This window comes from Burkholderia sp. MSMB1072, assembly GCF_001524725.1.
GTDB lineage: Bacteria > Pseudomonadota > Gammaproteobacteria > Burkholderiales > Burkholderiaceae > Burkholderia.
This window is the reverse complement of record NZ_LOYC01000066.1, coordinates 56,754-113,574: the sequence shown is the minus strand read 5'-3', so window position 1 is coordinate 113,574 and position 56,821 is coordinate 56,754. Positions and strand designations below refer to the sequence as shown.

55 protein-coding genes and 2 pseudogenes (1 of these 57 running past the window's edge) are annotated in these 56,821 nt (G+C 63.0%); 13 read left to right on the top strand and 44 right to left on the bottom strand.

The genetic code is table 11. From position 1 onward, the window contains the following. Positions 1-133: 133 nt before the first annotated feature. Positions 134-1,771: a methyl-accepting chemotaxis protein gene (locus tag WS89_RS28830; protein ID WP_059795492.1), complete on the bottom strand. Its 1,638-nt coding sequence runs from the start codon at positions 1,769-1,771 to the stop codon at positions 134-136. Positions 1,772-2,011: 240 nt separating this feature from the next. Between WS89_RS28830 and WS89_RS28825 the strand changes: the two genes are divergently transcribed. Next, positions 2,012-2,302: a YciI family protein gene (locus WS89_RS28825; RefSeq protein ID WP_059506591.1), complete on the top strand. Its 291-nt coding sequence runs from the start codon at positions 2,012-2,014 to the stop codon at positions 2,300-2,302. Positions 2,303-2,441: 139 nt separating this feature from the next. Here the strand turns inward: WS89_RS28825 and WS89_RS28820 are convergent, their stop codons facing one another. Genes WS89_RS28820 through WS89_RS28800 form a run of 5 tightly spaced genes read right to left on the bottom strand, consistent with a single transcriptional unit; the run spans position 2,442 to position 6,524 of the window. Then, positions 2,442-3,059, bottom strand: coding sequence for an SCO family protein (locus WS89_RS28820; protein ID WP_059506588.1), 618 nt, complete (start codon positions 3,057-3,059; stop codon positions 2,442-2,444). Positions 3,060-3,077: 18 nt separating this feature from the next. Further along, complete coding sequence (gene cyoE / locus WS89_RS28815; RefSeq protein WP_059506586.1) at positions 3,078-3,980, bottom strand: heme o synthase; 903 nt, start codon at positions 3,978-3,980, stop codon at positions 3,078-3,080. Positions 3,981-3,988: 8 nt separating this feature from the next. Then, a complete protein-coding gene (locus WS89_RS28810; protein ID WP_059795491.1) occupies positions 3,989-5,101 on the bottom strand; it encodes a COX15/CtaA family protein in 1,113 nt (370 codons plus the stop codon). Between the two features lie 25 nt (positions 5,102-5,126). Then, complete coding sequence (locus WS89_RS28805) at positions 5,127-5,753, bottom strand: SCO family protein (RefSeq protein ID WP_059795489.1); 627 nt, start codon at positions 5,751-5,753, stop codon at positions 5,127-5,129. A 60-nt stretch (positions 5,754-5,813) separates the two neighbouring features. Continuing rightward, positions 5,814-6,524, bottom strand: coding sequence for an SURF1 family protein (locus WS89_RS28800; RefSeq protein WP_034208450.1), 711 nt, complete (start codon positions 6,522-6,524; stop codon positions 5,814-5,816). Positions 6,525-6,608: 84 nt separating this feature from the next. On the opposite strand from WS89_RS28800, the gene WS89_RS28795 reads away from it, so the two are divergent. Then, positions 6,609-6,818 carry a twin transmembrane helix small protein gene (locus WS89_RS28795; RefSeq protein WP_006752055.1) on the top strand — a complete coding sequence of 70 codons (210 nt, stop codon included), beginning with the start codon at positions 6,609-6,611 and terminating at the stop codon, positions 6,816-6,818. 182 nt (positions 6,819-7,000) lie between these two features. Here WS89_RS28795 and WS89_RS28790 read toward each other — a convergent pair whose 3' ends face one another. From WS89_RS28790 to WS89_RS28760, 8 genes are all read right to left on the bottom strand, one after another. Then, positions 7,001-7,858, bottom strand: coding sequence for a cytochrome c oxidase subunit 3 (locus tag WS89_RS28790; protein ID WP_034208451.1), 858 nt, complete (start codon positions 7,856-7,858; stop codon positions 7,001-7,003). 159 nt (positions 7,859-8,017) lie between these two features. Next, positions 8,018-8,218: a DUF2970 domain-containing protein gene (locus tag WS89_RS28785; protein ID WP_027785505.1), complete on the bottom strand. Its 201-nt coding sequence runs from the start codon at positions 8,216-8,218 to the stop codon at positions 8,018-8,020. A gap of 16 nt (positions 8,219-8,234) precedes the next feature. Next, the gene (locus tag WS89_RS28780) at positions 8,235-8,843 is read right to left on the bottom strand and encodes a cytochrome c oxidase assembly protein (RefSeq protein ID WP_012329268.1); all 609 of its coding nucleotides are present in this window, start codon (positions 8,841-8,843) and stop codon (positions 8,235-8,237) included. A 35-nt stretch (positions 8,844-8,878) separates the two neighbouring features. Beyond that, positions 8,879-9,019: a cytochrome oxidase small assembly protein gene (locus WS89_RS34365; RefSeq protein ID WP_006486385.1), complete on the bottom strand. Its 141-nt coding sequence runs from the start codon at positions 9,017-9,019 to the stop codon at positions 8,879-8,881. A gap of 92 nt (positions 9,020-9,111) precedes the next feature. Then, positions 9,112-10,719, bottom strand: coding sequence for a cytochrome c oxidase subunit I (gene ctaD, locus WS89_RS28775; protein WP_006477731.1), 1,608 nt, complete (start codon positions 10,717-10,719; stop codon positions 9,112-9,114). Between the two features lie 43 nt (positions 10,720-10,762). Beyond that, positions 10,763-12,349 (bottom strand): cytochrome c oxidase subunit II, encoded by a 1,587-nt coding sequence (coxB, locus tag WS89_RS28770; protein ID WP_059506579.1) that lies wholly within the window; start codon positions 12,347-12,349, stop codon positions 10,763-10,765. A gap of 56 nt (positions 12,350-12,405) precedes the next feature. Further along, positions 12,406-12,930, bottom strand: coding sequence for a DUF2244 domain-containing protein (locus WS89_RS28765; RefSeq protein WP_052100358.1), 525 nt, complete (start codon positions 12,928-12,930; stop codon positions 12,406-12,408). A 195-nt stretch (positions 12,931-13,125) separates the two neighbouring features. Next, positions 13,126-14,091 carry a methyltransferase domain-containing protein gene (locus tag WS89_RS28760; protein WP_059506577.1) on the bottom strand — a complete coding sequence of 322 codons (966 nt, stop codon included), beginning with the start codon at positions 14,089-14,091 and terminating at the stop codon, positions 13,126-13,128. Between the two features lie 81 nt (positions 14,092-14,172). On the opposite strand from WS89_RS28760, the gene WS89_RS28755 reads away from it, so the two are divergent. Then, positions 14,173-14,970, top strand: a complete 798-nt coding sequence (locus tag WS89_RS28755; protein WP_059795488.1) for a ComF family protein — start codon at positions 14,173-14,175, stop codon at positions 14,968-14,970. 101 nt (positions 14,971-15,071) lie between these two features. After that, entirely contained in the window at positions 15,072-15,542 is a 471-nt protein-coding gene (gene trmL / locus WS89_RS28750) for a tRNA (uridine(34)/cytosine(34)/5-carboxymethylaminomethyluridine(34)-2'-O)-methyltransferase TrmL (protein ID WP_059506573.1), read from the top strand. Positions 15,543-15,552: 10 nt separating this feature from the next. On the opposite strand, the gene WS89_RS28745 is transcribed toward trmL, so the two are convergent. The 5 genes from WS89_RS28745 to WS89_RS28725 all read right to left on the bottom strand — a co-directional run bounded on the left by WS89_RS28745 (position 15,553) and on the right by WS89_RS28725 (position 18,483). Further along, complete coding sequence (locus tag WS89_RS28745; protein ID WP_059795486.1) at positions 15,553-16,086, bottom strand: O-acetyl-ADP-ribose deacetylase; 534 nt, start codon at positions 16,084-16,086, stop codon at positions 15,553-15,555. A gap of 91 nt (positions 16,087-16,177) precedes the next feature. Continuing rightward, positions 16,178-17,176 (bottom strand): NAD(P)H-dependent glycerol-3-phosphate dehydrogenase, encoded by a 999-nt coding sequence (locus WS89_RS28740; protein ID WP_059795484.1) that lies wholly within the window; start codon positions 17,174-17,176, stop codon positions 16,178-16,180. Between the two features lie 25 nt (positions 17,177-17,201). Next, entirely contained in the window at positions 17,202-17,696 is a 495-nt protein-coding gene (gene secB / locus WS89_RS28735) for a protein-export chaperone SecB (RefSeq protein ID WP_059506567.1), read from the bottom strand. Between the two features lie 107 nt (positions 17,697-17,803). After that, positions 17,804-18,064 carry a glutaredoxin 3 gene (gene grxC / locus WS89_RS28730; protein WP_006477722.1) on the bottom strand — a complete coding sequence of 87 codons (261 nt, stop codon included), beginning with the start codon at positions 18,062-18,064 and terminating at the stop codon, positions 17,804-17,806. After that, a complete protein-coding gene (locus WS89_RS28725) occupies positions 18,061-18,483 on the bottom strand; it encodes a rhodanese-like domain-containing protein (RefSeq protein ID WP_059506565.1) in 423 nt (140 codons plus the stop codon). Before WS89_RS28725 ends, grxC begins: the two co-directional genes overlap by 4 nt. A gap of 135 nt (positions 18,484-18,618) precedes the next feature. Between WS89_RS28725 and gpmA the strand changes: the two genes are divergently transcribed. The 3 genes from gpmA (at position 18,619) to WS89_RS28710 (ending at position 22,000) form a co-directional block, all read left to right on the top strand. After that, positions 18,619-19,365 (top strand): 2,3-diphosphoglycerate-dependent phosphoglycerate mutase, encoded by a 747-nt coding sequence (gpmA, locus tag WS89_RS28720; RefSeq protein WP_059506563.1) that lies wholly within the window; start codon positions 18,619-18,621, stop codon positions 19,363-19,365. Positions 19,366-19,589: 224 nt separating this feature from the next. Next, positions 19,590-21,143: a S41 family peptidase gene (locus tag WS89_RS28715; protein ID WP_059506561.1), complete on the top strand. Its 1,554-nt coding sequence runs from the start codon at positions 19,590-19,592 to the stop codon at positions 21,141-21,143. 104 nt (positions 21,144-21,247) lie between these two features. Continuing rightward, complete coding sequence (locus WS89_RS28710) at positions 21,248-22,000, top strand: HesA/MoeB/ThiF family protein (protein WP_059795482.1); 753 nt, start codon at positions 21,248-21,250, stop codon at positions 21,998-22,000. Between the two features lie 68 nt (positions 22,001-22,068). Here WS89_RS28710 and ptsP read toward each other — a convergent pair whose 3' ends face one another. From ptsP to WS89_RS28675, 7 genes are all read right to left on the bottom strand, one after another. Beyond that, entirely contained in the window at positions 22,069-23,841 is a 1,773-nt protein-coding gene (gene ptsP, locus WS89_RS28705; RefSeq protein ID WP_059506695.1) for a phosphoenolpyruvate--protein phosphotransferase, read from the bottom strand. A gap of 202 nt (positions 23,842-24,043) precedes the next feature. Next, positions 24,044-24,313, bottom strand: a complete 270-nt coding sequence (locus WS89_RS28700) for an HPr family phosphocarrier protein (RefSeq protein ID WP_059506557.1) — start codon at positions 24,311-24,313, stop codon at positions 24,044-24,046. 73 nt (positions 24,314-24,386) lie between these two features. Next, positions 24,387-24,857 (bottom strand): PTS sugar transporter subunit IIA, encoded by a 471-nt coding sequence (locus tag WS89_RS28695; RefSeq protein ID WP_034208464.1) that lies wholly within the window; start codon positions 24,855-24,857, stop codon positions 24,387-24,389. Positions 24,858-25,088: 231 nt separating this feature from the next. Beyond that, positions 25,089-26,045 (bottom strand): glutathione synthase, encoded by a 957-nt coding sequence (gene gshB / locus WS89_RS28690; protein WP_059795481.1) that lies wholly within the window; start codon positions 26,043-26,045, stop codon positions 25,089-25,091. A 27-nt stretch (positions 26,046-26,072) separates the two neighbouring features. Then, complete coding sequence (gene gshA / locus WS89_RS28685; protein WP_034208466.1) at positions 26,073-27,362, bottom strand: glutamate--cysteine ligase; 1,290 nt, start codon at positions 27,360-27,362, stop codon at positions 26,073-26,075. A gap of 243 nt (positions 27,363-27,605) precedes the next feature. Beyond that, entirely contained in the window at positions 27,606-29,123 is a 1,518-nt protein-coding gene (locus WS89_RS28680) for an ammonium transporter (protein ID WP_059795479.1), read from the bottom strand. A 37-nt stretch (positions 29,124-29,160) separates the two neighbouring features. Continuing rightward, positions 29,161-29,499, bottom strand: coding sequence for a P-II family nitrogen regulator (locus WS89_RS28675; protein ID WP_006398175.1), 339 nt, complete (start codon positions 29,497-29,499; stop codon positions 29,161-29,163). 355 nt (positions 29,500-29,854) lie between these two features. Between WS89_RS28675 and WS89_RS28670 the strand changes: the two genes are divergently transcribed. Together WS89_RS28670 and WS89_RS28665 are read left to right on the top strand one after the other, a co-directional pair. Continuing rightward, complete coding sequence (locus WS89_RS28670) at positions 29,855-30,106, top strand: accessory factor UbiK family protein (RefSeq protein ID WP_006489451.1); 252 nt, start codon at positions 29,855-29,857, stop codon at positions 30,104-30,106. Between the two features lie 310 nt (positions 30,107-30,416). Next, positions 30,417-31,415 (top strand): annotated as a pseudogene (locus WS89_RS28665) (YifB family Mg chelatase-like AAA ATPase); the annotation flags it as partial. A gap of 148 nt (positions 31,416-31,563) precedes the next feature. On the opposite strand, the gene WS89_RS33335 reads toward WS89_RS28665, so the two are convergent. After that, positions 31,564-31,809, bottom strand: a complete 246-nt coding sequence (locus WS89_RS33335; RefSeq protein ID WP_082742003.1) for a helix-turn-helix domain-containing protein — start codon at positions 31,807-31,809, stop codon at positions 31,564-31,566. 125 nt (positions 31,810-31,934) lie between these two features. On the opposite strand from WS89_RS33335, the gene WS89_RS33330 reads away from it, so the two are divergent. Together WS89_RS33330 and WS89_RS28650 are read left to right on the top strand one after the other, a co-directional pair. Further along, positions 31,935-32,402, top strand: a complete 468-nt coding sequence (locus WS89_RS33330; RefSeq protein ID WP_082742002.1) for a transposase — start codon at positions 31,935-31,937, stop codon at positions 32,400-32,402. A gap of 491 nt (positions 32,403-32,893) precedes the next feature. Continuing rightward, a protein-coding gene (locus WS89_RS28650) for an IS3-like element ISBcen22 family transposase (RefSeq protein WP_155747331.1) occupies positions 32,894-34,002 on the top strand; the annotation gives its coding sequence in 2 pieces (ribosomal slippage) (positions 32,894-33,155 and positions 33,155-34,002; 1,110 coding nt in all). Between the two features lie 485 nt (positions 34,003-34,487). Here the strand turns inward: WS89_RS28650 and WS89_RS28645 are convergent. The 5 genes from WS89_RS28645 to WS89_RS28625 form a co-directional block, all read right to left on the bottom strand. Further along, on the bottom strand, positions 34,488-35,906 hold the full coding sequence (locus tag WS89_RS28645) for a UvrD-helicase domain-containing protein (protein WP_059795473.1): 1,419 nt from the start codon (positions 35,904-35,906) through the stop codon (positions 34,488-34,490). Further along, on the bottom strand, positions 35,896-37,629 hold the full coding sequence (locus WS89_RS28640; protein ID WP_059795539.1) for an ATP-dependent nuclease: 1,734 nt from the start codon (positions 37,627-37,629) through the stop codon (positions 35,896-35,898). The genes WS89_RS28645 and WS89_RS28640 overlap by 11 nt, the downstream gene beginning before the upstream one ends. A gap of 130 nt (positions 37,630-37,759) precedes the next feature. Beyond that, positions 37,760-39,523, bottom strand: a complete 1,764-nt coding sequence (locus WS89_RS28635; protein WP_059795471.1) for an ATP-binding protein — start codon at positions 39,521-39,523, stop codon at positions 37,760-37,762. Beyond that, positions 39,524-40,003 carry a hypothetical protein gene (locus tag WS89_RS28630; protein WP_257128257.1) on the bottom strand — a complete coding sequence of 160 codons (480 nt, stop codon included), beginning with the start codon at positions 40,001-40,003 and terminating at the stop codon, positions 39,524-39,526. Between the two features lie 2 nt (positions 40,004-40,005). Next, positions 40,006-41,166: a dsDNA nuclease domain-containing protein gene (locus WS89_RS28625; protein ID WP_059795468.1), complete on the bottom strand. Its 1,161-nt coding sequence runs from the start codon at positions 41,164-41,166 to the stop codon at positions 40,006-40,008. A 143-nt stretch (positions 41,167-41,309) separates the two neighbouring features. On the opposite strand from WS89_RS28625, the gene WS89_RS28620 reads away from it, so the two are divergent. Continuing rightward, positions 41,310-41,543 (top strand): hypothetical protein, encoded by a 234-nt coding sequence (locus WS89_RS28620; RefSeq protein WP_059795465.1) that lies wholly within the window; start codon positions 41,310-41,312, stop codon positions 41,541-41,543. 84 nt (positions 41,544-41,627) lie between these two features. Here the strand turns inward: WS89_RS28620 and WS89_RS28615 are convergent, their stop codons facing one another. Both WS89_RS28615 and WS89_RS28610 read right to left on the bottom strand, forming a co-directional pair. Beyond that, complete coding sequence (locus tag WS89_RS28615; RefSeq protein WP_059795462.1) at positions 41,628-42,203, bottom strand: hypothetical protein; 576 nt, start codon at positions 42,201-42,203, stop codon at positions 41,628-41,630. Between the two features lie 1,178 nt (positions 42,204-43,381). Further along, a pseudogene (locus tag WS89_RS28610) lies at positions 43,382-44,381 on the bottom strand (cache domain-containing protein); the annotation flags it as partial. On the opposite strand from WS89_RS28610, the gene WS89_RS34360 reads away from it, so the two are divergent. Continuing rightward, on the top strand, positions 44,349-44,669 hold the full coding sequence (locus tag WS89_RS34360) for a hypothetical protein (protein WP_179949894.1): 321 nt from the start codon (positions 44,349-44,351) through the stop codon (positions 44,667-44,669). The pseudogene WS89_RS28610 and the gene WS89_RS34360 overlap by 33 nt on opposite strands. Positions 44,670-45,805: 1,136 nt before the next feature. On the opposite strand, the gene WS89_RS28605 is transcribed toward WS89_RS34360, so the two are convergent. From WS89_RS28605 to dmpG, 10 genes are all read right to left on the bottom strand, one after another. Then, on the bottom strand, positions 45,806-46,909 hold the full coding sequence (locus WS89_RS28605) for a porin (protein ID WP_059795459.1): 1,104 nt from the start codon (positions 46,907-46,909) through the stop codon (positions 45,806-45,808). Positions 46,910-47,404: 495 nt separating this feature from the next. After that, positions 47,405-48,184 carry a cyclase family protein gene (locus WS89_RS28600; RefSeq protein WP_059795458.1) on the bottom strand — a complete coding sequence of 260 codons (780 nt, stop codon included), beginning with the start codon at positions 48,182-48,184 and terminating at the stop codon, positions 47,405-47,407. 154 nt (positions 48,185-48,338) lie between these two features. Next, positions 48,339-49,775, bottom strand: coding sequence for a purine-cytosine permease family protein (locus WS89_RS28595; RefSeq protein WP_059795456.1), 1,437 nt, complete (start codon positions 49,773-49,775; stop codon positions 48,339-48,341). Between the two features lie 371 nt (positions 49,776-50,146). Then, a complete protein-coding gene (locus WS89_RS28590) occupies positions 50,147-50,761 on the bottom strand; it encodes an FMN-dependent NADH-azoreductase (protein WP_059795453.1) in 615 nt (204 codons plus the stop codon). Between the two features lie 117 nt (positions 50,762-50,878). Beyond that, positions 50,879-51,283 carry a heme-binding protein gene (locus WS89_RS28585; RefSeq protein ID WP_059795451.1) on the bottom strand — a complete coding sequence of 135 codons (405 nt, stop codon included), beginning with the start codon at positions 51,281-51,283 and terminating at the stop codon, positions 50,879-50,881. 297 nt (positions 51,284-51,580) lie between these two features. After that, entirely contained in the window at positions 51,581-52,447 is an 867-nt protein-coding gene (locus WS89_RS28580; RefSeq protein ID WP_059795449.1) for an arylamine N-acetyltransferase family protein, read from the bottom strand. Between the two features lie 58 nt (positions 52,448-52,505). Further along, positions 52,506-53,582: an AraC family transcriptional regulator gene (locus WS89_RS28575; protein ID WP_082742001.1), complete on the bottom strand. Its 1,077-nt coding sequence runs from the start codon at positions 53,580-53,582 to the stop codon at positions 52,506-52,508. A 237-nt stretch (positions 53,583-53,819) separates the two neighbouring features. Further along, on the bottom strand, positions 53,820-54,035 hold the full coding sequence (locus WS89_RS33325; RefSeq protein WP_082742000.1) for a 4-oxalocrotonate tautomerase: 216 nt from the start codon (positions 54,033-54,035) through the stop codon (positions 53,820-53,822). 65 nt (positions 54,036-54,100) lie between these two features. Continuing rightward, on the bottom strand, positions 54,101-56,416 hold the full coding sequence (locus tag WS89_RS28570) for a molybdopterin-dependent oxidoreductase (RefSeq protein ID WP_059795445.1): 2,316 nt from the start codon (positions 56,414-56,416) through the stop codon (positions 54,101-54,103). Between the two features lie 27 nt (positions 56,417-56,443). Further along, positions 56,444-56,821, bottom strand: the end of a protein-coding gene (gene dmpG, locus WS89_RS28565; protein ID WP_059795443.1) for a 4-hydroxy-2-oxovalerate aldolase. The gene runs 660 nt beyond the window's last position; 378 of the gene's 1,038 nt are visible here — the last part of the coding sequence; the start codon falls outside the window, past its right edge; it ends in the stop codon at positions 56,444-56,446.

The following is a 56,821-nucleotide window of genomic DNA, read 5'->3' as shown; positions in this document are numbered from 1 at the left end:
GTCACAGGATCGGCGGGAAGTGAAATACATCCCGCTCATATGGGTATGCACCCGCGCCGTGCCGGCGGCCGACGCACGACTCGGCCGTTAGTTGCAGTTTTTCTCGACGCATCGGTCCATCGGCCGACACGCGTCACGCCGCCACCGTCTCGTCGGCAACCTTCGCGCCGAAGGCCGGTTCGGCCGCCCGCGCACCGGCCCCGCGCGGCGACGGGCCGCCGGCATCGCCGACCCGGAACGCGCCGACCGCATCGCGCAGCCGCGCGGCCTGTTCCTGCAGCGACGCGGCCGCCGCGGCGGCTTCCTCGACCAGCGCCGCGTTCTGCTGGGTCACCTGGTCCATCTGCGTGACCGCGCGCCCGACCTGCGTGATGCCGCTCGCCTGCTCCTCGGATGCCGCCGCGATCTCGCCCATGATGTCGGTCACGCGCGCGACCGCCTGCAGGATCTCGCCCATCGTCGTACCGGCCTGGCCGACCAGCGTCGAGCCGTTGCGCACGCGCTCGACCGAATCGACGATCAGCGCGCGGATCTCCTTCGCGGCCGTCGCGCTGCGCTGCGCGAGCGAGCGCACCTCGCCTGCGACCACCGCGAAGCCGCGGCCCTGCTCGCCCGCGCGCGCAGCCTCGACCGCCGCGTTCAGCGCGAGGATGTTGGTCTGGAATGCGATGCCCTCGATCACGCCGATGATGTCGGCGATCTTGCGCGAGCTGTCGTCGATCTCGCCCATCGTGCCGATCACGCGGTTCACGACGTCGCTGCCCGTGCGCGCGATGTCCGACGCGTTGTTCGCGAGCCCGCTCGCCTGCCGCGCGTTGTCGGCATTCTGCTTCACCGTCGCGGTCAGTTGCTCCATGCTTGCGGCCGTTTCCTCGAGCGACGCGGCCTGCTCCTCGGTACGCTGCGACAGGTCGTCGTTGCCGGCCGAGATCTGGCGGCTCGCCGACGCGATCGCTTCGGCCGACTGGCGAATCCCGCCAATCGTCGCCTGCAGCCGCGCCTGCATGTCGTGCATCGCGGCCATCATGCTCGTGCGGTCGCCCGCGCGCACCGGCACCGGCTGCGTCAGGTCGCCCTGCGCGATGCGCGTCGCGAGCGCGGCCGCTTCGTCAGGCTCGCCGCCGAGGCTGCCGCGCACGTTGCGGATGATCACCAGCATCGCCGCGCTGATCACGAGGCCGATCACGAACACCACGGCCAGATGGCCGAGCAGCGTCCGGTAGTAGACGGTGTCGATGTCCTTGAGGAACACGCCGCTCGAGATGTTCCAGTCCCACGGCGCGAACCGCGTGACGTAGCTGATCTTCGGTACGGCCGTCTCGCTGTGCGGCAGCCGCCCGCGATATTCGGCGAAACCGCTGCCGGTCGCCTTCGCCGCGTTCAGGATCGTCACGAACAGCGGCTTGCCGTCCGGATCGAGATAGTCGCCGACCTGCGTGTCGACGAGCTTCGGCAGCGTCGGATGCATCAGCACGACCGGCTTCGAATCCATCACGAACACGTAGCCCGAATCGCCGTAGCGCATCGCGGCGAGGCGCGCGAGCGCGTCGCGCTTCGCGTCGGCCTCGGGCAGCGCGCCGTTCTGCGCGAGCGTGTAATAGGCCTTCACGATGCCCGCCGCCGAGTCGACGAGATTCGCGATGCCGGCCTTGCGTTCGGCGAGCATCGTCGCGCGGGTCTCGTAGGCGCTCCATGCGCCGACGCCCAGGAGACCGATCCATACCAGCGCAAGCGCGAGCCACAGCTTGCGATTCAAACTCATTCTGCTCATCTGCGTGCCTCTGTCGATGTCGATGCATCCGGCGCGCGAACGGCCTGCCGCGCGCAAACGGTTGCCCTTTCATTTACGGCAACGAGGCTTGCATCTTGAATACGCGCGGCCGCGGCGAACCGGCGATCGACGGGCACGGCGCCCGTCGCGAGGCCGCGCCGGCGCGACAGACCGCGTCCGCTGTGCTAAAAAGACCGGCCGGCCGGCGCGCGAAGCGCCGGCATCATTCCAGGGCCATCCATGTACGTCATCGACATCCACTACACCGCGTCGCTCGAGCGCATCGACGACGCGCTCGAACGCCACCGCGCGTACCTGCAGCCGCAGTTCGACAAGGGCATCTTCATCGCGGCGGGGCCGAAGGTGCCGCGCGAAGGCGGCATGATCCTCGCGGCCCGCATCGATCGCGACGCGCTCGACGCGATCCTCGAGACCGACCCGTTCGTCACCGAGGGACTCGCCACGTATCGCGTGACGGAATTCCGGGTCACGCGCGCCGCCTCCGGCTTCAACGTGCCGGCGCTGCCGTAACGCGACTTCCGCGCAACGCGCGCATGCCGACGCGCCGCCCGGCGGACAGCGCATGCGCGCCACGATGAGAAAGGGAAAGCGCGACGACGCAGGACGGCCGTCACGCGAAACGCCGGGCCGGGCGCCCGGCGGCCGCCGGTCAGTCGACCAGCAGCTTCAGGTCGTGGACCCACGGAGCCGGGCCCTGGCCGTCGCGCACGAACAGGCGCAGCTTGCCGTCGCGGTCGAACACGTAGCTCGCGGCCGTGTGATCCATCGTGTAGCTGCCGGGCGTCTTGCCGGGCACCTTCGCGTAGTACACGCGGAAATCCTTCGTGACCTTCTTGAGCTGCGCTTCGTCGGCCGGCCGCAGGCCGATGAACGACGGATCGAACGCGGGCACGTACTGGCCGAGCAGCGCCGGCGTGTCGCGCTCCGGATCGACGGTGACGAACAGCACCTGCACGCGTTTCGCGGCATCCGGCCCGAGCTGCTTCAGCGCTTCGGACAATTCGGCCATCGTGGTCGGGCACACGTCCGGGCAATGCGTATAGCCGAAGAACATCACGACCGCACGGCCCTTGAAGTCGGCGAGCGTGCGGATCTTGCCGGTCGTATCGGGCAGCGAGAAGTCGCTGCCGAACTGCGTGTTGCCGGTGATGTCGAGATTCTGGAATTTCGGCGCGTTGTCGCATCCGGCGAGCAGCAGCGCTGCCGTGAATGCGCACGCGAGCATCCAGCCTTGGCGCGCGCGGCGCCCGAACCGTGATTGGAGCATTGCGTTCAAACCGTGCGGTTACACGCCGAGCAGCGGGCGTGCATAGTGATCGACGAGCAGCGCCGCGAACAGCAGCGACAGATAGACGATCGAGTAGCGGAAGGCCTTGCGGGCGAGCTCGTCCGAATAGTCGCGATGGATCTTCCACGCATACGCGAGAAACACCGCGCCGAGCAGCACCGCGCTCGTCAGGTAGACGGCCCCGCTCATCCCGGAAATGAACGGCATCAGCGCGACCGCGAACAGGATCACCGTATACAGCAGGATGTGCAGGCGCGTGAACTTCTCGCCGTGCGTGACGGGCAGCATCGGCAGCCCGGCGTTCTCGTAATCCTTGCGGCGATAGAGCGCGAGCACCCAGAAATGCGGCGGCGTCCAGACGAAGATGATCAGCACGAGGATCCACGCGTCGCCCGGCACCGCGCCGGTGACCGCCGCCCAGCCAAGCGCCGGCGGCATCGCGCCCGACGCGCCGCCGATCACGATGTTCTGCGGCGTCATCGGCTTGAGCAGCAGCGTGTAGATCACCGCGTAGCCGACGAACGTCGCGATCGTCAGCCACATCGTCAGCGGGTTCGTGAACGTATAGAGCGTCCATGCGCCGACGCTGCCGAGCACGGCCGAGAACAGCAGGATCTGCGGCGTCGTGATCTCGCCGCGCGCGGACGGGCGCCACGCGGTGCGGCGCATCATCGCGTCGATCTTCTGCTCGACGAGGCAGTTGATCGCGAACGCGGCGCCGGCCAGCAGCCAGATGCCGACGGTGCCGCCGATCAGCACATGCCACGGCACCATGCCCGGTGTCGCGAGGAACATGCCGATCACCGCGCAGAACACCGCGAGCTGCGTGACACGCGGCTTCGTCAGCGCCATGTACTGGGAAAAGCGGCTACCGGGCGATTGGGAGAGGGTGCTTTGCATGGGGGCGGTCACGCCGGGGCGGCGTCGCGCGCAGGCTGCGCGACACGGCCGGGGCGGCTTGAAAGGATGCGAAAGTTTAACATGACGACGAGCAGCAACAGGATCGCGGCCCCGCCGTTGTGCGCGACCGCGACCGGCAGCGGCCACTGCAGCACGATGTTGGTCAGGCCCGTCACGAACTGCAGCAGGACGACCAGCAGCACGCCGTTCGCGGGCCGCCGCAGCGATTCGAAGCGGCGCATCTTCAGCGCGAACGCGACCAGATAAGCGACCACGACGAACGCGAACGTGCGGTGCGTCCAGTGGATCGAGACCAGCGCGTCCTGCGTGATCGCGTCGCCGTCCTTCGTCATCCCGAGCGCGCGCCACAGGTGAAAGCCGTGCTGGAAATCCATCGGCGGAATCCACTGGCCGTTGCAGGTCGGGAAGTCGGTGCACGCGAGCACCGCGTAGTTGGTGCTGACCCAGCCGCCGAGCGCGATCTGCACGACCAGCAGCACGAGCGCCGCGAGCGCGGCCGCCCGGTAACGCCCGGCCTCCGGGTCATGCGACGGCAGCGGCGTCTGCCGCGCCGCGAGCCAGCCCAGCGTGCCGAGCAGCGTGAGGCCGAGCAGCAGGTGGATCGTGACGATCACCGGCTGCAGCTTCATCGTGACCGTCCATGCGCCGAACGCGCCCTGCACGAGGATCAGCAGCAGCAGGCTCGTCGGCCACCACGGCGACACGTGCAGCGGGCGGCGGCGCAGCCGCGCGGCCCACGCGATCGCCACCTGCGCGATGATCAGCACGCCGATCGCCATCGCGAAATAGCGGTGGATCATCTCGATCCACGCCTTCGTCATGCTGACCGGCCCGGTCGGCATCGCCTGGTGCGCGACCGTGATCGCCGCATGCGCGATGAACGGCGACGACGTGCCGTAGCAGCCGGGCCAGTCGGGGCAGCCGAGCCCCGAATCGGTCAGCCGCGTGAAGCCGCCGAACATCACGAGGTCGAGGGTCAGGAACGTGGTGATCCACACGAGCTTGCGGAACTTGTCGTCGTCGGCCTTCACCCACACGTACGACAGCGGCAGCAGTGCGATGCACAGGCCGATCAGGCCGAGTTGCAGTAGATACGACATCGGAATGGTGCCTCGTCCTCTTGCCTCAACCGATACTCGACCACTTCAGCAGCTTCGTCACGTCCGACTTGATCTTGCTGGGATTCGGGTCTTTCGGGAAACGCATCATCAGGTTGCCGTTCGGGTCGACCATGTAGATGTGGTCGCTGGCCTTCGTGCCGGCATCGGCCGGCAGCCACGCGGCCACCGCGGCCGGATCCGCGACGAGCCGGCGCGTGTCCGGATACGCGTCCAGCACCTTTTGCGGCGTCGCGCCCGCATCGCTGCGCAGCCATACCATCGTGATCCGGTGCCGTTCGCCCGCCTGCGTGACGCGGATCTGGCGCATGAAATAGAGCTTGCGCGCGCAGGCGTCGTCGCACGCGCTGCGGTCGGTCATCACGAACAGCCAGACACCGCGCAGCGACGACAGCGGCACCGTCTTGCCGGTTTCGTCGGTGACCTGCAGATCCGCCGGGATCGGGCGCTGCGGCTCGATCAGCGTGCCGTAATTCGTCGATCCACCCTTCGGCTTGATCACGTAATAGGTGAAGTACGACGCGATCATCGGTGCGGCGCACACGAGACCCAGCAGCACGAGCATCCAGCGGCCGCGCTTGCGGGCCGCGGGCGACATCGGCGCTGCGGCCGGACCTTGACGGGAAGATTGCATGGACAAATCAGACCTCTCGAAACGAACCCGCGGCGCCGGCGCCGCGTCCTGGCATGACGCTCACGCGCCGGTCGACTTCTTCGCCGCACGCCGCGCGGCGTACAGGCCGAAGCCGAGCGCGGCCGCCGCCATCGCCCACCACTGAAACATATAACCGTAATTGCGCTCGACGCCGGTCGTCGCCGCCGGCCAGTCGCGCACGAGCTTGTCGCCGTCGTCGCTCGTCTGCTGGATCACGAACGGCTGCAACGGCAGCCCGGTTTCCTTCGCATACGCGGCGACGTCGAGGTTCTGGCGGATCTTCTGGTGCGCGGCCGACCCGCCTTCGCCGAGCTCGAACGCGCGCGACGCATCGGCGCGCGCGATGCCGACGATCTCGACCTCGCCCGCCGGCGTCGCGAACGGCTCGATCGCCGTGCGATCGGCGATGTTGCGCGGCAACCAGCCGCGATTCACGAGCACGACGCCGCCGCCCGTGAGTTTAAACGGCATCACGACGTAAAAACCCGGCTGGTCGTTATACGGCCGATTGTCGAGGAACACCGCTTGCTCGGGCATGAAACGGCCTTTCGCCCGCACGCGATGAAACTCGATCGACGCGAGCGGAACCGGCTGCGCGCCGAGATCGACCGGCGCCGCCTGCTCGTAGCGCGCGATGCTCGCCTGCAGCGCCTCCTTCTGGTGCGCACGGTCGCGTTGCCAGAAACCGAGACGGATCGTGACGGCGACGACGACGAGGATCAGCAGCGCAGGCAGCCAGCGAATCTTCATCGTGCGGCCCGCCCGGCACGTGCGCGAAAGCGAAGTGCGATAATTATCCTCTTCCTTTCGAATTGCCGTCGTCCGGTTCGTGTCATGCACATACTCGTTCCCATCGCCTTCGTCCTCATCATTGCCAGCATGGGCTCGGCGCTCTACTTCATGATGCACGACCGCGGCCATACGAAGCGCATGGTCTGGTCGCTCGCCACCCGCGTCGGGTTGTCGGTGTCGCTGTTCCTGTTCATCCTGTTCGCGAACTGGATGGGCTGGATCCATTCGACCGGCCTGCCGATCGGACGTTGATGCCGTTGCCGCGCCGGCTGCCGCGACCGCTGTGACATTTCGCCGCACGGCCGCGCCACCAAGCAAAAGCGCCGCCTGACTGAGTCGCGGCGGCGCCGGGGCGGTGTCGGCCGCGGCTTCGCCGCCGCGCCCGCACACCAATGAAAACGGCCCGCGCATCACTGCGCGGGCCGTTTTTCCATTTACAGCCAGTAGACGACGACGTACAGGCCGAGCCAGACGACGTCGACGAAGTGCCAGTACCACGCGGCGCCTTCGAACGCGAAGTGATGATCGGGCTTGAAGTGGCCGCGGATCATCCGCACCAGCACCACCGCGAGCATCGTGCCGCCGAGGAACACGTGGAAGCCGTGGAAGCCGGTCAGCAGGAAGAACGTCGAACCGTACACGCCCGAGTTCAGCGTCAGGTTCAGTTCGTTGTACGCGTGGTAGTACTCGAAGCCCTGCAGGAACAGGAAGCAGATCCCGAACACGAGCGTCGCGGCCAGCCACGCAATCGCCTTCTTGCGATGATCGTCGCGCAGCGCGTGGTGCGAGATCGTCAGCGTCACGCCTGACGACAGCAGGAGCGCGGTGTTCAGCGTCGGGATCGGCCACGGGCCCATCGTCTTGAAGTGACCGGCGAGCGCGGCGGGGCCTTCGTTCGGCCACACGGCGGAGAAGTCCGGCCAGATCAGCTTGTAGTCGAGGCTGCCGAGCTGGTGCAGCGCGATTTCACGCGCATAGAACAGCGCACCGAAGAACGCGCCGAAGAACATGACTTCCGAGAAGATGAACCAGCTCATGCTCCAGCGGTACGACTTGTCGACGTTCTTGCCGTAATGACCGCCTTCCGATTCGGCGATCGCGTCGCCGAACCAGTGATACAGCGTGAAGAGCAACCACAGCAGGCCGAGCAGCGCCGTAAACGGCGCCCAGTCGTGACCGTTGATCCACAGCGCTACCGACCCGAGCATGACCAGCAGGCCGATGGCCGCGCTGATCGGATGCTGCGACGGATGCGGCACGAAATAGTACGGGGTCTGGTTTTGACCGCTCATGCTTGATTCTCCACTTCAGTCCAATTTGTGTACCGGAAACGCTCCGGCTTTATTTCTTGCGCGGCGAGACTGCCGCCGCTCTTTCCTGCACGCCGCGCCGTGGCGCCGCGCACTGCATTCTTTCGTGGCCGCGGGCCGCCCAGCCGCGCGCCGCTCGCCTCAGCCCACGACGGCACGCACGATCAGGATCAGCACGCCGATGAACACGCCGGCCGCGATCAACGCGACGATCAGCACGTGCAGCGGATTGAGCTGCGTCGCATCGGCCTCCAGGTCGCGCCGCTTGCGCACCCCGAAGAACGACCACAGCACCGCTCTCAGCGCCTGACCGAACGTTCCGCTCCGCTTGACCTCCGTCATCGCCCCGCCTCCGTCTTCATGCGTCCGGCTTCGCCGCACCCTGCGCCGCCGTACTGCGCTGCGCCGGGGCCGGCGTGGCCGGTGTATTCAGTTCGAAGAACGTGTACGACAGCGTGATCGTCTTTACGTCCTTCGGCAATTTCGGGTCGATCACGAACACCACCGGCATCTTGCGCGACTCGTTCGCGGTCAGCGTCTGCTGCGTGAAGCAAAAGCACTCGATCTTCTTGAAGAACTCCGTCGCCTGCTTCGGCGCGTAGCTCGGAATCGCCTGCGCGACGACCGGCCGGCCCTGCCCGTTCGTCACGTCGTACACGATCGTCGTCAGTTCGCCCGGATGCACGTCGAGACTGTTGTGCTCCGGCTTGAACCCGAGCGGCCCGCGTGCGTTCGCGTCGAACTCGACCGACACCGTGCGGCTATAGTCGACCTGCGAGTTCTTCACCTCGCGCTCGCTGACATCGCGCTGCACCAGGTTGTTGATGCCGGTGATCTGGCAGATCGCCCGATACATCGGGATCAGCGCGAAGCCGAAACCGAACATCAGCCCGGCCACGACGAAGAGCTTCACCAGCATCGAACGATTGAACGCACGATCCACGGCGCCCTCTTCCGGCTTCGACATACGACGACTTCCTCGCTACTGCGTCAATTACTGCATCAGTGGGTGGACAGCCACCACTGCTTGATCACGACACCCACGAAAAAAACGGCGGCGATGACGAGCAGGGTGAGGCCGAGCCGCTTGTTGCCCGCGCGGATCTGCTCGGGCGTTCGTCTTTCTTGTGGATTCCGGGTCATCTGCAACTTCGCTGAAACTTCGCTGATCCATCGATTCGGCGCCCGCCGCTGCCTGCCTGTGCGGCAGGCAGCGGCGGAACGCCGGGTGACACTTACTCGACGTGCGGCGGTTGCTCGAACGTGTGGAAGGGAGCCGGGCTCGGCACCGTCCACTCGAGGCCGGTCGCGCCGTCCCACGGCTTGTCCGACGCCTTTTCCAGCTCGCCGCCGCCGCGGTAGGCCGGCAGAGCGACCGCGAACAGGAAGTACACCTGCGCGAGGCCGAAGCCGAATGCGCCGATCGTCGCCACCTGGTTGAAGTCCGTGAACTGCGCCGGGTAGTCCGCATAGCGGCGCGGCATGCCCGCGAGACCGACGAAGTGCATCGGGAAGAACGTCAGGTTGAAGAAGATCATCGACGCCCAGAAGTGGATCTTGCCGCGCGTCTCGTTGTACATCCAGCCCGTCCACTTCGGCGCCCAGTAGTACCAGCCCGAGAACAGCGCGAACAGCGAGCCGGCCACCAGCACGTAGTGGAAGTGCGCGACCACGAAGTAGGTGCCGTGATACTGGATGTCGAGCGGCGCCATCGCGAGCATCAGGCCCGTCAGGCCGCCGAACGTGAACACGAACAGGAAGCCGATCGCGAACAGCATCGGCGTTTCGAACGTCATCGAGCCGCGCCACATCGTCGCGAGCCAGTTGAACACCTTCACGCCCGTCGGCACCGCGATCAGCATCGTCGCGTACATGAAGAACAGCTGGCCGGTGACCGGCATGCCCGTGGCGAACATGTGGTGCGCCCAGACCATGAACGACAGGATCGCGATCGACGCCGTCGCGTACACCATCGAGCTGTAGCCGAACAGCGTCTTGCGCGCGAACGCCGGGATCACCTGCGACACGATCCCGAACGCCGGCAGAATCATGATGTACACCTCGGGGTGGCCGAAGAACCAGAAGATGTGCTGGTACATCACCGGGTCGCCGCCGCCTGCCGCGTTGAAGAACGACGTGCCGAAGTGGCGGTCGAACAGCACCATCGTGATCGCGCCTGCCAGAACCGGCATCACGGCGATCAGCAGGTACGCGGTGATCAGCCACGTCCACGCGAACATCGGCATCTTCATCAGCGTCATGCCCGGTGCGCGCATGTTCAGGATCGTCACGACGATGTTGATCCCGCCCATGATCGACGACGCGCCCATGATGTGGACCGCGAAGATCGCGAAGTCCATGCCCGGGCCCATCTGCGTCGACAGCGGTGCGTACAGCGTCCAGCCGGCGGCCGTCGCGCCGCCCGGCGCGAAGAACGAACCGACCAGCAGCACGGCCGCGACCGGCAGCAGCCAGAAGCTGAAGTTGTTCATCCGCGCGAACGCCATGTCGGATGCGCCGATCTGCAGCGGAATCATCCAGTTCGCGAAGCCGACGAAGGCCGGCATGATCGCGCCGAACACCATGATCAGGCCGTGCATCGTCGTGAGTTCGTTGAAGAACTCCGGACGCATGATCTGCAGGCCCGGCTCGAACAGCTCGGCACGGATGCCGAGCGCCATCACGCCGCCCGACAGGAACATGATGAACGAGAACAACAGGTACAGCGTACCGATGTCCTTGTGGTTGGTGGCGAACAGCCAGCGACGCCAGCCGTGCGGGGCTTCGTGCGCGTGGTCGTCGTGCGCGTGGTCCGCGGCTACGTCGTGCCCGATGCTAGACATGAGAATCTCCTAATGCGAATACGTCGACTAACTCAGCGACACGTCAAGCCGCCGGGCCGATCTCGACACGCCGGGCTTCCTTCGCGTCAGCCCCGCCCGTGATCGTTTCCGGCTTTTTGAGAATGATGTGGTCTTCCGCCACGCCTGCTGCCTTCAGCGCATCGCGCACGGCCTGGGCCCGATGCTTCGCCAGTTCGGCGTTCGCGTCGGCCGAGCCGGTCTTGTCGGTGAAGCCCGACAGCGCGAGCTTCGCGTCCGGATGCGCCTTCGCATAGTCGACCGCGGCGGCGATTGCCGCCTTTGCGTCGGCCGGCAGCACGCTCTTGCCCGTCTCGAAGTAGATCGTCGACAGTGCGGCCGATGCCGCTGCCGCCGGCTGCTCGGCGGCCGACGCGGCTTGCGCCGGTGCCGAAGCCGCTTCTGCCGGTGCCGCGCCCGCCGTGTCTTCCGGCATCTTGCCGTTGCGTGCGTCGGCCACTTGCTTCGGCTGCAGCAGGTCGTTCTTGTGGTTGCCCCACGAGTTGCGTTCGTACGTGACGACCGAAGCGATGTCGAGGTCCGACAGCGATGCCCACGACGGCATCGCGCCCTTGCCGTGCAGCACGCGCTCGACGTGGGCCGCGATCGGGCCGTTCACGATCGGGCTGCCGTCCATCGCCGGGAACGCGCCGAGGCCCTTGCCGTTCACCTGGTGGCAGGCCGCGCAGTTCGCCTTGTAGACTTCCTCGCCGTGCGCGACGAGTTCGGCCATCGTGTAGACCTTGTTCGGATCGACCGCCGCGCTGGCGAGCTTCGCCTTCTGCGCGGTGACCCACTTCGCGTAGTCGTCGTCCGACAGGACTTCGACCACGACCGGCATGTACGCGTGTTCCTTGCCGCACAACTCGGTACAGAAACCGCGGAACGTCCCGACCTTGTCGGCCTTGAACCACGTATCGCGCACGAAGCCGGGGATCGCATCCTGCTTCACGCCGAATGCGGGCACGTACCACGAGTGGACGACGTCGTTCGCGGTCGTGATGATGCGGATCTTCTTGTTGACCGGCACGACGAGCGGATTGTCGACTTCCTGCAGATAGGTGTCGGTGATCGGCTTCTTGCCCATCACTTCGTCGCGCGGGGTGGTCAGCGTCGACAGGAAACCGATGCCCTCGCCCGGGCCCTTCACGTAGTCGTAGCCCCACTTCCACTGGTAGCCGGTGACCTTGATCGTGAGATCGGCGTTCGTCGTGTCCTTCATCGCGACGACGGCCTTCGTCGCCGGCAACGCCATCAGCACGACGATGACGAACGGCACGATCGTCCAGATGATCTCGACGGTCGTGCTTTCATGGAAATTGGCGGCCTTGTGGCCCTTGGATTTGCGGTGCGCGAAGATCGAATAGAACATCACGCCGAACACGCCGACGAAGATCACCGTACACAGGATCAGCATCATCGTGTGGAGATCGTAGAGCTCCTCGGCGATTTTCGTGACCGGCGGCTGAAAGTTGATCTCGTTGACACGGGGGCCGCCCGGGCTATCACCGACCGCCAGGGCCGCACCGGCAAAGAGCAATCCGCTGCATGCCAGCACGCCCGCGAGGGCTCGCTTGATTGTTTTCATAGCATCCTTACCCAAAATTTCCATTCAAACCCTCCCCCGTCGCAAGCCGCCGGCCCGTTCCGGCCGATGGCTGCGCCTCGTCAGCCGCAGCGCCTGAGCGACACGCGCAGTTCGTCGGCGAACTGCGCACGCTTGTACTGCGCGAGATGCTGCCCGATTACGACGGTCTGCCCGCGCGACACCAGCCGAATCGGATCGCGTGGCGTCGCACCCGGCTCGACCCGCACCCAGCGCGGGTTGAATTCGATCTGCGTGAGCCGCTCCGCATCCATCCGCTCGATCACGAGCCGGTGCGGAAACAGCCTGATGCGCTCGTAATCGACCGCATGGCGAGCATAGATCGCAAATGCGACACCCACCGCCAGCAACTCGATGCCGGTGAAGGGCATGACGAGCCAGGCCCCTCTCCACATCAGCAACGCCGCGATCGCCAGCGAGAAGCCCGCGAGCGACGCGTAAAACAGCACGAACTGGCGTGGCGACACCGAACAGTTGCGTTTCATGAGCCAATCTTCGAGGATCGGTTCGCTGTCCGCCGTCTCCGCCAAAACCCTCGCTGCTTCCATCGCCGCCTCACGGGAATGGCATGCGATGCATGCCTGCATCGGACTCGTCGCCCCGTATTGCGGGGACCCCGGGACGACAAGCTGACGCATTATAGGCGGGTTCAATGGCATCCACAAGCAAGCGCCTATCGCCCGCCAAGCCAAGCGCGACAAGCTTTTCGGCCGTTTTAGCCGCCAATTCGACCCCGCTTTGCGCCGCTAATTTCAGACATAACAAAACCCCTCTTTACCGCTTTACCGATTCTTCGGACGCCCCTTGCCGATGTCCTCGATGCGCACGATCCCGTGCCCTTCCGCGGTCGTGCGCGGCACGGCCTTCCACGCGTGGCCGTAGATCACCTCGAAGGTCAGCGGAATGGTGCCGTCCTCGCGCCGGCGCGCGTCCAGCGCGTCGCCGAGCGCCGCGCGAAAGCGCCGCGTCGCGTGCCGCGGCACCGTGCGCTCGAACGGATAGGCGCCCCAGCGGCGCACGTCGGCCAGCAGGGAATCGGCGGATTTGTAGGTGACGGTCAGCACTTCCTGGTCCATCACGGGAATCTCGAAGCCGCTCTCGACGAGCATGTCGCCGAGGTCGTGCATGTCGACGAAATCGATCACACGCGCGGCGGGCGGCGCGATGCCGAGCGCCGCTTCGGCGTCCGCGCAGGCCGCGCGCAGCTCGCGCAGCGTGTCGGGGCCGAGCGTGCTGAACATCAAGAGCCCGTTCACGCGCAGCACGCGCTGCCATTCGGGGAAGACGGTATCGGGACGCGAATGCCAGTGGAGCGCGAGATTCGACCAGATCAGATCGAACGCGCCGCCCGGGAACGGCAGCGCGGCGAAGTCGGCCTGCGCGACGCGCGGGCCGCGCTGGCCCAGCGCCCGGCCGAGCGACGCCGGCAGCCAGCGGCGCCAGGAGGTCTGCTCGACTTCGCGCTGACCGGCCCGCGCGAGCATTGCGCCGGACAGGTCCACGCCGAACACCGGCGCTTCCGGAAAGCGCGCGCGCAGCGCCGGGAGATCGTCGCCCGGGCCGCAGCCCGCATCCAGCACGGCCGCGGGGCTCACCTTGATGTATTCGAGGCGCTCGTTCATCCGCTGCGCGATCTCGCGCGGCAGGAACGCAACCGCATCGAACGTGGCGGCACGGCGGTCGAAGATCCGCCGCAGGCGCCTGGCGTCATTGGCCGGACGGCCGGTTGAAGTCGAAGCTGGGGACATGTCGGGCACACTGGCGAAGAGCCCGAAGTATACTCGCTCGCCTCGCAAGCTTCATTGAGGCGGCATGCCAGGAGTGTTGCGATGGTCCGCGGTTCCGCCGAACGCTCGGTGCGCGTCGTTTTGTCGCATGTCGGAACATGGGTCGCGCGCGTTGCCGCGGTCGCGTTGCCGAACCGGTGCGCGCTATGCGGCAATTTGTCACACATCGTGATTTGCGGCGCCTGCGATGCCGCGTACTGGAATGAAGCGCGGCTGCGCTGCGACGTCTGCGCGCTGCCGCTCGGCGTCGGGCACGCGCGATCGTCCGGCGGCAGTCGCCCCGGCGCCGGCCGCGCGGCCGCGTACCGGTGCGACGCGTGCCGCACCGCGCCGCCGCCGTTCGACGCGACGCTCGCGCTCGCCGATTACCGCGCGCCGCTCGACGGGCTCGCGCGCGGCCTGAAGTTTCATGCGCGGCTCGCGCTCGGCGGCGAATTCGCGGCCCGGCTCGCACGGCTGGTCGACGATACGCGTGATGCGCGCGGCTTCGATCTCGTCGCGCCGGTGCCGCTGTCGCACCGGCGGCTCGTCGCGCGCGGCTACAACCAGGCGTGGGCGATCGCGCGTCCGCTCGCGCGCAGGCTCGGCGTGCGGGCGGAGGCTGCCTTGCTCGCGCGCGTCGCCGACACCGCGCCGCAGTCGCGGCTCGACCGGCACGCACGACGCGACAACGTGATGGCGGCTTTCGCGGTGGCAGGCAGCGTCGCCGGTCGCCACATCGCGCTCGTCGACGACGTGATGACGTCCGGCGCGACGCTCGCGGCGGCCGCGCAGGCGTTGAAGGCGGCGGGCGCCGCGCGCGTGACGAATCTGGTTGCGCTGCGCACCGCCAGGGATTAATTAGATAGAGAAGCCGGCCGCCCGCGTGCGGCCGTCACGAACCGGCCGGCCGGATGCACGCGCGCGCTGCGCCGCTCCGGCCGCCCCAGCCCAACCGAAACATGTTCAACGTCGTTCTCGTCGCCCCCGAAATTCCGCCGAACACCGGCAACGTGATCCGCCTGTGCGCGAACACCGGCGCGCGCCTGCACCTGATCGAGCCGCTCGGCTTTCCGCTCGACGACGCGCGGATGCGTCGCGCCGGCCTCGACTATCACGAATATGCACAGATGCGCGTGCACCGCGACTGGGACGCGTTCGTCGCCGCCGAAGCGCCGGAGCCTGCGCGGATGTTCGCGTTCACGACGCGCGGCTCGGGCCGCTTCCACGATCGTGCGTTCCTGCCCGGCGACTGGTTCGTGTTCGGCTCCGAAACGCGCGGCCTGCCCGCCGAGCTGCTCGAACGCTTTCCGAACGAACAGCGCGTGCGCCTGCCGATGCGGCCGGACAACCGCAGCCTGAACCTGTCGAACACGGTCGCGGTGGTCGTGTTCGAGGCGTGGCGTCAGGCCGGCTTCGAAGGCGGCGCATGACGCGCGACGTTCAGCGCGGCTCGATCCGCGCGAGCCGCGCGCGATACAGGTCGTAAATGTCGGACGAGAAGCACGCGAACACCACGCGTGCGAGAGTCGGCGCCTGCGGCAGCATTTCGATCACCGTGCCGACTGCGATGTCGACGGCCTGCTCGGCCGGATAGCGGTAAATCCCGCAACTGATCGCCGGAAACGCGATCGACGTCGCGGCAACCTCTTCGGCCAGCTCGATCGCGCGCCGGTAGCACGATGCAAGCAGCTCGGCCTCGCCGCGCGCGCCGCCATACCATACCGGGCCGACCGCATGGATCACGTAGCGCGCGGGCAACCCGTGGCCGCGCGTGAGCTTCGCGTCGCCGGTGTCGCAGCCGCCGAGCGTGCGGCACTCGGCGAGCAGGCCGGGGCCGGCCGCGCGGTGAATCGCGCCGTCGACGCCGCCCCCGCCGAGCAGCGAGCCGTTCGCGGCGTTGACGATCGCATCGACGTCGAGCGTCGTGATGTCGACGACCTGCGCATCGAGCGTGGTGGAATGGATTTGCAGCATGACGACCTCGCGGAACGCAGGAGACGCTTCAAGCGTAGTCCGCTTTGGCGCCGCGTGCCCGGCGCACCCGTACCGGGCGATCCCGCCGGGCCTACTCCGCGCGCGCGTCGCGGCGCAGCAGACCGCTGACCGCGTCGCGCGGTGCGATGCCGTCGAACAGCACACCGCACACCGCTTCCGTGATCGGCATTTCGATCGACTGCGCGCGCGCGAGCGCCAGCACGGCCTGTGCGCAGCGCACGCCTTCGGCCACGTGGCCGAGCGCGCCGAGGATGTCGTTCAGCGTGCGGCCGGCCGCCAGTTGCAGGCCGACCGTGCGGTTGCGCGACAGGTCGCCCGTCGCGGTGAGGATCAGGTCGCCGAGGCCCGTGAGGCCCGTGAAGGTTTCCGCGCGGCCGCCGAGCGCCACGCCGAGCCGCGACATTTCGGCGAGGCCACGCGTGATCAGCGCGGCGCGCGCGTTCAGCCCGAGACCGAGCCCGTCGGAAATGCCGGTCGCGATCGCCAGCACGTTCTTCACTGCGCCGCCGACCTCGACACCGACCACGTCGTCGCCCGTATAGATCCGCATCGCGCCGTGATGGAACGCGGCGAGCGTGCGCTCGCGGCATTCGACCGACGTGCTCGCCACCGTCAACGCGACGGGCAGCGACTGTCCGACCTCGCGCGCGAAGCTCGGCCCCGACAGCACGCCGTTGCTCCGCTGTTCGGGCAGCTCGGCCGCGATCACCCGATGCGGCAGCAGATGCGTGTCGGCCTCGAAGCCCTTGCAGACCCAGACGATGTGCGCGGGCACGCAGCCTGCGTCGCGCATCGCGCGACACAGCGTGCGCAGCCCGGCCACCGGCGCGGCGATCACGCACAGCGCGTCGTCCGCGGCGCCATGCGCGAGCGCGGCGCCGAGATCGGCGTCGTAGCGCAGCGCGTCAGGCAGCGCGATGCCGTCCAGATAGCGGGAATTTTCGTGCCGGGCCTGCAGCCCGGCGATGAGCGCGGCGTCGCGCGCCCACAAAAGCGTATCGTGCCGCGCGGCCAGATGGCCCGCGAGCGCGGTGCCCCAGGCACCGGCGCCGAGAACGGCTACTTTCATACCCAGCACCGGTCCGAACGAAACGTCAGTTCAGCGTCGTGCCATTCGGCGCGCCGTTCGGCGCACCTGCTGCGCCGCCGGCCTGCTGCTGAAGCTGCGCGAGACGCTGCTCGTACAGCGCCTGGAAGTTGATTTCCGCCAGGTGGATCGGCGGGAAGCCGGCACGCGTGATCGCGTCGGCAATGTTCGAGCGCAGGTACGGGAACAGGATCGTCGGGCACGCGATGCCGACGAGCGGGTCGAGCTGTTCGTCCGGAATGTTGCGAATGTCGAAAATGCCGGCCTGCTTCGCTTCGATCAGGAACGCGACCTTGTCCTTCACCTTCGCGGTGACGGTACCCGACACGACGACTTCGAAGACGCTTTCCGCGAGGCGGTCGGCCTTGACGTCGACTTCGACTTCAACCGACGGCATGTCCTGCTCGAGGAAGATCGCCGGCGAATTCGGCTGCTCGAGCGACATATCCTTCAGGTAGACGCGCTGGATGTTGAAGAACGGTTGGTTTTCGACGTCGGACATGGTGTTTCCCTAAAAGTGGTGACGGGGCGGCCCGGCTGTGCGCCGGCCGCCACGGATGAATCCTGCGCGCCCAAGCCGCGGCGCGGCCGGCGGCCATTCTGCCCTAATCAGGCCGCTTGCAGAAGCGGCACGAGGCCGCCTTCGCGGTCGAGCTTCGACAGATCGTCGTAGCCGCCGACGTGCGTGTCGCCGATATAGATCTGCGGCACCGTGCGGCGCCCCGTGCGCGTCATCATTTCCTCGCGGCGGGCCGGATCGCGGTCGATCAGCACCTTTTCGATCTGCTCGACACCGCGCAGCTTCAGCAGGCGCTCGGCCTGCATGCAATACGGACACACCTGCGTGCTGTACATCAAAACCTTGTTCACTTCGCCACTCCTTGTTTGACGACCGGCATCCCGGCCTGCTGCCAGGCGGCCACGCCGCCTTCGAGCACGTGCACCTCGGCATAACCCGCCGCCTCGACCTCGCGCGCCGCCTTCTGCGACTGCTGGCCGTTCTGGCAGACGAGCAGCACCGGGGTGCTCTTGTTCTTCGCGACCTGCGCAATTTTCGCGCCGATCTCGCCCGCCGCGACCTGACGCGCCGACGGCAGGTGGCCGGCGGCGAAATCGGACGCGGCGCGCAGGTCGATCACGACCGCGTTGCGACGGTTGATAAGCTGCGTCGCCTCCGCGGCGGACAGGCCGCCGCGACCGCGGCGCAGGGCGGGCCATGCGAGCAGGCCACCGGAAACCACCAGGATCGCGATCAGGGCCAGGTTGGTGTAATTGGTAAAGAACGTCACGGAATTCCGCCGAAAGAAGAGAAATCGGATGAGGACAATCCCGCCATTATAAAATAACCGCCTTGCGCGATGGCGGGCCCGGTCCGGGCGCCGCGCGACGCGCCCCGCTTCCCTTCACTACCGACCGCAAGATCCATGTACAAACTCGTTCTCATCCGCCACGGCGAATCGACGTGGAACAAGGAAAACCGCTTCACCGGCTGGGTCGACGTCGACCTGACCGAACAGGGTCGCAACGAGGCCTACCAGGCCGGCGAATTGCTCAAGGAGGCCGGCTACACGTTCGACATCGCGTATACGTCGGTGCTCAAGCGCGCGATCCGCACGCTGTGGCACGTGCAGGACAAGATGGATCTGATGTATCTGCCGGTCGTCCACTCGTGGCGCCTGAACGAGCGCCACTACGGCGCGCTGTCGGGCCTGAACAAGGCGGAAACGGCCGCGAAGTTCGGCGACGAGCAGGTGCTCGTGTGGCGCCGCAGCTACGACACGCCGCCGCCCGCGCTCGAGCCGACCGACGAGCGCGCGCCGTTCGACGATCCGCGCTATGCGAAGGTGCCGCGCGAGCAATTGCCGCTCACCGAGTGCCTGAAGGACACGGTCGCGCGCGTGCTGCCGCTGTGGAACGAATCGATCGCGCCGGCGGTGCGCGCCGGCAAGCAGGTGCTGATCGCCGCGCACGGCAATTCGCTGCGCGCGCTGATCAAGTATCTCGACGGCATCTCGGACAGCGACATCGTCGGCCTGAACATCCCGAACGGCGTGCCGCTCGTCTACGAACTCGACGAGAACCTGAAGCCGATCACGCACTATTACCTCGGCGACCAGGAAGCGATCGCGCAGGCGCAGGCCGCCGTCGCGAAGCAGGGCAAGGCGGGCTGACGCCCGGCCTCGAACCCCGGGCCGCACGCCGCGCGAACCTTCGCGGCCCTGCCGCGGTCGAATCCGCTTTCGAACCCCGCAGCGCGCCCGGCGGTGCCTCGCCGGGCCCTCTGCGGCCTTTTCGACGCTTTTCGCGCCGTTCCACTGAGTTATCGGACGAACAGTTATACTTGTCCGCTACATCCCCGCTACCGCCACGCGCTTCCCGACCGCACCAGATCTCTATGCGAATGAATTTGAAGAACATCGGCCTGATTGCCGCGGGCCTCGCCACGGGCGTGTTCGCCACGCTGCAGGTTTCCGCATCGGCCGAGCAGACCGCCACGGCGCCGCTTCCCCTCGACCAGCTCCGCCTGTTCGCGGAAGTATTCGGGCAGATCAAGCGCGAGTACGTCGAACCGGTCGACGACAAGAAGCTGCTGACGGCCGCGATCAAGGGCATGGTGTCGAGCCTCGATCCGCACTCGTCGTTCCTCGACAAGACCGACTATGACGAGCTCCAGGAGCAGACGAAGGGCCGCTTCGCCGGCCTCGGCATCGAAATCTCGCAGGAAGACGGCCTCGTCAAGGTGATCTCGCCGATCGAGGATACCCCCGCGTTCCGCGCCGGCATCCGTCCGGGCGACCTGATCACGCGCATCAACGACAAGCCGGTGCGCGGCATGACGCTCGACAAGGCCGTGAAGCAGATGCGCGGCGAGCCGGGTACCAAGGTCACGCTGACGATCTTCCGCAAGAGCGACGACCGCACGTTCCCGGTCACGGTCACGCGCGCGATCATCAAGGTCCAGAGCGTGAAGATGAAGATGCTCGATCCGGGCTACGCGTATGTCCGCATCACGAGCTTCCAGGAGCGCACGACGCCGGATCTCGCGCAGAAGCTGCAGGACATCGCGCGCCAGCAACCGAATCTGAAGGGCCTCATCCTCGACCTGCGCAACAACGGCGGCGGCCTGCTGCAGAGCGCGGTCGGCGTGGCCGGCGCGTTCCTGCCGCCCGACTCGGTCGTCGTGTCGACCAACGGCCAGATCCCCGATTCGAAGCAGGTCTACCGCGATACGTACGACAACTATCGCCTGCCGTCCTTCGACGGCGATCCGCTGAAGAACCTGCCGCCGATCTTCAAGACCGTGCCGATGATCGTGCTGACGAACGCGTATTCGGCGTCCGCGTCGGAAATCGTCGCCGGTGCGCTGCAGGATTCGAAGCGCGCGCAGATCATGGGCAAGACGACGTTCGGCAAGGGCTCGGTGCAGACGGTCCGCCCGATGACGGCCGACACCGCGCTGCGCCTGACCACCGCGTACTACTACACGCCGAGCGGCCGTTCGATCCAGAACAAGGGCATCACGCCGGACGTGCCGGTCGATCAGTACGCGGACGGCGATCCGGACGACGTGCTCGTCACGCGCGAGGTCGACTATTCGAACCACCTCGCGAACACGCAGGACCCGAACGAGAAGAAGGAGCAGGAAGAGCGCGATCAGCGCCGGATGGATCAGCTGCGCGTCCTCGAAGAGCAGAACGACAAGAAGACGCCGGAGCAGCGCCAGAAGGATCGCGATCGCAAGCCGATCGAGTTCGGCAGCGCCGACGACTTCATGATGCAGCAGGCGCTCAACAAGCTCGAAGGCAAGCCGGTCCAGGAATCGAAATCGCTGCTCGCCGAGAGCGTGACGAAGAGCCCGGCCGGCAAGGCCGCCGCGGCCGCGAAGGCATCGGGCGCGAGCGCCGCGAAGCCGGCCTCCGCACCGAAGCCGGCATCCGCGCCGAAGTAAGCGCCGGCCGGCATCCAACGGGCCATCGCGGGAAGACCGCGATGGCCCGTTTTTCATGCGCGCCTAAAATAACGAACGTCCGCCCGCCTCGCTCACGAGCCCCCATGAACGACGATCAACTCCTTCGCTACTCCCGCCACATCCTCGTCGACGAAATCGGCATCGACGCGCAACAGCGCTTTCTCGACGCGCATGCGATCGTCGTCGGCGCGGGCGGCCTCGGCTCGCCGGCCGCGATGTATCTCGCGGCATCGGGGGTCGGCACACTCACGCTCGTCGACGCCGATACGGTCGATCTCACGAACCTGCAGCGGCAGATCCTGCACGTGACGGCATCGGTCGGTCGCAGCAAGGTCGAATCGGGGCGCGACGCGCTCGTGCAACTGAACCCCGAGGTGACGGTGAACGCGGTCGCGGCGCGCGTCGACGATGCGTGGCTCGATGCCCACGTGCCGCATGCGAGCGTCGTGCTCGACTGCACCGACAATTTCGCGACGCGGCACGCGATCAATCGCGCGTGCGTCGCGCACGGCGTACCGCTCGTGTCGGGCGCCGCGCTGCGCTTCGACGGCCAGATCAGCACGTTCGACTTCCGCGACGCGGCCGCGCCCTGCTATGCGTGCGTGTTCCCGGAAGACCAGCCGTTCGAGGAAGTCGCGTGCGCGACGATGGGCGTGTTCGCGCCGACCGTCGGGATCATCGGCGCGATGCAGGCGGCCGAGGCGCTGCGCGTGATCGGCGGCATCGGCAAGACGCTGAACGGGCGGTTGATGATGCTCGATTCGCTGCGGATGGAATGGACGACGATGAAAATCGCGCGCCAGGCCGATTGCCCGGTATGCAGGGGCCGGCACTGACGCGCGACGGGCATGCGCCAGGCCGCGCATGCGTGACGTTTCGCCATGGTTAGCGGCGGCGAGAACGCCTAGGCAGCCGCATCCGCCCGCGGCTCGGCGACCGACAGCCGCTGCAGCGCCGCCTGCACTTCTTCCGGCTCGAACGCGGCCAGCACGTCGGCCGTCGGCTTCTCGAGCGCCTTCAGGTGTGCGCGCAGGATCTCCTGCTTCACGACGAGCAACTGGCTCGGGTGCATCGAGAACTCGGTGAGCCCCATCCCGAGCAACAGGCGCGTGAGCGCCGGGTCGCCCGCCATCTCCCCGCACACCGACACCGACACGCCCGCGCGCTTCGCTTCGCGCAACGTGTACGCGATCAGGTGCAGCACGGCCGGATGCAGCGGGTCGTACAGGTGCGCGACCGCGTTGTCGGCGCGATCGATCGCGAGCGTGTACTGGATCAGGTCGTTCGTGCCGATCGACAGGAAATCGAAGCGCTTCAGGAACAGCGGCAGCGCGATCGCCGCGGCCGGGATCTCGATCATCGCGCCGAGGCGCACGTTCGGATCGTACGCGAGCCCCGCGTCGTCGAGCTGGCGCTTCGCCTCGCGGATCAGGTCGAGCGTCTGGTCGATCTCCTGCGCGTGCGCGAGCATCGGGATCAGGATCTTCACCTGGCCGAACGCGGACGCGCGCAGGATCGCGCGCAACTGCGTGAGGAACATCTGCGGCTCGGACAGGCTCCAGCGGATCGCGCGCAGGCCGAGCGCCGGGTTCGGCGCCGTTTCGTAGCCTTCGTCGAGCGCCTCGAGCGGCTTGTCCGCGCCGACGTCGATCGTGCGGATCGTCACCGGCATGCCCTTCATCCACTCGACGGCGCGCTTGTACGCGGCGAACTGCTCTTCCTCTTCCGGCATCTCCTTCTGATGCATGAACAGGAACTCGGAGCGGAACAGGCCAACGCCGACCGCGCCGGCCTCGACGGCCGCCTTCGCGTCGTCGGGCAGCTCGATGTTCGCGTACAGGTCGATCTTCGTGCCGCACAGCGTTTGCGTCGGCGAGAACTTCAGGCGCTGCAGCTTGCGTTGCTCCAGCACCTTCTCGGACTGGCGGTACGAATATTCCTCGAGGACGATCGGCGCGGGATCGACGATCACGATGCCCTGGTCGCCGTCGACGATGATCAGGTCGTCCTGGCGGATCAGCGAACTCGCATGCTGCACGCCGACCGCGGCCGGAATGCCGAGGCTGCGCGCAACGATCGCCGTGTGCGACGTGCGGCCGCCGAGATCGGTGACGAACGCCTGGAACGACTGCGTCTTGAACTGCATCATGTCGGCCGGCGCGATGTCGTGCGCGACGACGATCATCTCGTTCGTGCCGTTCCTGGCCGCGCCGTCGAGCGCCTGCGACGCGGACGGCGCACCGGCGAGCGCCTTCAGCACGCGCTCGACCACCTGCTCGATGTCGGCCTTGCGCTCGCGCAGGTATTCGTCCTCGATGTCGTCGAAATGGCGCGTCAGCAGTTCGAGTTGCTCGGTCAGCGCCCATTCGACGTTGTAGCGGCGCGTGCGGATCAGGTCGATGGTTTCCTGCACGAGCATCTCGTCGCTCAGGATCATCGTGTGGACGTCGATGAATGCGCCGACTTCGCTCGGCGTGTCGTCGGTCAGGTCGGCGCGCAGCGCTTCGAGCTCGCGACGCACGACGTCGCGCGCCGTGCGGAATCGCTCCACTTCGGCGTCGGTCTGGTTGGCCTCGATCAGGTAATGGGCGACGTCGAGCGCCGCCGGCGCGATCAGATAGGCTCGCCCGATCGCGATACCTCGTGAGACGGGAATGCCATGCAGCGTGAAGGACACGCGCACCTCCTCTGTACAAGTAAAGCCGCGGCACACTGCTGCGATGCGCTTATGACCCCGGTTAGCGATTATAAATTCCGCGACTCCCCGCTGACTGCATGCAGCGCAGCATTGCGCATTCCGCATCAATGCTTCCGACGAAAAAAAATGCCGCGGTATCCGCGGCATTCTGACTGGAAACGGCAATGATTCCGCGTCGCGCTCACTGGCCTTCGCCGAACTTGTCGGCGATCAGCTTCAGCAGCGCGTCCATCGCTTCCCGCTCGTCGGGCCCGTCGGTCTCGATCGTCACGGTGCTGCCGATGCCGGCCGCCAACATCATCACGCCCATGATGCTCTTCGCGTTGATCTTGCGCCCGTTGCGTGTCATCCAGACTTCCGACTGGAAGTTGCCGGCCAGTTGCGTAAGCTTGGCCGATGCGCGCGCATGGAGCCCCAATTTATTGACGATGGTGGTTTCTTGTTGAAGCATGATTCTCGGTCGGGTCGGTCGGGACCGCCGGCGGCGCACGCCGGCGGGTCGGTCTAAAACGGAAAACGGAGGCTCAGTGCGATTCGGTGCGCGGCTGCGGTTCGGGCGGAATCGGCGCGCACTGGCCGCAACCGGTTTCCGACGGCGGCGGCGGCGTGCCGGCCGACACCTCGTGGACGCCCTTCGCGCCGCCGGACAGCGCCTTGTCGACCAGCTTGTCGAGCGGCACGGTGCGGTAGCAGACGGCCCGCACGAGCATCGGCAGGTTCACGCCCGCGAGCACGCGCACGTTGTCGAGCTTCGCGAGCTGGCCCGCGATGTTCGCGGGCGTCGCGCCGTACATGTCGGTCAGCACGACCACGCCGTTGTCTTCCCGGAGCCGCGCGAGTTCCGCGTGCGCGAACGCCATCACCTGGGCCGGATCGCTGTCCGCCATCACGTCGATGCAGCCGATGCGGGCGGGCACGCCGCCGTAGATGTGCGCGATGCAGTCCCGCAGCGCGGTGGCGAGCGGCGCGTGCGCGATGATCAGAATCCCGGCCATGTCAGATCGCTCCCGGCCGCCCCTGGCGGGCCGATACCCCGCGGCGGGGCAATGAGCGTAGCGAGTGTGGGGAACGTTTCATGTTCAGCCTTGCAACAGTGTCGGCCCGACCGCCGGGCCTTCGGTGCGCCGATCGCGGCACCGGGCAAGCGGGCATTGTAGCAGGCCGGTCAAGCGGCTCCGGCGACGGGGGGCCTGCGCGGCCGCCGCCGGGGTTGCGCGGAAGGCGGCCTACGCGGCCGCACGCTCCAGCGCGTCGATGAACATCGCGGCGACGTCGAAGCCCGTCTGCTCCATGATCTCGCGGAAGCACGTCGGGCTCGTGACGTTCACCTCGGTCAGCCAGTCGCCGATCGCGTCGAGGCCAACCAGCAGCAGCCCGCGCGACGCAAGCACGGGCCCGAGCGTTGCGGCGATCTCGCGGTCGCGGGCCGTCAACGGCTGCGCGACGCCGAGCCCGCCCGCGGCGAGATTGCCGCGCACCTCGCTGCCCTGCGGAATCCGCGCGAGCGAATACGGCACCGGCTCGCCGCCGATCAGCAGGATGCGCTTGTCGCCGGCCTTGATCTCGGGGATGAACTTCTGCGCCATCACCGAGCGCGTGCCGTCGTGGCTCAGCATCTCGACGATCGAGCCGAGATTCATGCCGTCGGGCTTCACGCGGAACACGCCCATCCCGCCCATTCCGTCGAGCGGCTTCAGGATCACGTCGCCGTGCTCGGCGTGGAACGCGCGCAGCCGCTTCGCGTCGCGCGTGACGAGCGTCGGCGCGACGAACTGCGGAAATTCGCCGATCGCGAGCTTCTCCGAATGATCGCGGATCGACTGCGCCCGGTTGAACACGCGCGCGCCGGCGCGCTCGGCCAGCTCGAGCAGCCACGTCGACGTCACGTACTCCATGTCGAACGGCGGATCCTTGCGCATCAGCACCGCGCCGAACGATTCGAGACGGCGCGCATCGACCGGACCCGCGTCGAACCACGTGTCGCGATGCAGGTCGTCCAGTTCGCCGACGAACGTGATGCGCCGCACGTCGGCCTCGACGGCCGAGCCCGTCCACGCGAGGTGGCGCGGTTCGCACGCGTACACCGCATGCCCGCGCCGAGCGGCCTCCGCCATCATCGCGTAGGTCGAATCCTTGTAGATCTTGAAATGCTCGAGCGGGTCGGCGATAAAAAGAATGTCCATGCGGGTCCTGTACGTAGCGAAGGTCCGTTACACCTGGATGGCTTCGGGGTCGGTCTTTTCCAGTTCGATCGACGACGCGATCAGCGACAGCCGCGCGACGACGCCGTACATGTAGAAACGGTTCGGCGGCGCGGCGCCCGGCTTCGCGCCGGCATCCGGCAGCGCGGTGTGCTCGAAGCCGAGCGGCACGTAGTGCATGCCGGGCGCGTTCAGGTTCTGGTCGCGCTCGCGGCCGCCGTGCGTGCGGTAGAAGCCGCCGACCACGTAGCGGTCGATCATGTACACGACCGGCTCGGCCACCTCGTCGCCGACGCGCTCGAACGTGTAGACGCCTTCCTGCACGATCACGTCGCGCACCGCGAGGCCGGCCTTCGATTCGGCCATCTGCGCGCGCTCGGCCTTCGTCATGCGGCCGATCTCGGCCGCGTCGTGCACGGTCATCACGCCGCGGCCCGCGGTGCCCGCGTCGGCCTTCACGACGACGTACGGTTTCTCGCTGATCCCGTATTCGCGATACTTGCGCGCGATTTTCTTCAGCACGCCGTCGATCGCGTCGGCGAGCGCCTGCTCGCCTTCATGCGCCTGCCAGTCGACGCCTTCCACGTGCGCGAAATACGGATTCACCATCCACGGATCGACGCCGACCATCTTCGCGAACTTCTTCGCGACGTCGTCGTAGCACGCGAAGTGCGTCGACTTGCGGCGCACGGCCCAGCCCGCGTGCAGCGGCGGCAGCAGGTACTGTTCGTGCAGGTTTTCCAGCACGGCCGGGATGCCGGCCGACAGGTCGTTGTTCAGCAGGATCGAGCACGGATCGAAATTCTTCAGGCCGAGGCGGCGCTGCGAACGCTCGAGCGGCTCGAGCACGATCTTCTGGCCGTCGGCCAGCGTGATCGGCGTCATGTCGGTGATGCTGGGGTCGAGCGAGCCGAAACGCACGTTCAGGCCGGCCTGGCGCATGATCGTCGCGAGGCGCGCGACGTTTTCCAGGTAGAACGCGTTGCGGGTCGGCAGCTCGGGAATCACGAGCAGATTCTTCGCGTCCGGGCAGATCTTCTCGATCGCGGCCATCGCGGCCTGCACGGCGAGCGGCAGCACTTCGGACGGCAGATTGTTGAAAGCGCCGGGAAACAGGTTCGCGTCGACGGGCGCCAGCTTGAAGCCGGCATTGCGCAGGTCCACCGAACAATAGAACGGCGGGGTGTGTTCCTGCCATTCGAGCCTGAACCAGCGTTCGATCGCAGGCGTCGCGTCGAGGATCTTCTGCTCGAGTTCGAGCAGCGGACCGTTCAACGCGGTAACGAGGTGGGGAACCATGAATCACTCGCGAGCGGGAGAATGAAGATTGTAGAACAATTGCCTTGCCCATTTGGGGATTGTTCCCGGCTTCACAAGGATATGGAGGAAGTTTTCGGCTATTGACCCGATAGAGTGAAGGGTTATCCGCTACGGCAGCACGCGTCAGGAGAAAAAAAGCCCGCCGGGTAGGCGGGCCGAAGTCGCTGCGCTCATTCGGGGCGGGCGCCGTCGTCGCGGCGGCCCGCCGTCGTTCCGTGTGACTTATTCCACGTGCTCGCCGTGCAGCACCACGTCGAGGCCTTCGCGCTCTTCCTCTTCGGACACGCGCAAGCCGATCGTCAGATCGATCAGCTTCAGCAGCACGAAGCTCAGCACGCCGCTGTACACGAGCGTGATCAGCACGCCCTTCGCCTGCAGCAGCAGGCTGCCGTCCATGCCGCCGATGTCCTTGACCGCGAATACGCCGGTCAGCAGTGCGCCGAGAATCCCGCCCACGCCGTGCACGCCGAACGCGTCGAGCGAATCGTCGTAGCCGAGCTTCGACTTGAGCCACGTCGCCGACCAGAAGCACACGACGCCCGCCGCGATACCGATCACGAGCGCGCCCGCCACGCCGACGAAGCCGGCCGCCGGCGTGATCGCCACCAGACCCGCGACCGCGCCCGACACGATGCCGAGCACCGACGGCTTGCCCTTCGCGATCCATTCGGCAAACATCCAGCCGAGCGCCGCGCAGGCCGTCGCGACCTGCGTCGTCAGCATCGCGAAGCCGGCACGGCCGTCGGCCGCGACCGCGGAACCCGCGTTGAAGCCGAACCAGCCGACCCACAGCATCGACGCGCCGATCATCGTCAGCACGAGGTTGTGCGGCGCCATCGATTCACGGCCGTAGCCGACGCGCTTGCCGAGCACCAGGCACGACATCAGGCCCGCGATACCGGCGTTGATGTGCACCACGGTGCCGCCCGCGAAGTCGAGCACGCCGTCCGCCGACAGCCAGCCGGTCGGCTCCCACACCATGTGCGCGATCGGCACGTAGACGATCAGCGACCAGAGCGTCATGAACACGAGCATCGCCGAGAACTTCATGCGATCGGCGAATGCACCGCAGATCAGCGCCGGCGTGATGATCGCGAACGTCATCTGGTAGACGAAGTACACCGATTCCGGAATCGTCGACGCGAGATGGCTGACCGTCAGCGTCGTCGCCTTGTCGCCCTTGATGTAGCTCATGCCGTGCAGGAACACGCGCGACAGGCCGCCGATGAAGCCGTTGCCCGGCGTGAACGCGAGGCTGTAGCCGACCACCGTCCACAGCACCGTGATCAGCGCGGTGATCGCGAAGCTTTGCATCACGGTCGCGAGCACGTTCTTCTTGCGGACCATACCCGCGTAGAACAGCGCGAGGCCGGGGATCGTCATGAACAGCACGAGCGCGGTGGACGTGAGCATCCACGCGGTGTCGCCCGCGCTGATCTTCGACGAATCGACCGAGAACGGCGCGGTGGGCGCCGCCGGTGCGGCGGCGGCAGAAGCCGCGGCCGATGCGTCGGCCGCGCCCGAAGCGGGTGCGGCAGCGGCGGCGGCGGATGCGTCGGCGGCCGGCGCCGAAGCGGCCGGTGCGGCAGCAGCCGATGCGTCGGAAGCGGCGGCAGCGGGCGCGGAAGCAGCCGCGGTGGAACCAGCCGCGGCGGACGCCGCGTCGTCGGCGAGCGCGGAGCCGACGCCAGCCGCGATCAGCGAGCCGGCCATCAGCAGGGACATCAGAAGTTTGCGCATCTTGGGTTTCCTCTTGTCGCTTGTCTTGTCTGTTCTGTTACAGCGCGTCCGCGCCTGTCTCCCCGGTGCGAATCCGGATCACTTGTTCGATCGGCGTGACGAAGATCTTGCCGTCGCCGATCTTGCCCGTGCGCGCGGCCCGCTCGATCGCTTCCACCGCCTGGTCGACGAGATCGTCGGACACGGCCGCCTCGATCTTCATCTTCGGCAGGAAATCGACCACGTACTCGGCGCCGCGGTACAGCTCGGTGTGCCCCTTCTGGCGCCCGAACCCTTTGACCTCCGTCACCGTGATGCCCGAGACGCCGAGCGCCGACAGCGCTTCGCGCGTCTCATCGAGCTTGAACGGCTTGATGATTGCGGTAATGAGTTTCATGAAGTCCTCTCGCTGGGTTGTCCCGTCGGATGAGTTGGAATGTTGTGACGGACTCTTCTCAGCAACTCGCATGCCATGTTGGTCCGAGCACCGTCTCGAAGGGCTCCGGAACGGGGTCGCATCCCGCAACGTAAGGCGCGAAAGCCCGGCCGAATGGCCAACATGGCCCGGTTTGCTGGCGCGGCGAAAGGATCGTTGCTAGAGTGCACGCACGTCCCGGATCGCCGGGCCATTCACCCATGCGGGCGCCATGCCCGGAATTCGCGCCCCGCGCGCACCATTTCCGGTCATGCGTGCATCATGGGCACGTATGCAACTGAAGATGCACATTTTTTGTGCAAGGAAGGGGAATCACATGAAGCAACCCAGCGACGTTTTCAACGATCTGCAGTCGCGCGTCAGCGATTTGCTGAAAAACTCGCCGGCCAAGGACGTCGAGCGCAACGTGAAGGCCATGCTGTCGCAAGGCTTCTCGAAGCTCGATCTCGTCACGCGCGAGGAATTCGATACGCAGGCACAGGTGCTCGCCCGCACCCGCGTGCGCCTCGAGGAGCTCGAAAAGCGCGTCGCGGAACTCGAGCAGAAGCTCGCCGCCCCGCAGGCCTGACGCCCCACCCGGCCGCAAGGTCCGGGCGCGGGCCGCCTCGTGCAGCTCGCGCCCGCCACCCCGAAGCCGCTCCGCCGCACTTCATCGTCGGTCGTTCTTCGCAGCCCCTCTTCGTCGTCCATCGCTCTTCGTAGTCCATCGCTCTTCGTAGTTCGTCGCTCTTCGCAGTCCGTCGCTCTTCGCAGTTAGTCGTTCCGCAGCACCTCGTTCTTTCTCCGCGCCACGCCGGCAAGCGCGCATCCGATTCCTCCGCGTCCCGCGGCATGCGGCCCCGAACGGCCGTCGTCCGCCTGTTTACAGGAGCCTCGCCATGTCGCTCGCCGTGGTGCGCAGTCGCGCGCCCGCCTCCGGCCGCGCGCCGGACGTCACCGTCGAAGTCCATCTCGCCAACGGGTTGCCGTCGTTCTCGATCGTCGGGCTGCCCGATCTCGAAGTCCGCGAAAGCCGCGAGCGCGTGCGCGCCGCGCTGCAGAACTGCGGGTTCGAATTCCCGGTGCGCCGCATCACCGTCAATCTCGCACCGGCCGACCTTCCGAAGGAATCGGGCCGCTTCGATCTGCCGATCGCGCTCGGCATTCTCGCCGCGAACGGCCAGATCCCGGCCGACGCGCTGGCCGGCCGCGAATTCGCGGGCGAGCTGTCGCTGACGGGCGCGCTGCGGCCGATGCGCGGCGCGTTCGCGATGGCGTGCGGCGCCGCGCGGGACCGGCGTGCGGAGGAATCCGGCGCGGGCCTGGCCGGCGGCCCAGGCGTGGATCCCGGCGCCCCGCGCGATTCGAGCGCGACATCGCGCCCGCCCGAGCTGTACCTGCCGCTCGACAGCGCCGCCGAGGCCGCGCTCGTACCGGGCGTGACCGTATTCGGTGCGCGCGACCTGCCGGCGCTGTGCGCGCACCTCGCCGATGCGCCGGACGGGCGGCTCGCGCCGGTCGCCGCGCCCTGTCTCGACGGCCTGCCGGCACCCGCCGCGCCCGATCTCGCGGACGTCATCGGCCAGCGCGGCGCGCGACGCGCGCTGGAAGTCGCCGCCGCGGGCGGCCATCACATGCTGATGGTCGGCCCGCCGGGGGCCGGCAAGTCGATGCTGGCGGCACGGCTGGCCGGCCTGCTGCCGCCGCTGACCGACGACGAGGCGCTGACCTCGGCCGCGCTGCTGTCCGCGAGCCGGCTCGGCTTCTCGCCCGCGCAGTGGCGCCGCCGGCCGTTCCGCGCGCCGCATCACTCGTCGAGCGCCGCCGCGCTGGTCGGCGGCCGCAATCCGCCGCAGCCGGGGGAAATCACGCTCGCGCACCTCGGCGTGCTGTTTCTCGTTATAGCCGCGACCGACTCAATTAGATTGAAGGGCCAAGTCTTGGCACTTTCAAAGCCATCGGCCGAAGGAGGTCACGCAGGGAAGTGCCAATATGGCACTCGAACAATTGGCACTAGGACAACGCAAAGAAGTTGGCACTTTCACACTACAAACCCGCTTCACTTAATAACTCGGAAGGCTTGCAGTCCAAGGCTCCAGCGATTTTGACAAGATTGAGAAGAGTCACATTGCGCTCACCGCGCTCAATCTTCCCCATGTGACTTCGGTCGATATGCGCAAAATGTGCCAATGTCTCTTGGGAGATAGCAAGGAATTCCCGGCGCGCACGAATTGAGCGGCCCAACGCCTTGAGCCGCTCTTCCGTATCGTTTCGTCCGGATACCCTTTCCATCCGGGTATCGTCCGGTTATCATCTCATGTTGGCCACGGCATTTACGACCCATCCGAGGATGTTGTGCCTCAATCTAGCTCCAAGGTCTGTTGTCTTCGGGAGCTACCTCATTCTTGTTTGGCTTTATGAAAGACATCGCACATCTGGTGAGCGGTAGCGCAACATCCCCAACCCAACGCACTCGTGCTTCGGGGTCGTCAAAAGTGTGGATTGCAATCGAACGCGTCCTCACTTCTCCCCAAGGAGATCGTGATCTCAACTCACGTGATCCAACTATTGCGCATCGATCTCGTGATGATGCCAAGGGCAAGGTATTGAATGGCAAGCGCTACACCGAAGAATTCAAAGCAACCGCTGTGAGGCAGGTAATCGAACTCGGAGGTACCGTGAAGAGCGTCGCAGCCGAACTTGGAATTTCTCAGTGGACCTTGCATCGCTGGCTCCGAATGCAGTCCCAGCCCCCAGCCAATCCACTCGATAACCCCAAGCAGTCGGCCGAAATTCACCGTCTGAGGGAGGAACTACGCCGAGTCACCGAAGAGCGCGATATGCTGAAAAAGGCAGCTGCGTACTTCGCCAAACAGGCGATGTAATCGGTGATTCGCCGTAGTACTGACATCGTGACATGAGGTCGCCAGCCAAGCGATTGATGTGCAGACAGCAACGACTGGCAGCGATCCGCTCGATCTACTTATCATGTGCCGCCTACCGATCTCATGCGGGCGGTCCGTAGAAGAGGCGCCACAAGAGTTCTTCGACGCGACGCGCACCCAACTCCCCCAAACCGACTTCCAGCGGCGCGCCCATTAAGCAGCATGTGAGGCGTGGCAAGAAACCGGCGTGTGTCCGGCACATTTCCCCATGTGTGACATGCAGTAGCAAGAACGCGCGCGAGGCGTTCGCCTTCTCTACTCGTCACGGTCAGTCGCCTTATGCGCCGTCTGCCGATCCTCTGCGAAGCAAGGTGCGCAAACAACGCACATCGCTTTTCGGCATTGCCAGTTGATCTGCTCTAGAAATCCTGGACACAAATGAGTGTTAGTGTTTCGGAGGCAATTTTCCCAATAGGAACGGGAGGTTGGCGATGAAGCGCAAGCAATACTCGGTGGAGCAGATCGTGGCCGCGCTCAAACAAGCTGAGCTGGGCATGCCGGTGGCGGATCTGGTTCGGCAGCTCGGGATATCGGAGCAGACGTATTACCGATGGAAGAAGCAGTACGCGGGCCTGGAGTCGAACCAGGTCCGCGAACTGAAACAACTCCAGGACGAGAACGAGCGGCTCAAGAAGCTGGTTGCGGAACTGAGTCTGGACAAGGCCATCCTGCAGGATATCGCCACAAAAAAGTGGCCGCGCCCGCGCTGAAGAGACAGGCAGTGAGCTACATCGTGGATCACTACGGTCTTCCGACGCAGCGGGCGTGCCGGCTAGTCAAGCAAGCTCGCAGCACCCACTACTATCGCAGCGTCAAGGACCCGCAGACGGCACTGCGTCAACGCATGCGCGAGATCGCACAGACGCGCGTTCGATATGGCTACCGGCGCGTGCACGTGCTACTCAAGCGTGAAGGTTGGCGTGTGAGCCGGAATCGGGTCTATCGGCTCTACGCCGAAGAGCAGCTTCAACTGCGTTCGAAGCTGCCCAAACGCCGCAAGATGGTGGTGTCGCGCCGCGAGCGCTGCGTGCCGGTTCGCCCCAATGAAGTCTGGAGCCTGGACTTTGTCGCGGACCAATTGGCCGACGGTACCCGCCTGCGAGCCCTGACGGTCGTGGACATCTTTAGTCGTGAAGCACTGGCCATTGAAGTGGGCAAGCGCCTGCGTGCCGAGGACGTCGTGTCGGTGCTGAATCGTTTGGTGGCTCAACGTCACGCACCACGGTTCCTGTTTGCCGATAACGGCAGCGAATTCTCGGGTCGCCTGCTGGACATGTGGGCCTACCACTACAAGGTGCAGATCGACTTCAGCCGGCCAGGCAGGCCCACCGACAACAGCTTCATCGAGACATTCAACGGCTCGTTCAGGGACGAATGCCTGAACCTGCATTGGTTCGAATCGTTGGCGGAAGCCAAACGTGAGATCGAGGCTTGGCGCCGCGACTACAATGAGACTCGACCTCACATGGCGCTCAAGGAGCTAACGCCGGGCGAATTCGCCCGGCAATACAGCCTTCGGCCTACGGCCGAAGGCTCATGAAAGACCGAACACTAACGCTCGGCACTGTCCAAGAAATCCAAGCGGTTCATGAAAGACCGAACACTAACGCTCGGCACTGTCCAAGAAATCCAAGCGGTTCAGAAAGACCGAACACTAACGCTCGGCACTGTCCAAGAAATCCAAGCGGTTCATGCCTCCGAAACACTAACACTCATTTGTGTCCAGGATTTCTAGAGCAGATCAGCGCTGCTTATACGAACGTCTCGCGCAAGCTCACCGGGATACGGAACTCGCGCTTCAGCAGCGTGAAGCTGAGCTCGTCGATGCAAAAGCAGAAATCACCAACCTTACACGAGCACTCGCCAGCCTAAAGCGAACCCAGAACGAGTCAACCACGTCGATCTCGCTCACATACGGACCGCGTACCCCATCATCAACTTGAACCACGCAACTCGAGCGAAGAATACATCACGGAGATATTCGACTTCGCCAGCTGACTTCCAGTGAAATGAGCAGTCGAAAATCTATCGAGGAACTAGTTCCGGGGCCTCGGAGCAGATGACCAGCCGCGTCGATCCACGCGTCATCGCCACGTACAAGTGTCGGGAGTCCATGGTCTCTGGATTAGGAATAATAGCCACCTCTGCTTCCAGCCCCTTCAGCAACAAAGTACTCCCGATCGCGCGCCGGGTAAGAGGCCGGCTCTCGTGCCGATTCCGCTCGCGCTCGCGCACCGTGGCCTCTGCAAAAGTGCAGCGGCCGGCCGCCGCCGTGTGCATGGCACGCAAGCAGCCGTACAGAACATCAGGCCGATACACGCGGGCGTTTTCCCGATGGGACAGTGCGCGCAGCGCCTCCGCTGCCAGCAAATAGTTCGGCGTCGCCGCGAAGGCGATCAATGCCGCTTCGGAGGCTGTTGCTGGTGTACGTGCCCTACCATGGCGAAGGCTTTCTAGCCGCGGCAACAAGGCAGCAGTGCCGACCTGCGTCATCGTGTCAGCGGCGAATTGGACCAATCGGGTCAACGCATCCGCCGCTTGCAAGTTGAACGACTGCCCAAAGCTAGTAAGGTCAGCCAAATCCACTGGCTCTACAGCCGTCGCTCCAGGTGTTTGACTCGCCATCTGCCTGCGTCCTCGGGGATTACGGCTGTCACCAATCACTAGGACCTGCCCCTCTGGTGTCGCGGCCGCCGTTAACGCTGCGGCCAAACGCTGCCGCTCAGCTGTTTCCGGTCGCAGCTGAATCCAGACGACCTCGGCGGACGCTTGTCGCAAATCGATATTGCCACCCCCATGCAACACTCTACGGCAATCAAGAAGCCACTGGCCCAATCTTGGCGTACCAGCATTGATCCAACGCCAGGGTTGGACGAGTTCACCGATCAGAGGAAACTGCGCCAGCACATGAGCATCCCAGTCGACCAATTGATTCCCTCGAAACCCAAAGATAGCCTGCATCGGATCACCTAGCACACAAGTAGGCAGCGACGCGGCAAGCGCCGTCACTAAGGCGTGTTGAACCAGATTGCAGTCCTGGTATTCGTCGACGATGAGATGGGCGTAGCTTGCGGCAAGGATGTCGTCCAGATGACCGTCTTGCACAAGTCTGCAGGTAGACTGACGGATGGCCGGATAATCGACATTGGGGTTTCGCAATTCAAGAACCGTAGCCGGGATACCGCTACGCTCCGGAAAGGTACCGACCAATCGCATGGCAAAGCCATCAATGGTGGCCACGCGATATGCCGAAGGTGGCACATTGCCTCGTTGCATGCGGAGCCGCAAGGTGGCCACACCGGCGTTTGTGTGCGTAAGAATGAGGATGGGCTTGGGTCCGGCATGCTGCTTTAGAGTATCGGCAATGATCTGCGTCTTGCCACAGCCGGCCGGCGCGGTCACCGTGCCAAGTCGAAACGTTAGAAGATCGTACTCAGGCGGCATGGGACCAACGAAACACGTTCTTGATCCGTTCAACGAATCCAGCCTCAGAGTGCTCGAGATTGGGGCCGACGATCTCGCGCGCCAGGCGTTCGAACTTGGTGATCGACTTGTACCAACTGTTCTTTTTGTTTCTTGACGCCAAGGCCAGCGACAAACGAACATCTGGTGGGTATGGATGCTGCTGCTGCCGATGCTGCCGAATGGCAGCTAGCGTTATCCTTCCTTGTGACTGCGTGGCGATATGCGCTGCCACAAGTTCCTCATCCAGAAATTCGATTGCGTATTCGAGCAAGGTATCTACCGCCGCATCCGGCAGGCTAAGAAAGAGTTCATCCTCCGAGGCGCGCGCCGGCCTCCACGTGGTCAACGCCCCGCCTGCCGCGAGGTAGGCGTCGGCAAGCTCCTGGGGCAGCGGCTTATCAGCGTCGATCAGCACCATGACGCGATAGCCCAATCTCAACATGGCCAAGCCGCGAACGAAACATCGGTCCGGCTCTCCTCCACCTACATTCACGTAGGCCGCACCTGCCGCCAAAAGTGAACGGAAGCCCGCGTCCGTCCAGTATTGATCCAGGCCACGAATAAGGCCAACCTCACTTGCCCCTTCGCAGACGATCACGCTACGCGCGAGGAACGCCTCCGGATCCAGTCGAATCGTACTCTGCACATCGTCGGCAATACCCACAACGCGTACTTGATGAACACCATCAGGGCCTTTTCGCATCACGAAGATCTGATTGCCGTCGATCTCTCGAACAGCCACGGGCGAATGAGTGGTCAGGAAAACCTGCAGTGGCGGAGGATCCTCCTTAGCCCCTAAGGAATCAAGCAATCGCACAACCCGGTGAGGTTCTAAACCGTACTCCACCTCGTCCACCAGTACGATGGATGCGCGCGGAGCCGCCGCGCGCTGCAAACCCGCAACAAGCAACCGGGAGGACCCCGTACCCAACGACCGCAAGGGAACCCCGTGCTCGTCATGCAAGGCAATAGCACCATCGCCAATGGAGACGGAGTGTGCATCTAGTAGCGCTTGGACCTGCGCACCTACAGGAACCCCTAATTGGCCAGCGGTTCTAGCGACAATTTGTAACGTTTCCGCCAGCTGGCCTCCCGCCTGGCCTCCGAATCTAGCCCGAGCCTCTCGAGCCGCATCGGCTAGTTCAGCCCCCAGGTTGGGACGCTCGTCGGACACGCGATTCAGTACGGATCCGCGGGTCCACGAAAGGTTGGAGTTCGCATAAGCGCCGAGGCGAGCGGGTGCAAGCATGAGCCGGTCTTTCCAGGCGATACTGCGCTCCTGTCCCAGCGCTTGCGCGCGTTGAGACACCAGCGACCATACCGGTTCCAGCTCGCTGTCCACGGTTAGGCGCAGTACGAGGACGGTCTCCAACCCCTGTCGGGGCTCTTCCTCAATCAGCCCGGTGACGACATTGAAGGCCTGTAGATAGTGACCATAGGTATCCAGGTCTTTAAGCGAATCAGGTAATGCGCCCAGCGTCAGGGTGATCTGGATGGGTTGTCTGACATCTAGGCCAAAAAAATCCGTATCACCAAACGAAACATTTCGACGCGCACCTAGGCAGAGGTCGATGGCATCAAGGACGGTGGTTTTGCCGCTATCGCCCGCGCCAATCAGGCAGTTCAACCCAGGAGCGGGAAGCCAACTCATGGATTGAATGGATCTGAAGTGCTGGATCTCGATCTTGAATATTCGCACCACGCTTCTCACCCGTGTGTTGGTATCGACTCCGTCGCTCGCTGCAACTATTCGCCGTTCTTACTTTGATACTCCATCATAGATACGCAGATAGGGGCGCGTGTCACACATACCAAATGTACGTATCCAAGCTTCAATTACGACCAAGCGAACCCAGATACATCTTCTGAACCTCACCTACAAATTCCGGAAGCCATTCACGATCGCCATCGCGAAGCGAATGCCGATACTCCGACGCCGAAATCAAAACTTGACCACGATGCTCACGACAGACCACATCCAGCTCGTCCAAGTACCGCTTTAGGTCTTCGCTATCCAATTCTTGTTGCTTAGGTGTATCAAGAATTAGAAAGCGAAACGGGCGTGTGGTGTCCGCAAGATAGTGCTCGAAGATCGCTGCATGAATGGCCAAAATCAGCCGACTCTTCGTACTTCCCCCAATGATGTCCACCGGTTCGCCGCCAAACCGGAAGCGAAAATCCAAATCGATGTCTACGTCACGTGAGGCGTTTGGAGTGTGTAGGATGTCCATCCACTTCACGGTTAGCTCCCTTATCCGCAGACGCAATCGATTGAAGCCGAGATCGGACTGTCCGCTCCCACTCAACGTGTCAATGCGGTCCAGCAACCGCGAACGCTCCTCATCCAGCCTCACTTGCTTCCAGCGCTCATCTTTTATTTGATCAAGCGTAGCTCGCTGTTGCTCGGCGTCAAGTAACTGACGAGTCAGCGCCTGAGCCGCAAGGACAATCTGACTCGTCGGCGTTCTTTGCTCTGGCTCCTTGAGCTTCGAAAGAATCGCTTTCCGCTCCGAATCTTGATCTGCAATGCGCGCCTCTAGCACCGCAATCTGGGTCTCCGCTCGATTCGTATTTGCTTCGATATCCTTGATCTGATCTTTGAGATATAGAAGGTTTTTTCCATAAGACTCTTTGCTTGTCGAAAACAAGCCACATTCTGAGTTCCCACAGATGTCAAAAAACGTCTCAAACGCTCGCTTAGACTCCTCATTGAGCGATAGCGTCCTGATTTCACCCTCAATCTCTGCACGAATTGATTCGATCCCCGCAAGCCTCGCACGAAGCTCACCATGTTCACGACGCAACTTTCTGAGCTGCTCCTCCTTTACCTGAAGAAGTTCCGTCAGAGCCTCTGCGGCTGCACCTTGAGCATCGACTGATTCGCGAAGATGGTCAATCTGCTCCGTGAGTGTCGCGGCTCTAGCCACTAGAGCCTCGTACGCTTCCGTTGAGTCATCCCGGTCCGCACTTAGATTAGCGACCAACTTCTGTTGATGGACAATTCGCCTCTGAACGGCCTCGAGCTGCTCCCTAGCTTCCAGCAGATCTCGCTTCGCGTCATACGAGTGACGCTGATTCAATCCGAAGGCAAAACGAACCATCTCTACAAACTGATTCTGAATAAAACTATCAGGAGCCCGATATGGCTCGTTGTAGCCACCGTCCTGTCGAACATAGAACACCGGCAGCAGTGTCGATACGTACGGCTGCGTTCTTTGCTTGTTTGTACCAACGAGATCGGGAATTGGCATTCCCAGCGTGCTAAACAGCTGCCGCGAAAACCCGCCTTCGTCAAAAAACTCAAAGGCCTGCCCACCTGTCTCTAGAATCGCGTGAAACTCCGATTGAATATCGCGCCGGACAGTGACCTCGATATCGTCGTGCCGGAAAGTTAATACTGCCGCCTCGCAGTGCTCACAGATGTCATCTCTGAATTTCGTTTTGAACCCAAGGCAAAACGCAATCGCCTGCACGATCGGTGTCTTACCGCTGCCGTTGGGGGCAAACAACGACGTCAGGGGATTGCCGAATTTCAGCGTTGCACTTTCCCACCCGTTTGCACCGCGCGGCAGAATCTTGATCGTGGTTAACTGCATTTACACTTCAGCGCCGATGCGCCGCTCCGCTCGAATGTTGTCGTAACTTCTCTCAATGATCAGCATGGCCTCGGCCAACATCGAGCTTTCCCCCTTGAATACATGCTGGATCACATCGCGTCCTCGCGGTGTCGCATTGACGACCGAAGCACGTGGATCAACCTCAACGAGACCGGCTCTCTCGAGGAACGTAAGCGCTTTAACCGTTCGGATCCTCAGGTTTGCAGACCACCCTATGTCTTGTGTCGACCCTTTAAAACCCGCGACTGTCCTCTCGAGGCACTCGCCAACCAGTTGCCCGAGCTGTGCCGCCGCCGGCTTGCTACGCCCTTTCGAAAGAACCAGGATCACCATTGCAAGCAACGGGAGCTGAAATAGTGCTTCGTTACTCAGGGACGGATGGTATGTTGTCGTCCGCCGCTCTACCGATAAGCGGACGCCATGCCGTGAGGCCTCACGGAAGAAGTTATCGTAGTCCATGGTCATCGCTGCTTCACCCCGACGGAACACACTGCCCCCAACAACAGCTCCCGATCCATCGCTTCAAACTTCTCGCAGATAGGGTCGGCTATAAGATCATTTAGGAGCGTGTACAGCGTAGAAAAATCGCCAGAACCTTTCATCCATTGAGCGTACAGCGCATTGATCTTGTCCATCAAGAAAGTTAGATCAAACGGCGTATAGATGTGTCGAGCTCGCCGATGCCAGAGATCCCAATTCACCTTGCATCGCGAAGCAAACTCGATCATGTCGTCCGTTGCTCCTGACGTCTTCAACCAGCGCTGAAGAATGGAGGCGGTCTTCAAGGCCTTTTTGTCCTCGCCGGCACGCAGCGCGTCATAGACCGCCCGTGAGATACTAAGTACCTCAAGAAGGTCATCCAGTGCGACACCGACCTGATCGGCAAGATCGTGCGGCCTTACGCCTTCAAGCGAAGCTTTCGATTTTTTGAAAACCAAATCCAGCAGGCTGTTCGCTATTTCGTTGGTTTCCTGATAGGTCAGATCGACTTCACTATAATTGTAGATTGCCGTTCGAGCGGCGGATGCGAACACGTCTCTGTCATGGTCGATATACGCGACAGCTGGCCGGAGCGAGAGTTTGCTTAACACCTCATCTGCCTTCGCGGCATCATCGCCCGCATCAATTGCGAAGATGGCATCAAAGTGCTTCGAGAGGAAGGTTGCACACTTTGATTTCGGCAACTTCCCGCGACATTCGTCGACGACGGTTATCACGTCGTCTGTAAAATGAACGTTTGAAAGCAGGGTCACCTCGGCACATGCATCGTCAAACACGATCCCGTGCGTTAGTAATTTCCCTGCGAAGCTATCTTTGATCTTCCTCAAGCTTTCAGCATCGACCCCCTGCTTAATCTTCTTGAACGCGAAGATTTCAAGAAGACTCCATTGGTGGTTCGCCTTCTTCTTTGTCTTTACCTGAAAGAAATGGAAGGTCGTACGTCCACCGACAACCCGACGAACTACAAAATCGTCATGGTAGTCACAATAGACGCACTCAACACCATTGCCCTCAAGGATCTCAAGTGCCGCAAAGGCGGCCGCTTGAAATTGCATGTCGAAACGCGACAGCGTTTCACGTCCGACGTCTTCCCCAGGGGCGACGACTTCTATCGTTTTCATAGATCGCCCATTTATGTTTTCTGCGATGTCATCGCAGCAGGCCACATTTTATCCGGGAACTTGGTCATCTGGCATCCGCAAATGAGGTGCCTAATGCCGAACAACGGTTGCATCGCGCGCCCTACGGCACCACGCGGTTCTGAATGTTGTTCGGCGGCGCCGTGCGCTACCGTCTGCGTGTGCTGCTCGTGCTCGACAACTGCGAGACCGCGCGTGACATCGAACTAGCCGAAGAAAAGCTTACGGCCGGAGAACACGATCTCTTTCTGGTGAGGCTCGGAAAAGGCGAACTTAGCAACGACGTGGCGCGCGCCGTGGCCATCAAGGCCGCGCTGGGCGATCACGCCCACGTGCATGTTGATGCGAACCAGTGCTAGGACGAGGCAGCCGCCACATGGGCGATCGAACGGCTCGAAGCCGGGGGAATCGCCGTGATCGAGCAGTCACTGCCTCGCGCGGATCTAGAAGGAATGCGCCGACTGACCGAAAGGTTTGCGATTCCGTACGAGCGCGACGTTATTAACATACTCTTTGGCGAATGCCACGACATCCAAAATCGCCCGCCAGTTCCTCCCGCCCTGGTTTCTGCCGTATATGTACATTGTCGGCGTGAGGTATGATCGTCCATGCTCATTGGTTTCAATGTCGAAATGCCAATAGTCGGCGTGAATGATCTTGTTGCAGGCTTCACGAAGCTCCAGCTCAATAGCCACATCAGGCACCGTCATGTCACGGATCAGTGTTCCGCAAACGTCCGCTACGAGTTCGAGCACCTGATCGTGCGCATCATCGACTGCGCGTGCGGTCACCGCAAGGCTTAACAATATCCGCGAAATCTCGTCCTCCTCGCATTCCTGGAGGATGAAAAGCGGATCGCGCAGCTCAGCGTTATGCCTCGGCGCGGCGTGGATCCGATCCGCAAATTCCTTACTTGCGAGAAAGATTGCCAACAGGCGGTGCAAATCAATATACGTGGCCTGGATATTCGGCAGGTGCGCCCCCCGGACAGCACCCTGCAGTGGAACAAATTCGGCCATCGATTCCTCCTTCAAAGACGATCAGGTAGTGCCGTCGACGCAGTGAGCTTCGGCATTCTCAGCAGATTCGCCTTGTAGTCCAGCACGTCGCTCTCGCCGATGTCGAATCGGCGCAGTCAATCATCGCTTTCGGCGGTCGCGTCAAAATATGGTGCAGCCGTCCCCATCAAGCCGCGCTGCAAACGCCGCACTATCGTCGCACGAACGGCCTCAGGAGCACGCCCCCTTTCAACAAGGCGTCTGTTTGGGCATTTTTCGCCCACTCGATCAGTACTGCTCTGTCCATGGTCACCAGAATAGCGGAATCGGGGTCGGCGAGGGGGAAGGCGGATCCCCATCCGGCGACCGCGGTGCGAAGACACTTTGCGCACGTTTCGTCGCCCCCTCAAGCTCATCGAACGGGGTCCGGGGCGCTTTCGACGCACCATCCGTCGCGTCTCGAGGCGCAGGTCCGAGTACCGGGAACTCATTAGTCGTTTCTCGCTTCTTCCCCTCGTCGTCAGGGCACCCGCAATCTTCTGGCGTCGAAAGGACTGCGGAAGCGTTGGGGCCAGCGATATCTTCATCTTGCCTTTGATGACGGGTTGAATAGAGTCGAATCCGGCAATAAGTGGCGCTATGGCCTCGGTCACACCGAGAGGTTTTCCAAGGTGAAGAGTCCATGACCGACGCCGCTGGACGCCATTTGGCCGTCAAGCCGACCTTTCCCCTAGTGACCGCCACCGCCCGAACGAAGTCGCTACGGCCCGCGACGTCATAATCCGTGCATTCGCCATAAAACTCTGCCCCCTTCTCCCCTACGACGGCGACACTGATGAGTTGTAGCGCCTCCAAGCGCGTGAACTCAGTGTCGATGAAGAAGCGGTTTACCCAACCGCCACTGCTCTGGGACGGTGCCGACCAAATTGGCCCATTCTGAAATCGACTATCTATCGCCTCTGCCTGTCCTGCGTCCATTCAGCTTGGGAGCCTGCGCTTGCTCCCCGCCTCATTACGAGAGCCCGGGCCCGCCCTCATCCCCCCAACGTCTCAGCCACGCGACCTGCTTGCGGCTCAGATTCTTGACCGAGCGCGCAGTTTGCGCGGACCGAGATTGCATCCGGATGCAGAACAGTGTCGTGATGAAACGTTTTCGCGGGTCATCGACCTTCGCTTAGCTCCCCCTAGAGCGGATCGAAGGCGAAGGGAAGCAACCAGACCACCGCACAGAACGATGCGTCGATGACGGACGCCGACACGCCGACCGTCCACGATAGGCTCCGGATGCCCGCCAACACGTCGCTTTCGGCCAGCGCGACAACCGCGATCAGCGGCGCGCCCGGTATCCGCTGGAACGTATACAACCGCACGACGCCGTCGATGCTCGAACGCGCGGGATAGAAAAAGCCCGAGTCGCTGTCCACCATCCGCTTGAATGATTTCGAGCGACGCAGGCGGTTCATCTGGCCGTCGTTCCACGACGGGTTTCCCGCGAAGATCGTGCCGTCGCGCACGATCGCGCTGCCCCCGTTCGGCCCGACATCGAGACGGGACAGGAGCTGTTCGAAGTAGGTAAGATCGACGGCGGCGACCGCGGTCCCGTTGAACGCATGATCCGGCTGCTCGATACCCCGCGACAGCGCGATGGATTCCTTGCCAGCGCGCGAGCGTGCACGATAGGGCCGGGATACGTAGAGCCCGACGTCGTTCGCATCGCGATGGACCTTGAAGTAGTCGCGATCGTCGAAGTCCCATCGCTGGGTCGAGCTGCAGCATCCGTCGATCAGCCGGCCGTGCCTGTCGGTCACGCCCATGCCGGTCACGTATTGCGCCGCGGTGCGCTCGAACAGCAGGTCGTGCCGCAACCTGACGTCCATGCGCTGCACGGCCGGCTTGCCGAGATCGGCAACCAGCGCGATCAGCGCGGTGTTCGCCGTTTCGACCGTCCTCGCCATCTGGCTCGCCAGTACGGCCGCAACGTTGCGCGACGTCTCGTGCGCGTGCTCGACGACTTCGCTGTGCGCGGCCCATAGCGTCACCGCGCTGATCCGAGCGCCGCGAGCGACATCAGCGTACCCAATGCACCGACGACGAACGGGTTGCATCCGGCCCGTCGGCGATTTTCTCGATCGAAGTGAATGCGGGCGTGCTCGCGCTCGTTTTGAGATGCCAGCCGCAATTGCGCCGGTGCGGATTCAATTCCCGGTTAACGGCACGGTTCACAAAAGATCGAGGCCGGCATGGCCGCCCATCGACCAAATCGGCATCGCGCCGGCGACGCAAGCGTGTGCGGCCACGCGGCAATACACCCGATCGGGGTCCGGACCGATGCCGGTCACGTCGATTGATAACTACATTGCATCAATTATTCTAAAAATTGCACTTATCGTTGGATCGATGCCGCGTCAACATTCCAAAAAACGCCGCTCGATCAACGCTTCTCACCTTTTCGATCCGGCAGCGGATCACCTCGCCTTTGCGATATGAGTAGCCATTTCGGCCAGTGGCGCACATGAACCTTTCATTTTTTTAAATTAGTACTTAGGAGAACGAAGTCCAGAACGAATAGCACAACGCATCCAGATCAACGCTGCAAATCACTTACCCGCTTAGTTGAGAAGGGGTCACCACGGTGGTTTCGGTTCTTATTAAGTGACCGGCGGACCAGCAGCGTGTCTGCCTCAGTCAAAACTCAGATAGCCAAGGAGTATTATCAATGAAAATCTTGAAGGTTATTGTGGCACTCGCATTCATTACTGTCTCTGCAGCATCGGCCTTCGCTCAGAGCCATCCTGGTCCCTGCGAAGTATGGAGTGACCCCGGTTCCGCTTGCCTGAAGTAATTGTAGCTTCGTGGCAAAGTGCGGTAGGCGTTCGTCCCGGATACCGGCCGCACTACCTGACATTCTTCGTTGACCAACCGCTGATGCGTGATGGCCTATTCCTCGAGACGAGTGGGATTCAATCCCAGCGGGACCACTGAACCGATAACCGGTCACGACTTTCGTACAAATGCTTCAATGAACCTACATGAGATGGGGTGGAAGGACGAAGTGGTCGAGGTGCAACTGTCGCATAAAGATAAGGACGGACTCGGTCGACATACAACCATGCCACGTACTTGGCAGAGCGCGGTGAAATGATGCAAGCATGGGCTGATCGAAATTCAGCCACACGACTCGCCCCCCCCTGCGAGCTCTGTTGGGCGCTCACTCTACTCGCAAGCGTGGCAGTCGTTGCGACGATAGCGCCTGATAAAACACTTGCGCGAGTCGCATCGACGTTCCTCCGCATCTCCCCTCCCAACATGCGCGGCAACTGTGTGCTTTTTTGGTTCAACCTACGGCAGTCCCGATCGTCGATGTTCCCGTCAATCGGCAAACGAACTCGAGTGCTGTCACGATTCCCAACACGAGCATTGGCGAAAAATCCATATCTTTGAACGCATGCGTACTATATCAAGTATAGGCGAATTGGCATCCTGGCATCAAAACATCGATTCAGTGCCTTGCTCGATACACGAGCGACCGCTCGAGGCGTGAGGCCGGTAACGAGCTCAAGCGCCACCGGCGTCGGACAACGCCAGGTGAACACCCAGCGCCTCATGCCGCCCTTCACGTACCGTCAAAAGATGTGCCGCATGCCGATCCGCAGCGCGAGTTGGTTTCGACCGGACGATGGACCGAACAGCGTGATTTGCGCTTGCGCGCCGTTGCCGGACGTACGTTGGAATGCGGCGGTCGCGTATATGTCCGTACGCTTCGAAAGAGAATAGTCGAACGTTGTGTTGACTTGCTGCGCCTTGTTTCCATTGAGTACCGCGTTTCCGTCCATGAACTGATAAGCCACGGCGATACGCAGGAAAGGGTTGACGGGATACATGCCACCGACCTCGTAGACATTCACGGCTCCGCCGGTTGCCGTATTTCTCGTATTTGTATAGAGAAGGTCGACATAGGCGGGGCCGACAAACACACCGCCACCGAGGCCAAAGTTCCGGATCCCCGAATTCCCGTTGTTCATGGTCGGGTAACGAACATACGTGTAGGCAGCGTCGAGATTGAACAGACTGTTACCATAGTCGATGCCGAAGCTCTGCGAGCTATTTTGCGAAAATGCACCTGCCACACCGCCGAATCCGTACATGGCGCCAAAACTGAATCCCTTGATATCCGGACTCTCGTACTTGATCGCGTTGGAGACACGCTGCCCCGATACGCGATCGAAATCGAACCCGCCAGCTGGTAGATTGGGAACATCCAACGCGTTGAAGGGGCCTTGACGGAGGTTCTGAAGCGTAATGACCGGAAACTCCGGGCCGTAGCGGCGAATCGCCAGCGACGTAAACATGAAGTCATACTGATTACCCAATGTCACACGGCCCCATTTTTTGTCCGCCAACGCCAGATAGGTCTGTCGACCGAACGTATTTCCGATCGACGCACCAGTTCCCTCATTGAATTGCCCCTCGATCACAAATGTCGCCGACAGCCCTCCCCCCAAGTCTTCCTTGCCGCGGAATCCGAACAAGTTCGGCGCAATCACACCACTACCGAAAGAGAACTGCCTGTGCCCTCCGACGTTGCTGACGTAATCGAGGCCTGTATCCATTACCCCGTATATTTCGACGCTGCTTTGCGCATGTGCAGCGATCGCCACGCATCCGAACGATGCAGCAACCGCAACAGTCAATGCGGCAGTCCTGCACTTGATTGCCTCCCCTTTCATCCCTGCTCTCCTCTCGCCGATCAAGATTGAACTTCGATAGCTGCACCCGATGGTGTGTCGTCCATGACCGGGCACGACTCGATCATCAAAGTCCAAAAGTCGTCCAGCCATCCAATTTCTGCACGATTAATCCGAATGACGAAGATTAGTACGCCTACATCATCGACGTCGAACTGAATGCTCCTGGCGCTGCAATTGGGTCGCCGGGCAACGCAGCGTGATCGCGGTATGCGAGACCGCAATCTCGCAAGATATCGGGGATGCTTGATGTCGGAATATCATCTGACTCGAGATCGCGAACGGAGGAGTCGAGAGGGAACGCGTGCATGTCCGGTTGCGGCGACGGGTCCACTTCGTACCGGGAATCGACGCCGAGGAGGCGATAGCGCATGAGGACTGCGAGTCCGGGATAGATATCCCAGGAGCGAGGCGTATATGCACGGCAAAAAAATTCGGGGGCACCAAGCCAACCGTGCCCCCCAACCAGCTAAGTGCTTAACGCTCCACCAGCGCGAGTACCCGGCACGGGCTACCCGAACCGCGCTTGATCTTCAGCGGCGGCGTAATCAGCATCGATCCAGTGGGCGGCAAACGGTCCAGGTTCGCCAGGCTCGACAGGCCGAACTTGTTGCTGCCGTGCATCGTATGGTGACACGGGAACGGCTTCGCAAACGTGTAGGCCTGCCCGGCGTCGGTGCCGACGGGTTCCGTACCAAAACCGATCACATCGCGCTCCTTGGCCAAAAATTCCGGCAGATCCTCCGACGGTCCGGGCGAATGACCACCGTCCTCCCGCGTATTCAAGAAGCCATCGGTCAAATTGCGCGACGACCAGCCCGTGCGCATCAACACCCACGCGCCGGCAGGAATTCGCCCGTAGTCCTTCTCCCAAGCCTCGACATCGGCAACGGTCAACAGGAAATCCTCGTTTTCCTTCACCCGATCCGACACATCGATCACACACGCCGGCGCGATGAATTTCTGCACCGAGATGGTGTCCGTCGCACCGTCCGGATAGTCCTTGCCCGTGATCCAGTGCACCGGCGCATCGAAGTGCGTCCCGGTGTGTTCGCCGCACGAGAAGTTGTTCCAATACCAGTTCGGCCCCCGTTCGTCGAAGTTCGAGATCTCGTCCAGGCGGAACGGGGCCGTCTGACCGTATTGCGGCGGCAGCCCGATGATCGGCGTGCGCGCCTGCAAGGTATGGCTCAAGTCGATGACCTCGATCGCCCCCTGTGCGATCGCTTCTGAAAACTGCTTCAGGATGTTGCTCATACGTAGTACTCCTTGGCTCTCTCTTTGTTACGGCTTGAAAAGCGGTTTCGACGTAACCGTCGATGGTGTGCCCAACGTCTCGTCGAGCATGAAACGCGGTGACCGCGTCAACTGCAATGCGCTTGCCGGGTTATCGCTTCGTGAACGATGCCGGTCAGAGCATCGCTGCTGCTGGGCGACCCGTGCGGCTCGGCTTGAGAACCGTCAGGCGCAATGCGGGATAAACCACGATGCAAATCGCAACGGTCGTGATGGCTTCCACGGGAATGATCTGTGCGAGCAGATAGTGCGAGGTGATCACCGCGACGATCAGTGTGACGACCCCTGCCCAATTGACGTTCTCCGCCGGCGCCTTCAAATCCAGCTCTTCCTTCGACACACGCCTGACGATGAAAAAGTCAGCGACGACGATGCCCGCGAACGCCGTCGTCAGCACCCCGAGGATCGTGATCCAGGAATTGACCAGCGCAAGAATTTGCCCATAGAGCATCAGCAATCCGACGATATTGGCAAGAACCACGAACGTCAGTCGGCCGGGACGGAAGTTGAGTGCGTCGAAAAGATTGGAGAGCGACAAGGATGCACTGTACGTGTTCAGCACCTGCGTCTTGCCCTGTGCAAGGACCATCAGCAAAGCCCCCATCACACCACCGAAGACCACGAATGCGGCGGTAATGCTGTCCGGGCTTTGCAGCGACGCGTGCATCGCGGCCTCCCGTGTCATACCGGCCGTATGCATGTAGAAATCCACGAGCGAAGGGATACCCGCGTACATGATCACACCGCCGAGTACGAGCATCAGCACATCCATCGAAAGATTGCCCAGCAACGCGGCGATTCCAATGTCTCGCGAGCGGCAAGCATACCGGCCGAGATCGGCGTCGAACAATGCAAGCGCGCCCGCGGACCCGATCAGGACGTTCACGGCGAAGATGAACTTGTGCATGTCGCTGCCTGCACCCATCGCCTTGAGCGTATCGACCGGAAATTGCGATCCAAACGAAAACAGGTCGTCTGCAGTGTGCGGACTACTGGAAATGACCACTTCCATGATGTAGGCCAGCACGATCAGCGACAGAATCAGAGCAATCGACGAGACCCGGGCAACGAGCTTGAATCCGTATGCCGTGAGGAACACCCAGAGGATCGTCATCAAGCCATAAATGACGATTCTTGCAGTGAGCGTATCCGCGATCCCTAGGTAGAAGATGAAGCCCTTGTACAACAGCGCATTCTCGAGCGCCAGAAATCCGATGATCATGAACGCGAAAATCAGCGAAGAGACGATCGACCCTCTGCGACCGAACCCGAAGTAACGGGACATGACGGTACTGGAAAGACCCGACCGATACGCGACATGGCCGCACGCCCAGCCAAGCAGCGCACCGACAACGGTCACAAGAACACCGGCGAGCAAGCCGATCTTGATACCGGCTACGAACGTAACCAACGCGCCGAAAAATAGCTGAACCAGGGATACGACGATGCCGGCCGTACTCCAGGTCAAGGACAGCCATCCTTGCCGAGCATCGTCCGGCACGGGCTCCAACGCGTGGTCCTCCATCTTCACGCTCAAACTTTCTTCCTTCATTTCTCGCTCCTGTTAATACCGCTAGTCACTCGCTGGCCCGGTGGCTCGAACGTCACACTCTACATATATGTACGTATACGTACTATATGAAAAGTAGTCCGATGATTTAATGCTGTCTATAGGGGAAACCACAATTCGATTCAAACGACGTTAAACGGCAAATCCATCATGCTGATATCGGCCGCCTCCGTCGCTCGACTAGGCAAAAATGGATCCCGCTTCATTCTTCTATCATTCGCATTCCTATCCATTGCACAAGCGTTCCGAACACAATACGTTCCGCGTTTCAATCGCAGCGCATCACCCAGTGCCTACCACAAGCCGCATTGTCGACAAGGTCGTCATCTCACGTCGGCGCGATCACGATTTCTTCAATCGCGGATGGTCCATTGCGCTGCTTTTTCTTCGAGTACGGTAAGCGGCTCTTCAACAAAAGCGAGACCGGTGGCATGCACGAAGGTAATGTCTTTGATCCCAATCACGCCCAACACGGTGGTCAGGTAAGGTCGGAAGAAATCCGGTTGGCGAGGCGGTTCGTGAAACATCGCGCCGCCGGACGTGACTGCGATATACGTGGGGCGATCGCGCAACAAGCCCACCTTGCCTTTTTCCGTTGCCGCGAACGTTACGTCGCGGCGAACGACAAGGTCGATCCAGGTCTTGAGTGCGGCGGGCACAGTGAAGTTATGCACCGGGGTCGAGATCCACAGTATGTCCGCTGCGTCGAGCTCCTGAATCAGTTGATCGGAAACGGCAAGCGCCGCGCCATACTGCTCTCTTGCCTCCGTGGCGGGTAAAAGCAGGGATTCGGCATATTCGGCTGTAAGAGGCGGCAGCGGCTCGGTGCCGATCTTGCGCCGTGTCACCTGAATGTTTCCGCCGGTGCGGGCAGTCAACGCAGGCAGCAAATGCTCGGTGAAGTACCGACTTGTCGAGTTGTCGGTCCGCGGGCTGCAATCAAGCAGAAGCAAATTTGTAGCGTTCATCAGTCAATCCATGCTGAATCAAAGCGGCGCTCAGGCCCCGCGATTGAAGGCCGAACACGTGGCGCGCTTCGCCTGTTCGGTGGCAACCAGTATCAATGGCGATATCGGCGGCCTGCATCAACGGGCGAGCGTATTCGCCCCCGCCTTTGCAATCCGGGCGTCTTCACCAGGCTTGACACCCGAGACGCCGATGGCGCCCACCACCTGCCCGTCGACAACGACTGGAACGCCACCCTCCAGCGTCGCGACGAGAGGCGCACTGACAAATGCCGTTCTGCCGGCGTTGATCATTTCCTCGTACATCCGCGACTCGCGGCGTCCGAGCGCCGACGTACGCGCTTTGCCAATGGCCATTTCGGCAGCGATCGGCGCGCAATCGTCGAGTCGAAGCAAGCCAAGCAGATGACCACCGTCATCGACCACGGCGATCGCTACCGGCCATTGGTTCGATTCGGCCTCGACACGTGCCGCATCCATGATTCGTTCAACCTCTGCGACGGTCAAAACAGACTTTCTTTGCACCTTCGTTTCTCTCCAGTTGTTTCAGCGTGCGGTACCACGCCGTAGAACGGTATGGGGTGGTTAGGCGCGAAAATGGCGTCGAACACGGGCCCTCCTTGAACCTATCGTCTGGCGACACAAATCGCGCCGCCATCCGGTTTCGGCAACATAAATCCCGTGAGCGAAAGAGAGATTCAGTAGCCCGCGTTACCAGTTACAACTGGTTGGCTATTGGCGGCCTTACCGCGCCAGCGGGGCGCACGATGCCCTCGCGGCGCGGCCGTACTGGCCGCGATGGTGTGTCGCGTTACCGCCCCTTCACGGAAGGCGTGCGAGCGCCGCGTCGAGTGCAGCCGACTCCTCGGGCAAAGTGATGCCCAATTCACCGTGAAGGACGCTGCGCAGTTCCCGCACATCCGACAGCTCGCGCTTGTGCGTTCCGGTTTGCTGATCGTGAATATGCAGCGTGCGGTTGAAAAGTCCGATACGCCTGCCCGGTGCAAGGCGCGCGCCAAGCAGGTTGCTCACGAACACCGAGCTCGGATATGTCGACACGAAGTGATTCGACATATCGTAGTCGACCGGGTACTGCGGGTCGAAATCGAAGCGGTACACCGGCTTCCACTGATCCTCGATCTGGACCTCCAGCACGAAGGCCGGTAGGCCTGCACGATCGGCGCCGGCGTGGAAGGGCGAATCCTGAATCCGGAATACGCCATGCGGTGTCGTCTGTTCCAGATTCGTCTGCAGCAAGAGCGGAGCGGACAGCGTCATCCCGCCGAAGCCGACATCGGTCAGATAGCGCTCCCCGTCGACCTCAACAATCAGGATCATGTGCGTACGCGGCGGCATGCCGAGTGATGCGTCATGACCCCAAAGCACGCGCGCGGCATAGCTTCGGACTGTATAACCCAGCAGTTCGAGCACGTGCCGAAACAGCAGATTGTGCTCGAAGCAGTAACCACCCCGACCAGCTTGCACCAGCTTCCGTTGGATCGATGCGAGGTCGATTCGCACCGGTCGGCCGAGCAATACGTCGAGATTTTCGAAAGGGATTGCCTCGGGATGCAACCGGTGCAGTAAACACAACGTGTCGAGGGCAGATCCCGCCGGCGGCTCGGCCGATTGATAGCCGATACGCTTGAAGTAGCCGGCGAGATCGAGCGCCTCGTGCGGTTCGGTCATTGCTTGCTCCATGTCACTTGAAAAACCGGTTCTCATACGCGTCGCAAGCATGTCCTCGCTAGCCTGCGAAAGCCTCGATCTGTTCGATCCGACCGTCGTGCTCCGCAGGCCCAAAGCGCCCCACGTCCTTCAGCGTATCCTGAGGGCGTACACCGAATCGACGGCGATAGTGCGACGTGAAGTGACCGTAATGTTCGAAACCCCAGCGTAACGCCACTTCCGTCAGACGCATCGTCGCCGGATCGCCCGCGGTGAGTTCCGCGTGAACGGCCGTCAGGCGAAGGTCACGCAAAAACGACATAGGCGACTGACCGTGTGTCTGGCGGAACGCGTAAAAAAGCGCCCTTGGACTGACTCCGACGGCACGGGCAATCTGCTCCACCGAGGTCGCCTCAGCGAGATGCGCTCGCATATAGTCCTCCGCGCGCTTCACGTAGGCCGGCCTGACCGTCCTGCGGTCGCACATGTCATTCAGGTTTTCCGACCAGTTGCTGGGTTGCGCGAGCAACAGCGTATCGATCAGCAGACGTTCCCAGCGTTCGCAATACGCGGGGCGTGCGAGCAAGTCGGGACACGCCGCACTGACCTGAAGAATGTAAGACAGCGTAGCCAGCCACGCCTGGCCGGCAGGCCCGAAAAGGCACAATTTCGGTTGAAAGCGCAAACCTTGCCTGGGAAGCGATTCGATATGCTCCATGCACGCGCGCTCCAGCGCCTTCTGCTCTATACGGACAACGATTTGTTCCAACTCGGCCGAAAATTGCAGCCGTATCGCCTCTTGAGGCGACAGGATGGCAGCAACATCGGGACTGCCCGACACCAGCTGCTTTCCGACCGAGTAAAGCGAGGTGCCGCGAACGGGCATCTGAACCAGCGTGAAGCTTTCCAGCTCGTCACAGTCGACCTGGACTTCCGCTCCGTACTGCAGATAGAAAACGCGCAAACTGCCAATCTTGAGTGAGCGCAGCGCAGCGTCGATCTCGCCGCGACCTCCGGCAACCGACATCTCGTGCGGCTTGATTGCTTGCCCTACCAGGTCGATCACGCTTTCTCGATTCATCCTGCCTTCGAAATGAACGCCAAAATGCTCGAAGGCGTCCCGCGTGCCGTTGTACAAACTCGGATAAGTGTTCATGACATCCTCAGCTTCCCGGGGACGGACGGGAGCACCGCCTCCAGAGACTCCCCGGCCCGGATGTCGCTCAGAGAATGCAGTTCCCGACCGTCACAACCACATCAAAGCATGCATAGGTACGCCCGACTAAGTACGTGCACGTCGTATTTTTCTTTGAATTTAATCACCGCAAATTTCAGTGTCAAGACTATCGGAAACCCTCGAAGCGCCGTTCCGCATCCGCTTTCGGAATCGATACTATGCATCCTTCCCTCGTTGCGGATCGGCAGCGACTGAAGACTTCGGTACACCGCCGACGCCCCAGTGTCCGGCCGGCACCTCTTGCAGGATGACCCGCACCGACTCTCTCGGTGCACCCAGCGCGGTCACAGCTGCTTCGGTCAAACCGGCGATCAACGCGGTTTTCTCTGCCGTCGTCCGACCGTCGATGAGCATGACCTGTATCAAAGGCACAGCCCTCTCCTTGATTCGATGGTTTTCGATTTGCCTTCGCGGCGGCCGGAACGAGGTTCCGACACTTACTCCGAGGAAAACACGGGAAGGTCGAACGCCGTGACGCGCGGCGGCTGCGCGAACTTCTCGACCTCGATCAGCACCGTTTGTGCGACCGATCCCTGTCCCAACCGCGATGTCCCCTTGTCGAGCGTCACTACGTTGGGATTTCCGTGCTTCTCGAGAGAGCAATCGGCACTGGGGTCTTCAGGGTCGAACCATGCGCCTGTCGGAATCTGCGCGACGCCGTTCATCAAATCCCCACTAACCCGCGCCGATGCGAGAAATGCCCCGCGATCGTTATAGACGCGCACGATATCGCCGTCTTCGATACCGCGCTCGGCGGCGTCTCGCGGCGAGAGACTCAACACCTCTCGACCATTGCGCTTGAACTGAACACTGACCGGACTCGGATCGAGCTGGCTATGCAGCTTGCCGGCGGGCTGATTCGATAGCAGATGCAGCGGAAATCTTGCAGCCTTTTCGCCGCCGAGCCATTCGGCCGGTTCCAGCCATGTCGGATGCGGAGGGCAATCGTCATACCCATATTCCGCTATCCGCTGCGAAAAGAGTTCGATCTTGCCGGAAGGCGTCTTGAGGCGACGTGCGGCGGGATCGGCGCGGAAATCCGCCAATAACGCCGACTCCAGATACTCGTCGCCGGATGGGAACTCATACGACCCTCGCTCCCAGAACGAATCGAAATCCGGCGGCGCATAGCCCAGACCAATCGCGCGCTCGCGAGCTTGAGCATACATGTGGCGCAGCCACTCCATCTCGTTGCGTCCTTCGGTATAAGCGTCCCCGAAGCCCATCCGTTCCGACAGCTCCGCAAATACATCGAAGTCGTTGCGCGACTGTGCGACGGGCGGAATCACCTGATGCATCGCGATCCAGTGACGCTGCAGTTCCGTCGCGAGGATGTCGTTGCGCTCCATGGTTGTCGTCGCCGGCAACACGACATCGGCATATCTCGCCGGCGGGTTCCACCACGGTTCATGTACGACCACGAAATCCGGCCGCCGCCAGGCTTGCACGAACCGGTTCAGATTCGTGTTGTGATGAAAGGGGTTGCCGCCAACCGAATAGATCAGCTTGATATCGGGCATCCGGATCGTCGATCCGTCGTATTCGAGCTCGGAGCCCGGATCGAGCAGCATGTCCGCCACGCGTCCAACCGGTACGTAAGCGCGTACGGGATTGGGGCCAAGAGGAAACGTCGGGCGCGGAATGTCGCGAGGCCGGCGCACGGCAATCCCAGCAACGGCGCCAATACCGAAGCTGAACCCGCAACCCGGCTCGCCAATCTGCCCGAGCAGACTAGCCAGCGCGATCGTCATCCATACCGGCTGCTCGCCGTGATCGGCGCGCTGGACTGACCAGGCTGTCGCAATCAGCGTTTTATGTGCCGCCATCCTGCGAGCAAGATCGCGGATGGTGTCGGCAGCCACGCCGCAGATGCGCGAGGCCCATACCGCATTCTTCGGCACGCCGTCGGTTTCCCCAAGCAGATAACGTCTGAACGGCTCGAATCCCTCGCAATAGACATCGAGGAATCGCTTGTCATGCAGGTTCTCGCTCACCAGCACATGCGCAAGCCCCAGCATCATCGCCGTATCGGTATTCGGAACGATCGGCAGCCAGTCGGCCTTCAGCAGTTCGGACACGTTGTCGCGGGCCGGACTTATGTTGACGAACTGGACGTTCGAGCGCGCGATGCGCTCGATCCACTGCTCGGCCTCATGGACCGCGGCACCTCCAGCGTCGATCTGCATGTTCTTGACGTGGGCGCCACCGAACATCACGACAAGTTCCGTATGCTCGGCAATATGCACCCACGGGACAGCCATCGACGTGACGTCGGACGAACCGATCACATACGGCGCGATGTGCATCGCCGCGCCAAAGCTGTGATTGCCCCGTTTGTCGACGTAGCCGCCGAACAGGCCCAGGAATCGCTTCAGTACGCTCGGGGAATGGTGCAGCCGCCCTGCGCTGGCCCAACCGTAGGAGCCGCCGTATATCGCTTCGTTGCCGAACTCGGACTTGACGCGGCGCAGCCCGTCTTCGACCAGATCCATCGCGACGTCCCACGTGACCGGCACGAACGGTTCCGCGCCGCGCCCCGCTCGAGACGCCCCCCGGCTCTTCAAATACCCGGCGCGGACGTACGGCTGGTCGATGCGCAGCGGGCTGCGCACCATCTGCGGCAGTGCCTGGATCAGAGCAGGCGGGCCCGGATCTTCGTTGAACGCAGTCACGCCCGAGATTTCACCGTCCTTCAGGTGAACGTCATAGACGCCCCAGTGCGACGCAGTCTGAATCCGCTTTGAATCGCTCATTTTCCGACTTCCGAGAGTAAGGCTGGGTCAGCGGTTGGCTGCGATCGCTGAATTGCACTGCGCATTCTGAAGATCGAGCGCGACGTCGACGATCATGTCTTCCTGGCCGCCGACCATCTTGCGGCGCCCGAGCTCGACGAGAATGTCCACCGTCTTCAGATCGTATCGCGCTGCGGCAGCTTCCGCGTGGCGCAAAAAGCTCGAGTACACGCCGGCATAGCCCAACGCGAGCGTTTCGCGATCGACGCGCACCGGCCGGTCTTGCAACGGACGGACGATATCGTCCGCGGCGTCCATGAGCTTGTACAGATCACAACCGTGGTTCCAGCCCATACGTTCTGCCGCGGCGATGAATACCTCCAGCGGTGCATTCCCCGCACCGGCGCCCATTCCCGCCAGGCTGGC

Bases quoted from the DNA above. Each gene is read 5' to 3' on its own strand.
- WS89_RS28820 (WP_059506588.1), bottom strand. From the start codon at position 3,059: ATGCTCCAATCACGGTTCGGGCGCCGCGCGCGCCAAGGCTGGATGCTC.
- WS89_RS28740 (WP_059795484.1), bottom strand. From the start codon at position 17,176: ATGAAAGTAGCCGTTCTCGGCGCCGGTGCCTGGGGCACCGCGCTCGCG.
- trmL (WP_059506573.1), top strand. From the start codon at position 15,072: ATGTTCAACGTCGTTCTCGTCGCCCCCGAAATTCCGCCGAACACCGGC.
- WS89_RS28760 (WP_059506577.1), bottom strand. From the start codon at position 14,091: ATGTCCCCAGCTTCGACTTCAACCGGCCGTCCGGCCAATGACGCCAGG.
- WS89_RS28700 (WP_059506557.1), bottom strand. From the start codon at position 24,313: ATGCTTCAACAAGAAACCACCATCGTCAATAAATTGGGGCTCCATGCG.
- WS89_RS28745 (WP_059795486.1), bottom strand. From the start codon at position 16,086: ATGCTGCAAATCCATTCCACCACGCTCGATGCGCAGGTCGTCGACATC.
- WS89_RS28570 (WP_059795445.1), bottom strand. From the start codon at position 56,416: ATGAGCGATTCAAAGCGGATTCAGACTGCGTCGCACTGGGGCGTCTAT.
- WS89_RS28625 (WP_059795468.1), bottom strand. From the start codon at position 41,166: ATGAAAACGATAGAAGTCGTCGCCCCTGGGGAAGACGTCGGACGTGAA.
- WS89_RS28810 (WP_059795491.1), bottom strand. From the start codon at position 5,101: ATGTCGTATCTACTGCAACTCGGCCTGATCGGCCTGTGCATCGCACTG.
- coxB (WP_059506579.1), bottom strand. From the start codon at position 12,349: ATGGAAATTTTGGGTAAGGATGCTATGAAAACAATCAAGCGAGCCCTC.
- WS89_RS28790 (WP_034208451.1), bottom strand. From the start codon at position 7,858: ATGAGCGGTCAAAACCAGACCCCGTACTATTTCGTGCCGCATCCGTCG.
- gshA (WP_034208466.1), bottom strand. From the start codon at position 27,362: ATGGTTCCCCACCTCGTTACCGCGTTGAACGGTCCGCTGCTCGAACTC.
- WS89_RS28710 (WP_059795482.1), top strand. From the start codon at position 21,248: ATGAACGACGATCAACTCCTTCGCTACTCCCGCCACATCCTCGTCGAC.
- WS89_RS28605 (WP_059795459.1), bottom strand. From the start codon at position 46,909: ATGAAAGGGGAGGCAATCAAGTGCAGGACTGCCGCATTGACTGTTGCG.
- gpmA (WP_059506563.1), top strand. From the start codon at position 18,619: ATGTACAAACTCGTTCTCATCCGCCACGGCGAATCGACGTGGAACAAG.
- WS89_RS28805 (WP_059795489.1), bottom strand. From the start codon at position 5,753: ATGCAATCTTCCCGTCAAGGTCCGGCCGCAGCGCCGATGTCGCCCGCG.
- WS89_RS28800 (WP_034208450.1), bottom strand. From the start codon at position 6,524: ATGAAGATTCGCTGGCTGCCTGCGCTGCTGATCCTCGTCGTCGTCGCC.
- WS89_RS28590 (WP_059795453.1), bottom strand. From the start codon at position 50,761: ATGAACGCTACAAATTTGCTTCTGCTTGATTGCAGCCCGCGGACCGAC.
- WS89_RS28575 (WP_082742001.1), bottom strand. From the start codon at position 53,582: ATGAACACTTATCCGAGTTTGTACAACGGCACGCGGGACGCCTTCGAG.
- WS89_RS33335 (WP_082742003.1), bottom strand. From the start codon at position 31,809: ATGGAAAGGGTATCCGGACGAAACGATACGGAAGAGCGGCTCAAGGCG.
- WS89_RS34360 (WP_179949894.1), top strand. From the start codon at position 44,349: ATGCCAGCCGCAATTGCGCCGGTGCGGATTCAATTCCCGGTTAACGGC.
- WS89_RS28680 (WP_059795479.1), bottom strand. From the start codon at position 29,123: ATGCGCAAACTTCTGATGTCCCTGCTGATGGCCGGCTCGCTGATCGCG.
- WS89_RS33330 (WP_082742002.1), top strand. From the start codon at position 31,935: ATGAAAGACATCGCACATCTGGTGAGCGGTAGCGCAACATCCCCAACC.
- WS89_RS28780 (WP_012329268.1), bottom strand. From the start codon at position 8,843: ATGTCGAAGCCGGAAGAGGGCGCCGTGGATCGTGCGTTCAATCGTTCG.
- WS89_RS34365 (WP_006486385.1), bottom strand. From the start codon at position 9,019: ATGACCCGGAATCCACAAGAAAGACGAACGCCCGAGCAGATCCGCGCG.
- secB (WP_059506567.1), bottom strand. From the start codon at position 17,696: ATGTCCGACGTCGAAAACCAACCGTTCTTCAACATCCAGCGCGTCTAC.
- WS89_RS28785 (WP_027785505.1), bottom strand. From the start codon at position 8,218: ATGACGGAGGTCAAGCGGAGCGGAACGTTCGGTCAGGCGCTGAGAGCG.
- WS89_RS28615 (WP_059795462.1), bottom strand. From the start codon at position 42,203: ATGGCCGAATTTGTTCCACTGCAGGGTGCTGTCCGGGGGGCGCACCTG.
- WS89_RS28645 (WP_059795473.1), bottom strand. From the start codon at position 35,906: ATGCCGCCTGAGTACGATCTTCTAACGTTTCGACTTGGCACGGTGACC.
- WS89_RS28715 (WP_059506561.1), top strand. From the start codon at position 19,590: ATGCGAATGAATTTGAAGAACATCGGCCTGATTGCCGCGGGCCTCGCC.
- WS89_RS28635 (WP_059795471.1), bottom strand. From the start codon at position 39,523: ATGCAGTTAACCACGATCAAGATTCTGCCGCGCGGTGCAAACGGGTGG.
- WS89_RS28620 (WP_059795465.1), top strand. From the start codon at position 41,310: ATGTTGTTCGGCGGCGCCGTGCGCTACCGTCTGCGTGTGCTGCTCGTG.
- WS89_RS28795 (WP_006752055.1), top strand. From the start codon at position 6,609: ATGCACATACTCGTTCCCATCGCCTTCGTCCTCATCATTGCCAGCATG.
- WS89_RS28595 (WP_059795456.1), bottom strand. From the start codon at position 49,775: ATGAAGGAAGAAAGTTTGAGCGTGAAGATGGAGGACCACGCGTTGGAG.
- ctaD (WP_006477731.1), bottom strand. From the start codon at position 10,719: ATGTCTAGCATCGGGCACGACGTAGCCGCGGACCACGCGCACGACGAC.
- WS89_RS28830 (WP_059795492.1), bottom strand. From the start codon at position 1,771: ATGAGCAGAATGAGTTTGAATCGCAAGCTGTGGCTCGCGCTTGCGCTG.
- gshB (WP_059795481.1), bottom strand. From the start codon at position 26,045: ATGGACATTCTTTTTATCGCCGACCCGCTCGAGCATTTCAAGATCTAC.
- WS89_RS28675 (WP_006398175.1), bottom strand. From the start codon at position 29,499: ATGAAACTCATTACCGCAATCATCAAGCCGTTCAAGCTCGATGAGACG.
- WS89_RS28695 (WP_034208464.1), bottom strand. From the start codon at position 24,857: ATGGCCGGGATTCTGATCATCGCGCACGCGCCGCTCGCCACCGCGCTG.
- WS89_RS28630 (WP_257128257.1), bottom strand. From the start codon at position 40,003: ATGGACTACGATAACTTCTTCCGTGAGGCCTCACGGCATGGCGTCCGC.
- WS89_RS28765 (WP_052100358.1), bottom strand. From the start codon at position 12,930: ATGCAGGCATGCATCGCATGCCATTCCCGTGAGGCGGCGATGGAAGCA.
- WS89_RS28755 (WP_059795488.1), top strand. From the start codon at position 14,173: ATGGTCCGCGGTTCCGCCGAACGCTCGGTGCGCGTCGTTTTGTCGCAT.
- cyoE (WP_059506586.1), bottom strand. From the start codon at position 3,980: ATGCAAAGCACCCTCTCCCAATCGCCCGGTAGCCGCTTTTCCCAGTAC.
- WS89_RS28825 (WP_059506591.1), top strand. From the start codon at position 2,012: ATGTACGTCATCGACATCCACTACACCGCGTCGCTCGAGCGCATCGAC.
- WS89_RS28600 (WP_059795458.1), bottom strand. From the start codon at position 48,184: ATGAGCAACATCCTGAAGCAGTTTTCAGAAGCGATCGCACAGGGGGCG.
- WS89_RS28670 (WP_006489451.1), top strand. From the start codon at position 29,855: ATGAAGCAACCCAGCGACGTTTTCAACGATCTGCAGTCGCGCGTCAGC.
- WS89_RS28580 (WP_059795449.1), bottom strand. From the start codon at position 52,447: ATGACCGAACCGCACGAGGCGCTCGATCTCGCCGGCTACTTCAAGCGT.